General features: G+C 68.6%; 60 protein-coding genes and 1 tRNA gene (2 of these 61 only partly in view). 34 read left to right on the forward strand and 27 right to left on the reverse strand.

Annotated features, from left to right (window positions below; genetic code table 11):
• From EDF27_RS11600 to EDF27_RS11615, 4 genes are all read left to right on the forward strand, one after another.
• Window positions 1-540, forward strand: the 3' portion of a protein-coding gene (locus tag EDF27_RS11600; RefSeq protein WP_165931460.1) for a mechanosensitive ion channel family protein. Its footprint begins 318 nt before the window's first position; 540 of the gene's 858 nt are visible here — the last part of the coding sequence; its start codon lies beyond the left edge, outside the window; it ends in the stop codon at window positions 538-540.
• 47 nt (window positions 541-587) lie between these two features.
• Window positions 588-845: a DUF6458 family protein gene (locus EDF27_RS11605; protein ID WP_123703304.1), complete on the forward strand. Its 258-nt coding sequence runs from the start codon at window positions 588-590 to the stop codon at window positions 843-845.
• A gap of 33 nt (window positions 846-878) precedes the next feature.
• Window positions 879-1550, forward strand: coding sequence for a GAP family protein (locus EDF27_RS11610; RefSeq protein ID WP_123703306.1), 672 nt, complete (start codon window positions 879-881; stop codon window positions 1548-1550).
• A 150-nt stretch (window positions 1551-1700) separates the two neighbouring features.
• Window positions 1701-4028, forward strand: coding sequence for a sulfatase-like hydrolase/transferase (locus EDF27_RS11615; protein ID WP_123703308.1), 2328 nt, complete (start codon window positions 1701-1703; stop codon window positions 4026-4028).
• 1471 nt (window positions 4029-5499) lie between these two features.
• Here EDF27_RS11615 and EDF27_RS19705 read toward each other — a convergent pair.
• Window positions 5500-5928: a hypothetical protein gene (locus EDF27_RS19705; protein WP_165931434.1), complete on the reverse strand. Its 429-nt coding sequence runs from the start codon at window positions 5926-5928 to the stop codon at window positions 5500-5502.
• Between the two features lie 53 nt (window positions 5929-5981).
• The gene (locus tag EDF27_RS11630; protein WP_132048901.1) at window positions 5982-6287 is read right to left on the reverse strand and encodes an IS3 family transposase; all 306 of its coding nucleotides are present in this window, start codon (window positions 6285-6287) and stop codon (window positions 5982-5984) included.
• Window positions 6288-6647: 360 nt separating this feature from the next.
• Here EDF27_RS11630 and EDF27_RS20125 point away from each other — a divergent pair, with 360 nt between their 5' ends.
• A complete protein-coding gene (locus tag EDF27_RS20125; protein ID WP_243698315.1) occupies window positions 6648-6881 on the forward strand; it encodes a hypothetical protein in 234 nt (77 codons plus the stop codon).
• A 1137-nt stretch (window positions 6882-8018) separates the two neighbouring features.
• The gene (locus EDF27_RS11640; protein ID WP_243698316.1) at window positions 8019-9194 is read left to right on the forward strand and encodes an LCP family protein; all 1176 of its coding nucleotides are present in this window, start codon (window positions 8019-8021) and stop codon (window positions 9192-9194) included.
• A gap of 918 nt (window positions 9195-10112) precedes the next feature.
• On the opposite strand, the gene EDF27_RS11650 is transcribed toward EDF27_RS11640, so the two are convergent.
• The 3 genes from EDF27_RS11650 to EDF27_RS19710 all read right to left on the reverse strand — a co-directional run bounded on the left by EDF27_RS11650 (window position 10113) and on the right by EDF27_RS19710 (window position 11332).
• On the reverse strand, window positions 10113-10316 hold the full coding sequence (locus tag EDF27_RS11650) for a hypothetical protein (protein ID WP_123703319.1): 204 nt from the start codon (window positions 10314-10316) through the stop codon (window positions 10113-10115).
• A 202-nt stretch (window positions 10317-10518) separates the two neighbouring features.
• Window positions 10519-11016: a hypothetical protein gene (locus tag EDF27_RS11655; RefSeq protein ID WP_123703321.1), complete on the reverse strand. Its 498-nt coding sequence runs from the start codon at window positions 11014-11016 to the stop codon at window positions 10519-10521.
• Window positions 11017-11182: 166 nt separating this feature from the next.
• Window positions 11183-11332: a hypothetical protein gene (locus EDF27_RS19710; RefSeq protein WP_165931463.1), complete on the reverse strand. Its 150-nt coding sequence runs from the start codon at window positions 11330-11332 to the stop codon at window positions 11183-11185.
• Window positions 11333-11563: 231 nt separating this feature from the next.
• Between EDF27_RS19710 and EDF27_RS11660 the strand changes: the two genes are divergently transcribed.
• The 6 genes from EDF27_RS11660 to eno all read left to right on the forward strand — a co-directional run bounded on the left by EDF27_RS11660 (window position 11564) and on the right by eno (window position 15754).
• Window positions 11564-12154, forward strand: a complete 591-nt coding sequence (locus EDF27_RS11660) for a universal stress protein (protein WP_228506158.1) — start codon at window positions 11564-11566, stop codon at window positions 12152-12154.
• Complete coding sequence (locus EDF27_RS11665; protein ID WP_171907745.1) at window positions 12139-12894, forward strand: 2,3-diphosphoglycerate-dependent phosphoglycerate mutase; 756 nt, start codon at window positions 12139-12141, stop codon at window positions 12892-12894. The genes EDF27_RS11660 and EDF27_RS11665 overlap by 16 nt, the downstream gene beginning before the upstream one ends.
• A gap of 89 nt (window positions 12895-12983) precedes the next feature.
• Window positions 12984-13394 carry a CrcB family protein gene (locus tag EDF27_RS11670; protein WP_055962328.1) on the forward strand — a complete coding sequence of 137 codons (411 nt, stop codon included), beginning with the start codon at window positions 12984-12986 and terminating at the stop codon, window positions 13392-13394.
• Window positions 13391-13762 carry a CrcB family protein gene (locus tag EDF27_RS11675; RefSeq protein WP_055960823.1) on the forward strand — a complete coding sequence of 124 codons (372 nt, stop codon included), beginning with the start codon at window positions 13391-13393 and terminating at the stop codon, window positions 13760-13762. The genes EDF27_RS11670 and EDF27_RS11675 overlap by 4 nt, the downstream gene beginning before the upstream one ends.
• A 26-nt stretch (window positions 13763-13788) precedes the next feature.
• Window positions 13789-14274, forward strand: a complete 486-nt coding sequence (locus EDF27_RS11680; protein WP_055960822.1) for an inorganic diphosphatase — start codon at window positions 13789-13791, stop codon at window positions 14272-14274.
• A 145-nt stretch (window positions 14275-14419) separates the two neighbouring features.
• Entirely contained in the window at window positions 14420-15754 is a 1335-nt protein-coding gene (gene eno, locus EDF27_RS11685; RefSeq protein WP_083393829.1) for a phosphopyruvate hydratase, read from the forward strand.
• Here eno and EDF27_RS11690 read toward each other — a convergent pair.
• Window positions 15739-16665, reverse strand: coding sequence for a LysR family transcriptional regulator (locus EDF27_RS11690; protein ID WP_055960820.1), 927 nt, complete (start codon window positions 16663-16665; stop codon window positions 15739-15741). The two genes, eno and EDF27_RS11690, sit on opposite strands and share 16 nt — an antisense overlap.
• A 171-nt stretch (window positions 16666-16836) precedes the next feature.
• Here EDF27_RS11690 and EDF27_RS11695 point away from each other — a divergent pair, with 171 nt between their 5' ends.
• From EDF27_RS11695 to EDF27_RS11715, 5 genes are all read left to right on the forward strand, one after another.
• Window positions 16837-17901, forward strand: a complete 1065-nt coding sequence (locus EDF27_RS11695) for a TDT family transporter (RefSeq protein WP_240614499.1) — start codon at window positions 16837-16839, stop codon at window positions 17899-17901.
• Window positions 17898-18470: a uracil-DNA glycosylase gene (locus EDF27_RS11700; RefSeq protein ID WP_055960816.1), complete on the forward strand. Its 573-nt coding sequence runs from the start codon at window positions 17898-17900 to the stop codon at window positions 18468-18470. Before EDF27_RS11695 ends, EDF27_RS11700 begins: the two co-directional genes overlap by 4 nt.
• A 140-nt stretch (window positions 18471-18610) precedes the next feature.
• Complete coding sequence (locus EDF27_RS11705) at window positions 18611-19213, forward strand: recombinase family protein (protein ID WP_055960814.1); 603 nt, start codon at window positions 18611-18613, stop codon at window positions 19211-19213.
• A gap of 6 nt (window positions 19214-19219) precedes the next feature.
• Window positions 19220-20623, forward strand: coding sequence for a Mu transposase C-terminal domain-containing protein (locus EDF27_RS11710; protein ID WP_071301383.1), 1404 nt, complete (start codon window positions 19220-19222; stop codon window positions 20621-20623).
• Window positions 20620-21432: an AAA family ATPase gene (locus tag EDF27_RS11715; protein ID WP_055960810.1), complete on the forward strand. Its 813-nt coding sequence runs from the start codon at window positions 20620-20622 to the stop codon at window positions 21430-21432. Before EDF27_RS11710 ends, EDF27_RS11715 begins: the two co-directional genes overlap by 4 nt.
• Window positions 21433-21483: 51 nt before the next feature.
• Here the strand turns inward: EDF27_RS11715 and EDF27_RS11720 are convergent, their stop codons facing one another.
• Both EDF27_RS11720 and EDF27_RS20130 read right to left on the reverse strand, forming a co-directional pair.
• Complete coding sequence (locus tag EDF27_RS11720) at window positions 21484-22065, reverse strand: DUF2332 family protein (protein ID WP_243698317.1); 582 nt, start codon at window positions 22063-22065, stop codon at window positions 21484-21486.
• Window positions 22062-22304: a hypothetical protein gene (locus EDF27_RS20130; RefSeq protein ID WP_243698318.1), complete on the reverse strand. Its 243-nt coding sequence runs from the start codon at window positions 22302-22304 to the stop codon at window positions 22062-22064. Before EDF27_RS20130 ends, EDF27_RS11720 begins: the two co-directional genes overlap by 4 nt.
• A 102-nt stretch (window positions 22305-22406) precedes the next feature.
• On the opposite strand from EDF27_RS20130, the gene EDF27_RS11725 reads away from it, so the two are divergent.
• Window positions 22407-22634, forward strand: a complete 228-nt coding sequence (locus tag EDF27_RS11725) for a hypothetical protein (RefSeq protein ID WP_123703323.1) — start codon at window positions 22407-22409, stop codon at window positions 22632-22634.
• Between the two features lie 83 nt (window positions 22635-22717).
• On the opposite strand, the gene EDF27_RS11730 is transcribed toward EDF27_RS11725, so the two are convergent.
• The gene (locus tag EDF27_RS11730) at window positions 22718-23155 is read right to left on the reverse strand and encodes a MarR family transcriptional regulator (protein ID WP_123703325.1); all 438 of its coding nucleotides are present in this window, start codon (window positions 23153-23155) and stop codon (window positions 22718-22720) included.
• Between the two features lie 66 nt (window positions 23156-23221).
• Here EDF27_RS11730 and EDF27_RS11735 point away from each other — a divergent pair, with 66 nt between their 5' ends.
• Complete coding sequence (locus EDF27_RS11735) at window positions 23222-24799, forward strand: FAD-dependent oxidoreductase (protein WP_132048903.1); 1578 nt, start codon at window positions 23222-23224, stop codon at window positions 24797-24799.
• Between the two features lie 218 nt (window positions 24800-25017).
• Window positions 25018-25680 carry a cyclase family protein gene (locus EDF27_RS11740; RefSeq protein ID WP_243698319.1) on the forward strand — a complete coding sequence of 221 codons (663 nt, stop codon included), beginning with the start codon at window positions 25018-25020 and terminating at the stop codon, window positions 25678-25680.
• Window positions 25681-25712: 32 nt separating this feature from the next.
• On the opposite strand, the gene EDF27_RS11745 is transcribed toward EDF27_RS11740, so the two are convergent.
• Complete coding sequence (locus EDF27_RS11745) at window positions 25713-26330, reverse strand: TetR family transcriptional regulator (protein WP_132048905.1); 618 nt, start codon at window positions 26328-26330, stop codon at window positions 25713-25715.
• A gap of 133 nt (window positions 26331-26463) precedes the next feature.
• Between EDF27_RS11745 and EDF27_RS11750 the strand changes: the two genes are divergently transcribed.
• The gene (locus EDF27_RS11750; RefSeq protein WP_132048907.1) at window positions 26464-27543 is read left to right on the forward strand and encodes a hypothetical protein; all 1080 of its coding nucleotides are present in this window, start codon (window positions 26464-26466) and stop codon (window positions 27541-27543) included.
• A gap of 70 nt (window positions 27544-27613) precedes the next feature.
• Here EDF27_RS11750 and EDF27_RS11755 read toward each other — a convergent pair whose 3' ends face one another.
• Window positions 27614-28183, reverse strand: a complete 570-nt coding sequence (locus EDF27_RS11755; protein ID WP_132048909.1) for a hypothetical protein — start codon at window positions 28181-28183, stop codon at window positions 27614-27616.
• Between the two features lie 262 nt (window positions 28184-28445).
• Here EDF27_RS11755 and EDF27_RS11760 point away from each other — a divergent pair, with 262 nt between their 5' ends.
• Window positions 28446-29525, forward strand: coding sequence for a hypothetical protein (locus EDF27_RS11760; RefSeq protein ID WP_165931464.1), 1080 nt, complete (start codon window positions 28446-28448; stop codon window positions 29523-29525).
• Window positions 29526-29529: 4 nt separating this feature from the next.
• Here the strand turns inward: EDF27_RS11760 and EDF27_RS11765 are convergent, their stop codons facing one another.
• Complete coding sequence (locus tag EDF27_RS11765; RefSeq protein WP_132048913.1) at window positions 29530-30099, reverse strand: helicase associated domain-containing protein; 570 nt, start codon at window positions 30097-30099, stop codon at window positions 29530-29532.
• Between the two features lie 454 nt (window positions 30100-30553).
• On the opposite strand from EDF27_RS11765, the gene EDF27_RS11770 reads away from it, so the two are divergent.
• Together EDF27_RS11770 and EDF27_RS11775 are read left to right on the forward strand one after the other, a co-directional pair.
• Window positions 30554-31447: a hypothetical protein gene (locus EDF27_RS11770; protein ID WP_132048915.1), complete on the forward strand. Its 894-nt coding sequence runs from the start codon at window positions 30554-30556 to the stop codon at window positions 31445-31447.
• A complete protein-coding gene (locus EDF27_RS11775) occupies window positions 31444-33264 on the forward strand; it encodes a hypothetical protein (protein ID WP_132048917.1) in 1821 nt (606 codons plus the stop codon). The genes EDF27_RS11770 and EDF27_RS11775 overlap by 4 nt, the downstream gene beginning before the upstream one ends.
• A gap of 264 nt (window positions 33265-33528) precedes the next feature.
• Here EDF27_RS11775 and EDF27_RS11780 read toward each other — a convergent pair.
• Window positions 33529-33603: transfer RNA gene (locus tag EDF27_RS11780), tRNA-Gln, on the reverse strand.
• A 79-nt stretch (window positions 33604-33682) separates the two neighbouring features.
• Between EDF27_RS11780 and EDF27_RS11785 the strand changes: the two genes are divergently transcribed.
• Together EDF27_RS11785 and EDF27_RS11790 are read left to right on the forward strand one after the other, a co-directional pair.
• Entirely contained in the window at window positions 33683-34177 is a 495-nt protein-coding gene (locus tag EDF27_RS11785) for a MarR family transcriptional regulator (RefSeq protein ID WP_132049008.1), read from the forward strand.
• 57 nt (window positions 34178-34234) lie between these two features.
• Window positions 34235-34666, forward strand: a complete 432-nt coding sequence (locus EDF27_RS11790; protein WP_123703343.1) for a VOC family protein — start codon at window positions 34235-34237, stop codon at window positions 34664-34666.
• A 28-nt stretch (window positions 34667-34694) separates the two neighbouring features.
• On the opposite strand, the gene EDF27_RS11795 is transcribed toward EDF27_RS11790, so the two are convergent.
• From EDF27_RS11795 to glp, 6 genes are all read right to left on the reverse strand, one after another.
• Window positions 34695-36548 (reverse strand): ABC-F family ATP-binding cassette domain-containing protein, encoded by a 1854-nt coding sequence (locus EDF27_RS11795; RefSeq protein WP_123703345.1) that lies wholly within the window; start codon window positions 36546-36548, stop codon window positions 34695-34697.
• 221 nt (window positions 36549-36769) lie between these two features.
• Window positions 36770-37168: a PLDc N-terminal domain-containing protein gene (locus EDF27_RS11800; RefSeq protein ID WP_123654337.1), complete on the reverse strand. Its 399-nt coding sequence runs from the start codon at window positions 37166-37168 to the stop codon at window positions 36770-36772.
• Between the two features lie 45 nt (window positions 37169-37213).
• A complete protein-coding gene (locus EDF27_RS11805; protein ID WP_243698330.1) occupies window positions 37214-37597 on the reverse strand; it encodes a molybdenum cofactor biosynthesis protein MoaE in 384 nt (127 codons plus the stop codon).
• A 107-nt stretch (window positions 37598-37704) separates the two neighbouring features.
• Window positions 37705-38217, reverse strand: a complete 513-nt coding sequence (locus EDF27_RS11810) for a molybdopterin-binding protein (RefSeq protein ID WP_123703349.1) — start codon at window positions 38215-38217, stop codon at window positions 37705-37707.
• A complete protein-coding gene (moaC, locus tag EDF27_RS11815) occupies window positions 38214-38702 on the reverse strand; it encodes a cyclic pyranopterin monophosphate synthase MoaC (RefSeq protein ID WP_123703351.1) in 489 nt (162 codons plus the stop codon). The genes EDF27_RS11810 and moaC overlap by 4 nt, the downstream gene beginning before the upstream one ends.
• The gene (gene glp / locus EDF27_RS11820) at window positions 38699-39970 is read right to left on the reverse strand and encodes a gephyrin-like molybdotransferase Glp (protein ID WP_123703353.1); all 1272 of its coding nucleotides are present in this window, start codon (window positions 39968-39970) and stop codon (window positions 38699-38701) included. The genes moaC and glp overlap by 4 nt, the downstream gene beginning before the upstream one ends.
• A gap of 96 nt (window positions 39971-40066) precedes the next feature.
• On the opposite strand from glp, the gene EDF27_RS11825 reads away from it, so the two are divergent.
• The 6 genes from EDF27_RS11825 to EDF27_RS11850 all read left to right on the forward strand — a co-directional run bounded on the left by EDF27_RS11825 (window position 40067) and on the right by EDF27_RS11850 (window position 44691).
• A complete protein-coding gene (locus EDF27_RS11825; RefSeq protein ID WP_243698320.1) occupies window positions 40067-40972 on the forward strand; it encodes an MTAP family purine nucleoside phosphorylase in 906 nt (301 codons plus the stop codon).
• The gene (locus EDF27_RS11830; protein WP_123654343.1) at window positions 40969-42039 is read left to right on the forward strand and encodes an NAD-dependent epimerase/dehydratase family protein; all 1071 of its coding nucleotides are present in this window, start codon (window positions 40969-40971) and stop codon (window positions 42037-42039) included. Before EDF27_RS11825 ends, EDF27_RS11830 begins: the two co-directional genes overlap by 4 nt.
• A gap of 166 nt (window positions 42040-42205) precedes the next feature.
• Window positions 42206-42967 (forward strand): glycosyltransferase family 2 protein, encoded by a 762-nt coding sequence (locus tag EDF27_RS11835; RefSeq protein WP_243698321.1) that lies wholly within the window; start codon window positions 42206-42208, stop codon window positions 42965-42967.
• On the forward strand, window positions 42964-43650 hold the full coding sequence (locus tag EDF27_RS11840) for a DUF2064 domain-containing protein (RefSeq protein WP_132048919.1): 687 nt from the start codon (window positions 42964-42966) through the stop codon (window positions 43648-43650). The genes EDF27_RS11835 and EDF27_RS11840 overlap by 4 nt, the downstream gene beginning before the upstream one ends.
• Entirely contained in the window at window positions 43647-44315 is a 669-nt protein-coding gene (locus EDF27_RS11845; RefSeq protein ID WP_123654345.1) for a class I SAM-dependent methyltransferase, read from the forward strand. Before EDF27_RS11840 ends, EDF27_RS11845 begins: the two co-directional genes overlap by 4 nt.
• Window positions 44316-44445: 130 nt before the next feature.
• Entirely contained in the window at window positions 44446-44691 is a 246-nt protein-coding gene (locus EDF27_RS11850) for a hypothetical protein (RefSeq protein ID WP_123654346.1), read from the forward strand.
• A 98-nt stretch (window positions 44692-44789) separates the two neighbouring features.
• Here the strand turns inward: EDF27_RS11850 and EDF27_RS11855 are convergent, their stop codons facing one another.
• The 6 genes from EDF27_RS11855 to EDF27_RS11880 form a co-directional block, all read right to left on the reverse strand.
• On the reverse strand, window positions 44790-45386 hold the full coding sequence (locus EDF27_RS11855) for a contact-dependent growth inhibition system immunity protein (protein WP_132048921.1): 597 nt from the start codon (window positions 45384-45386) through the stop codon (window positions 44790-44792).
• Between the two features lie 37 nt (window positions 45387-45423).
• On the reverse strand, window positions 45424-45747 hold the full coding sequence (locus EDF27_RS11860; protein WP_132048923.1) for a contact-dependent growth inhibition system immunity protein: 324 nt from the start codon (window positions 45745-45747) through the stop codon (window positions 45424-45426).
• A 243-nt stretch (window positions 45748-45990) separates the two neighbouring features.
• Complete coding sequence (locus EDF27_RS11865) at window positions 45991-46314, reverse strand: contact-dependent growth inhibition system immunity protein (protein WP_123654350.1); 324 nt, start codon at window positions 46312-46314, stop codon at window positions 45991-45993.
• Window positions 46311-48104 (reverse strand): RNase A-like domain-containing protein, encoded by a 1794-nt coding sequence (locus EDF27_RS11870; RefSeq protein WP_123654351.1) that lies wholly within the window; start codon window positions 48102-48104, stop codon window positions 46311-46313. The genes EDF27_RS11865 and EDF27_RS11870 overlap by 4 nt, the downstream gene beginning before the upstream one ends.
• The gene (locus tag EDF27_RS11875; RefSeq protein ID WP_132048925.1) at window positions 48101-48490 is read right to left on the reverse strand and encodes a DUF6507 family protein; all 390 of its coding nucleotides are present in this window, start codon (window positions 48488-48490) and stop codon (window positions 48101-48103) included. The genes EDF27_RS11870 and EDF27_RS11875 overlap by 4 nt, the downstream gene beginning before the upstream one ends.
• On the reverse strand, window positions 48487-49368 hold the full coding sequence (locus EDF27_RS11880) for a DUF6177 family protein (RefSeq protein ID WP_123703371.1): 882 nt from the start codon (window positions 49366-49368) through the stop codon (window positions 48487-48489). The genes EDF27_RS11875 and EDF27_RS11880 overlap by 4 nt, the downstream gene beginning before the upstream one ends.
• 70 nt (window positions 49369-49438) lie before the next feature.
• Between EDF27_RS11880 and pgm the strand changes: the two genes are divergently transcribed.
• Entirely contained in the window at window positions 49439-51058 is a 1620-nt protein-coding gene (pgm, locus tag EDF27_RS11885) for a phosphoglucomutase (alpha-D-glucose-1,6-bisphosphate-dependent) (RefSeq protein ID WP_123703373.1), read from the forward strand.
• 24 nt (window positions 51059-51082) lie between these two features.
• Here the strand turns inward: pgm and EDF27_RS11890 are convergent, their stop codons facing one another.
• Both EDF27_RS11890 and EDF27_RS11895 read right to left on the reverse strand, forming a co-directional pair.
• Window positions 51083-52360 carry a glycoside hydrolase family 125 protein gene (locus tag EDF27_RS11890; protein ID WP_132048927.1) on the reverse strand — a complete coding sequence of 426 codons (1278 nt, stop codon included), beginning with the start codon at window positions 52358-52360 and terminating at the stop codon, window positions 51083-51085.
• A gap of 46 nt (window positions 52361-52406) precedes the next feature.
• Entirely contained in the window at window positions 52407-53168 is a 762-nt protein-coding gene (locus tag EDF27_RS11895) for an alpha/beta hydrolase (RefSeq protein WP_132048929.1), read from the reverse strand.
• 147 nt (window positions 53169-53315) lie between these two features.
• On the opposite strand from EDF27_RS11895, the gene EDF27_RS11900 reads away from it, so the two are divergent.
• Window positions 53316-55724 carry the 5' portion of an MDR family MFS transporter gene (locus tag EDF27_RS11900; RefSeq protein WP_132048931.1) on the forward strand. It continues 57 nt past the right edge of the window, so the window shows 2409 of its 2466 coding nt (coding positions 1-2409); its start codon is at window positions 53316-53318; its stop codon lies beyond the right edge, outside the window.

Genomic DNA, 55724 nt, shown 5'->3' on the forward strand with positions numbered 1-55724 from the left:
TTCGGCGCGGGACTCGTGATCCAGGCCCGACGTCCCGTCCGCATGGGCGACACCATCGAGGTGGACGGTCGACAGGGCCGCATCATTGAACTCACCGGCCGCACCGTGCTCCTGCTCACATCGGAAGGTGACACCATTCGCGTGCCGAACGCGCTCCTGCTCCAACGACCGTTGGTGAACTCCACAGAATCCGGCGCAGTACGCAACGAGATCTGGGTCCGCGTCACTTCGGACATGTCTGCGAACGCGGTGCTTCAAACGATTCACGACGCAGTCCTCTCGATCCCGCACCGAAACGAGCGGCTCCCCGAGACGCTCCTGGAGACGGCCGGGCCGAGGCAAGTCGACGCTTCTGTCCGGTTCTGGACAAGCTACGTCGACCGCGAGGCAGCTCGGAGCGCAGCGGTGAACGCAGTGCTCGACGCTCTCAACAGTCAGCAACCCGACGCATGGGTGTCCTCACACCGGCCCCACGCCGTCGACTGGGTCCGTCCCATCCCCCCGATTTCACCCCGCCCGGGCGAGGCACCCGACCAATAACCGGAGTTCCGTGACACCACCAGATCACGAACATCACGGGAGTGAAAATGAGCATCGGCGGCGGAATCTTCCTCATGGTCGTTGGCGCGATCATGGCTTTCGCGTTCAACTTTCAGCTTGCACGCGTTGATATCCGCCTCATCGGGTACATCCTGCTCGCCGCCGGTCTCCTCGTCCTCGTGTTCGGCATCATCAGCCGGGTACGCCGCCGTCGCTACGAATCGACGTACGTCGTCGACGTCGATCCGGTCACCGGGGAACGTGTCACGCGAAGGATCGTTGAAGAAGGCGGACCGGAGAACTAGCGCAGCAGCGTCCGAAGAGTGACGAGGAGCCGCATGCTCGCGGTACTCGGCCATACGTTGCCCCTCGCTGTCGCACTCGCGATGAGCTCCGTACCGATCGTCACCAGCCTCACCCTCATCATTCGGAATCCGAGGCGGTGGGCACCGACGTGCTTCGCGGCAGGGTATGTCCTCGGGATGGCCGGTTTCCTCGCCGCCTTCGTCCTGCTCATCCCCGCGCCGAACAACGACGGGCTCCTGCGCGGGTCAGCTGTTCAAGGATGGGCGGAGATCTGCATCGGCGTCGTGGTCGTGGCTCTCGGGATCCGCTCGATTCGCCACCGCCCGCAGGGCGGGATCCTTCACTCGGTTATCAGACGGCTGTCTGCCGCACTGACACGAGCACCTTCCCTTCTCGCGGGACTCGTTGGTATCGCAATGAACTTGCGGCCGAAGTCTCTCCTGCTGACGACCGCACTCGCACTGATGATCGCGGCGGCACAGCTCTCCGTCTGGGGCAGCGCAGTCACCGTCGGCGCCGTTGTCGTTATCGGAACGAGCACGGTTCTCGGACCAGTCGCCATCACATTGCTGCGCCGAGAAGAGGCACGAGGATGGGCTGAGAACGCCGACCGATGGATCCGGCGAAACGGCCACATCGTCGCGGTCGTCGTCCTGCTCCTCGTCGGAGTAGTCATCGTCGGCAACGGTCTGGCCCTGGTGTAAGCCTCGGTGCGCATGAGCGGTGCCGTCGAGTTCACCCGGTTCGGGCGATGGATCGTCTTCGCAACACGCGGACAGTGAATGACGAGGTTGGCTAGCCCGTCCGAACGGACGTTGAACTGTGCCGACGATCCGACCAGTGAGGAGTGACACATGTCGCAGCCATTCCGCGGCGTCATCAACATGGACGTTCGGGACTCAGTCCCGGACTGGGAGCCGTTCCAGCCGCCCAAGGCCCGCGCCGACGCGCCGAACGTGCTCTACGTGATCTGGGACGACACCGGCATCGCAGCATGGGACGTCTTCGGCGGTCGTATCAAGATGCCGACCCTTTCGCGCATCGCTGAACTCGGTCTCCGTTACACGAATTGGCACACGACCGCGTTGTGCTCCCCGACACGGTCCAGCCTCCTCACGGGAAGGAACGCCCACTCGAACGGGATGGCGTGCATCGTCGAAGGAGCGGCAGGATACCCCGGGCAATCTGCGGTGATCCCGCCCGAGAACGGCACGATCGCGGAGACCCTGCTCGAAGAGGGCTACAACACCTACTGCGTGGGCAAATGGCATCTGACACCGGAGAGCGAGTCGAACATGTCGAGCTCGCGGCGCACCTGGCCTCTCGGCCGCGGCTTCGAGCGCTACTACGGGTTCCTCGGCGGAGAGACGAACCAATGGTTCCCGGACCTCGTCTACGACAACCACGCCGTCGACCAACCAGCGAAGCCCGATGACGGCTACCACCTGTCCGCAGACCTCGTCGACAAAGCGATTGAGTTCATCCGCGACGGCAAGCAGGTCGCTCCGGAGAAGCCATGGTTTACCTACCTGGCGTTCGGCGCGAACCACGCGCCGCATCACGCCCCGATCGAGTGGTCGGACCGGTACAAGGGCGTGTTCGACGACGGGTACGAGTTGTACCGCGAAGGCGCACTTGCACGGCAGAAAGAACTCGGCATCGTCCCGCCAGACACCGAGATGGCACCCATCAACCCGTGGCCCGCCCCGGAGGTCATCGCCGAGGCCGACGAGGTCCGTCCGTGGGACGAACTCTCCGACGACGAAAAGCAGCTGTTCGTCCGGATGGCCGAGGTCTACGCCGGGTTCTCCAGCTACACCGACCACGAACTCGGCCGCCTGCTCGACTACCTCGAACAGTCTGGGCAGCTCGACGACACGATCATCGTCGTGTGCTCTGACAATGGCGCCTCCGGCGAGGGAAGCCCGAACGGCTCCGTGAACGAGAACAAGTTCTTCAACAGCTGGCCGGACGACCTGCAGGAGAACCTCGCGAAGGTCGATCAGCTCGGCGGCCCGGAGACTTACAACCACTACCCGACGGGCTGGGCGGTCGCCTTCAACACCCCGTACAAGATGTTCAAGCGGTACACGCTCGAGGGCGGCATCGCCGATCCCCTGATCATCGCGTGGCCGAACCGGATGAGGGACGTCGCCGGGCAAAATCGCGACCAATACCACCACGCGATCGACATCGTCCCGACCATCTACAGCTGCCTCGGCATCACGCCACCCGAGTACGTCAAGGGCTACCCGCAGGTGCCGATCCAGGGCGAGTCCATCGAGTACACCTTCGCCGATCAAACCGCCGCGAGCCGCCGCCGTACTCAGTACTACGAGATGCTCGGCAGCCGGGCGCTGTACCACGACGGATGGAAGCTCGTCGCGCAGCACGGCCCCCTGTCCGGCGTGGGCCACTTCGGTCAAGACGTTTGGGAGCTGTACCACACAGAGACGGACCGTGCCGAGATGCACGACGTCGCCGATCAGTATCCGGATCGGGTTCAAGAGATGGTCGGCATGTGGTTCGCTATCGCCGGTAGGAACAACGTGTTCCCCCTCGACGACAGGACCGCGCGCGAGCGCCTCGTCGAAGAACGACCAAGCGGTTCGGCACCTCGCACTGCGTACACCTATTACCCGGGCACGGCCGAGATCCCAGAAGGTGTCGCACCGAACATCCGGAACCGGTCCTACACGCTCCGCGCGGTCATCGACGTCACGGACCAGGATGCGTCCGGGATCGTGCTCGCCCAAGGCAGCCGCTTCGGCGGTCACGCGTTGTACCTGGCGGACGGGAAGCTTCGTTACGTCTACAACTTCCTCGGGATCGACGAGACCACCGCCGCAGCTGAGACCACCGTTCCCCTCGGGACGACAACGATCGAAGTCGCGTTCGACAAGGAGCACGAGGAACCCCAGGGGGTCGCGAACGGCACTGTCACCGTCCGGGTAGACGGCGACGACGTCGCGTCAGCGATGCTCCGCACGCAACCGGGAAAGTTCGCCCTCGCCGGCGAAGGGCTGGCCGTCGGACGAGACTCAGCCGATCCGGTCAGTCAGGCATACGGCGCTGACTTCCCGACGCACGGGTTCACGATCGACCACGTCACGGTCGACGTCGCTGGTGACCACTACGTGAACGAGGAGATCGAGGCCCGCGGCATGCTCGCCCGAGAGTAACCACCAAGGAGCCGGGCCAGGGAGTTGTACCGCCTAAGAGCTTCCCTGGCCCGGCTCCCGATCATCAATTGCGGTGGTAGTGCGGTGGAAGAAGGAGGCGAGCCGGGTGATGGAAGTGAAGCTAAGTCACGGCGCAAGATGGCGGAAGAACCGTGATCTCGTCACGATTGTCATCCAGTCGACACCACCCCAGGAGGCCACCCGTACGGGTCGGTCACGGTGAGTTCGCCCAACAGATGCTGCGCACTGCGGACGGCATTCTGAAGTACATCGTCGGCCGGCCCTGGACGCTGGTCCGTTTCGATCGCCGGTCACTGATCACCTCCGGCTCCCCGGTGAGCTTGGTTGCACGGCCTGATGCCAATGAGTGGGAGGGAGTAACGTACACGACTGCGTGAGGCATAGCAATGCCTTTGACTCGGAAGCTCGGACTCATCATGGGAGATCCGACGCCGTTCCATGGTGTGGTGCCCGTCGAGGAGGGACATCACGGTCGGTGGGACACGCTCCTCCTGTCGGCCCAACACCCTACGAGCGCTTCTTCAATGAGCACACCATCGGCCACGCGAGCCGATGGTTGTACTGCCACCCATCGATGAACATCGCGTCCAGGATGACTCACCCGAACCTCATCTCGTGAATATGCAAGTCCAGAATGATCCGTGGGAGTTGAACGGAGAGCCCAACGGGGTTGTCTGACTGCCTGGCACTCGCGGCTGCGCCACCATCCACACCAGAGCGCTACGCGACAGCATGAAAGCAACCGTGCAGGACATCGAGGATAGCCACACGTGAGGGGTACTCCTCGAGCCGAGTCCGTCCCGGAAGGGGATCGGCTATCGAGAGGGAACCATGGTGCTATCGACGGGAAGAGCCGACGTCACGGCAGTGAGATTGAGCACAGTTCGTCAAACTTGACGGCGCCGCGCTCCTACAGTGTGAGCCCCCCCTCGATGCAGAATGCTCACTCGCCGCCGTCGGCAAGGCTTCCCATGGTCTGGAGGGCGGCTTCTACGATGGAACGGTTGGCTGCGGTCACGTATTAGGCGGTCGTCGTCGGCCGGCAGAGCCCGCTGCTGAAGCAGGATGAACGAAGAAGTCGCAGTAGCGGACCTGTCCGCCGACAAAGTAGCCGTGACCGGGCACCGATCGCACCATACCCTCAGCGATCAGGGTCCGATACGCGTTCAGGATCGTATTAGCGCTCAACGCCGACGTCGTCACCGCGACCCGGTACGGCGGCAACTGATCCCCGTCGACAAGGGCCCCGTCCGCAATCGCATCCCGAATGAGCTGCTCGACCCGGTCCTGCCGCGACGACCCTGATTGCCGGACGGCAGGCAGCACCAATTGGAACGCCGAAGTTCTCACGGCGCCCCGACCCTGATGGTCGCTCTCCTCGATATACCCATTCGGGCCTGAACGACCAACCGCTGCGCGTGCACGTCGATACCGATTCATTAAATACCCATCACCCCCGACATACGCCACCGTTCCGCCCCGGGTTTAGTGGAGGCTCGGTAGTGCCGCTTCGACGGTAGCCGGAGCGGTTTTGTGCCGATAGTGGTTCGGCTCGAACTCGACGGGTGGGACCATGCCGAGTTCGCCGTGGAGGCGGCGCTGGTTGAACCAAGTCGATGTTCTCCATGGTCGCGATCTCGAGGTCGTCGATGCCGCGCCAGGGTCCGCGGTTGCGGATGAGTTCGGCTTTGAAGATCGAGTTCACCGCTTCCGCGAGGGCGTTGTCGTAGCTGTCGCCCTTGGAGCCGACAGACGCGACCGCGCCGGCTTCGGCGAGCCGGTCCGAGTACCCAATGGCCCGATATTGCACACCACGGTCGCTGTGATGGATCAGGTTCGACAGGTCGTGGCCTTCGCGTTGGCGGGTCCAGATCCCCATCTCGAGGGCGTCGAGGGCGAGGTCGGTGCGCAGGTTTTTCGATAGCTGCCAGCCTATGATGCGGCGGGAGACACGTCCGTGACGAACGCCGCGTAGACCCAGCCCGAGAACGTACGGATGTAGGTGATGTCCGCGACCCAGCGCTGGTCCGGACCCGATGCGGTGAACGCCCGCTGCACCAGATCCGCCGGCCGATCCCTGACCGGACCCGGGACCGTGGTCTTTGGTCCCTTCCGCTTGGACACTCCCGCCAGTTCGGTGATACGCATCAACCGTTCGATCGTGCAGCGGGCGATCTGGTGGCCTTCCCGGTGGAGCTGCGCATGCACCTTCCGGGCGCCATAGACGACGTAGTTCATCTCGGGTAGTGATCAGCCACGCGCGAAGGGTGCGCACCATCGGTTGCCACCCTATTCAGGCAGGAATTGTGTCGCCACGGTCGGTTCACCCGATACGGGTGAGGCCCGCGAAACGGGCCCCTCCGCCCCGCATCTCGCGGCAGATGTAGCCAGTTACCCGAGCGAAGTTCACCCGCAACGGGCGGCCGGACTCTTCCCCGTGGAGAGCAAGAATGAGGAACGGCGCTCCTCCTCCAACGGGACGAGCGTTACCGTCAACGCCGGATCTGGGCGGAGGGGATCGTGAAACCGACATACGGGAACTCAGCGCCGACGCGCTCACGAGGCTATGCGCTGTGTGCGGCATCAGTGGTGCTCGCCGTGCTCTTCTTCACCGTCTTCGCACTTGTGGGCCCGGCGGACTGGCTGTGGGCAGTTCCCGTTGCGATGGCGGAGCTGGTCATCGTTGTGCTCATTGCACGATGGCTGCACGCGACGCGAGGGCAGCGCGGATCGCTTCGTGATGCAGCGAAAGGAGCCATCGCCATTGGGCTGTTCCCCACCATCTGCCTCCTCGTGCTCGTCGCAGCACTCCTGGTGGCTGCCAGCCTGTAATCGGCGCCCGCATCGTTGCTGGTCGCTTCGTACCGCGGCGTCGATGGGTTTCCGCTGGACACGGAACGAAAGGCGCCCGGTCCCAGCCAAGAGTGCTCTCTGCTCGCTTCGAGGTAGTACGACCCGGGGACGTCAGGAACGACGTTGCGAAGATTCGCATCATGAGCGCCGCGGTGTGCCAGCCGGAGGCGATGAGTCCTCCGAATGGGCCGGACGTGGCCCTCTCGGCATCGGTGTGGATCATTTGCGGGTCGAATTCGGCGGCGAAGCGGAGGATGTCGTTCTGTTCGACCCGTTGTGCGCCGTACCGGACGTCGATGCCGGGGAGGTAGTCCTCGAAGTACCGGTCAGCAGCAGGTCGAGCGAAATCGGGCATGCCTTCCACTCTGCCTTGTTGCCCCGCCGGCGCTGGGGTGCAACTGACACAAGACGGGAGGCGGCGGGTTGTCGCTGCCCGCAGGAGGATCGTCTACCGGGCGGCTTGCCCCTACGGTCAGCCGCGGCGCAGCTCCGAGAGCATCGGGTGGTTGCGGTCGCGTTCTGAAAGCAGCGCTTCGGTGAGAGGGTCCGGTGGCCGATCGGGTCCGTTCTGAGAAGCTCCGGCCAGCCACGACCGTTTTCCCTTGAATATTAGTGACGGGCTGTGGCGCTCGTCCGAGCCGGCAAGCCCACCGCGACGGCTGCAGTCGTGCTCGGCGTCGGGGCCGCGTCGAGCCGGAACCTACGGTCGACCGGGGTGAACGACCCGGTGTCGCGGCCAGGAAGGCATCGAACTCGCAAGGGCGGGGAAGCGCATCCGGTAAGCGTGCGAAGAGGGCAGCGACACAACCGCACGCTGGGCGAGCACGCGGTATCTCATGCGCCGAGGCGCTGGTTGGTGTCGGGAGCGCGAGCCGTGGTCCTGGATGGTTTCTCATCAGATTGGAGGCGCGTGGCGGCCCTGCCACGAGCCTCCAGTCCGGCAGGATGCAGGTCCACGGCGATGGTCGCCGTGGCGACGGAGGGGAAGCCATGGGGCACGAGCACACCGCCGAGCCACGCGGGGGCGAGCGGCCGGTCCGGCACGGACGGCTCCGGAGGCGCGGAACGGTCGGTCCCGCGCTCTCGGTGATCACGACGGCCGTGGTGGTCGTTCTGGTGAGCACGGGCTCGGTCGCGGCGATCGCGACCTGGCAGGTCCTGCAGGCGGCGACCCCGACGGTGTCGCTCGCGATGCCCGGAGGGCGCGAGACGGCGAACGCCGCCCCGGAACTCACGGCGCAGTCCGGGGAGGTGAACATGCTCCTCGTCGCGACGGATACTCGTGACGGGCAGGGGGCCGGGTTCGACGACGCGGCGAACCGGCGGGCGAGCACGGGTGTCGGCAACAACGACACCAACATCCTCGTGCACATTTCCGCCGACCACACGAACATGGCGGTCGTCAGCTTCCCGCGCGACCTGGTGCTCCCGATTCCCGCGTGCACGAACGACTCCGGCGCCGTGACACCCGCCTCGTCCGCCGCGATGCTGAACACTGCGCTGGGACGAGGGGGAGAGCAGCACGGGCTCGCGTGTGTGGCGAGCACGATCAGCCGGCTCACCGGGCTCCAGATCGGCTACGCCGGCAAGATCACGTTCGACGGCGTGGTCGCGATGGCGGACGCGGTCGGTGGCGTCGAGGTGTGCCTGGCGACGCCGATCCACGATGACGACGTCACACCGGCGCTCGACTTGGCCGCGGGGAACCGGACACTGTCCGGCGCCGAGGCGGCCGCGTTCCTCCGTTCCCGGCACGGTGTCGGCGACGACAGCGACCTCGGACGGATCAGCAACCAGCAGACGTTCATGTCCGCCCTCGCGCGACAGGCGGTCTCTGCGGGCACACTGACGAATCCGGCGAAGGTGCTCCGGCTGGCGAACACGGCCTTCCGGCACATGACGCTGTCCGACACGCTGTCGGATCCTGGCACCCTCGCTCGGATCGCGCTCGCCGTGAACACCGTCGGGCTGTCGAACATGGTGTTCGTGCAGTACCCGGTCGTCGACGACCCGGACGACTCGGCGCGCGTGCTGGTGGCGCAGGGCGCGGCAGCGCAGCTGAACGGGGTGCTGCAGGCGAACCAGGCCGTCGTGCTCGGTGCGGGCAGCCTCGGGCGTTCGGCCGTCCGGGACCCGTCGGCGTCGGCCGGGCCGTCAGCGGCCGCGTCGGCCTCGGCCTCCGCCTCGACGGGGGCCTCGGTGTCGCCCGGATCGTCCGCTCCTGCCGCGCAGCTGCCGGACAGCGTCTCCGGCCAGAGCGCGAACACGGTGACCTGCGCCGCGAAGAAGTGATCGGTCAGGAGGCAACATCGTGGAAACGGCCCGTCCACGTATGGCGCGTAGCGCGACTCGTCCGGGGCTGCTGCCTCAGGTGACGCGGTGGGCAGTAGTCACCCGCTGGTGTCGGATCACACCGAAGCGTGTCATCTCCGTGCCGGTAACTGATGTTGGAAACACGTCGGGCACGACAGCGCACGTCAGCCTCAGTACTCTCCTACGTCACGCAGGCCCGCGCCACCGCTCGCGCCGATTCGCCCCATCAGCCGGAGCCTGCTCGGGGTCGCCCGCACTGTGTGCTCCGTTTTTCAGAGCCGAGGTGATCCGCTACCCCGGCCCTGGCGCGGCATCGAGGACCTCGATACAGCGACCGTCGAGTACCTCGACTGGTTCAACCACCGACGCCTGCGCGGCGAGCTTGGCATGGTTTCACCGGTCGAGTTCGAACAGATCCCCCACCGACGCAACCGCTCCGACTACCGTCGAAGCGGCACTACCGAGCCTCCACTCAACCCGGGGGCTGAACACCTGTTTCCGCGGTTAGGAAACGCCCGCGCCGCCGGCAGCGCGGGCGCCGAATCTACGCGGCGTGGCGGCCTGCTCCGATCGAGTCGTTGGGCGGCCGGTGGTGTCGGCATGCTTCCCGACATGACGAGACCACCGGCCTGGCGAGTGCCACAACGTCAGGGAGTGGCACGGGCTACCTGAAGGATCACCTGGGCTGGGCGGTGTGCGAGATGCAGACGTCCGCACACTTAACGACGCCGCGAGTCTCGCGTCCCCGGGCGTCGATGAACTCCGTTGGGCATCACCGTGCTCAACGACCGCGACGAACCAGTGATGACCTTGGTCGCGATGAACATGCTCCGCTGCCGCAGCGAGAAGTAGGGCGCGTCCGGTAGCCGATCCATCTCCGGGCACCATCTATCTCGGCTACTTGCGAGATCGGTCGTTGCGCGACCACGAGAAGAGCCAGCCCGCGAGCAGCATCACGGCACCCACAAACGTGAAGATGACGCCGACTACCAGGTTCCATCGGCCCGCAAGCAGAACGACGCCGACCACCAGCACGATGCTCCCGACGAGCAGGTTGTACCGCGCGCGGGCTGGCCGATCATCGTCGCCGGAGGACTTCACCGCTCGAACGCTACCGGCGCAGCATGACGTTCGATAGCCGATCGCCTACCGAGACACCGAGCGGCCAACACGTTCGAGACCGTTCCATTAGCGGTGCGGCTCCGCTGTCACAGCTGGCAGCAGGCCGGGGCACCGTGCGTTGAGTTCGCCTAACCGTCCATGTCGATGCCGGTTATCGCGGTCGAGATCCTCGATGCGAGAGTCAGGCTGGCTCGCTGTGTGTGCGATGGACCGTGGGTGCCGTGGCGGTGGTGATTGGCCATGCGTCGAAGCGGTACTGCTCATGCACGGTGTCGATCCAGACTTGTTCGCGGCCGCGCCCGCTGATGCGGAGGCGGTAAAGCCCCGGGGCCGGGGTGAGTGGGGGCGCGTCGAAGTCGGGGCCGTTGAAGAGGCTGACAACGGTGAGCCCGGTGTCGATGTCGTCGACGTCGAATGTGACGTCGACGACATTGGTCCAGGTTTCGTCGGGGAGCGGTGGTTCGGTTGCGTGCGCGTACGCGTCGATCGTGACGAGGCCGCATCCGGCGACCATTGCGAGGGCGACCGGCAGATGCAGGTCAACTCCTGGTGCCACGGCTCGGACGGTCTGTTCCGGGTCAAGAAACCCGATCCGAGTGAACTCGTCAGGGGTCGCGGCGAGGAGATGGCCGCCCTCGATGATGAGGGCGCCGTTGTCGATGTCAGCTTCGTAGCGCATGCGTTCTCCGGATGAATCTGGTGTCGTAGGCGATGCGGGTGGAGAAGGCGTCTCCTTCCTCGGTCATGTAGCTCACGCTACGCCGCGACGAGATCCGACGAGGGAGCAGTGTTCGGACATCCCGGTAGCCGATCCCCTGGCGGGACGGGTTTCAACGCGGACGGGGTCAACCTCGTGATCGCCGCATGGTTCCCAGCACGACGCAGGCAAGGCCGGCGATGAGCGCGACGATCAGCACGACGAAACTCGCCCCATGAATCGTCGGGTTGATGATCCACACGAGCAGCGCGAACGCGATCACAACAGCACCGAGCACGGTGAGACTCCGAGCAGACATAGGGCGAGTCATCAGGACGGGTGCCGTCCCGATAGACGATCGGCTACCGGACGCTAGCGAGCGGCACCAGCGATCAACGTGTGGGCAGCTTCGCTCCGTGTCGTCGGAATCGCTTCCTTCGGTGTCGGGACGTCGCGGGTGCGCGAGACGGCCCGCGTGACTTGGGGTTCGGGTGCATAATGGTGGTGTCTTCGGACCCGGTAGTGGGGCTTGCCGGACCCAACCTCGACAGTTGTCGACAACAGTCCCTATCTCAGCTGGTCGCGCTTCTGCGCGCCTGAGGTAGGGAGTGTCATGACAGCACCAATCGGTTCCGGACCGGTCGTCGTCGGCGTCCTGCCCGGCCTCGCTCCGGGGGTCATCGAGGTTGCGTCGTCTATCGCGCGGCGCTTCGGTACGACGCTGGTGTGCGTCAGCGTGGATGCATCGCTCTTCGATGCCGGTACGCGCTCGGACGGGTCGGTGATGGTGGAACCGATCGACCCTGACACCGCTGACACGACACCGCAGGGCTTGTCGGACAGTGACAAGGCGGCAGTACGTGCTGCCGCAACGACCTACGGCGTCGACGTCACGTTCGTCCCGGGTGTCGGGGATCCGAGCCGGGCACTGTCGCAAGTGGCCGAAGACCGCGACGCGGCGATGCTGGTCGTCGGGGCCAGGACGGGAGCGGGTCGAATCGCGGAGTTCTTCACGGGGTCGGTCGCGGTACGGCTGACCCATCAGCAGCACCGTTCAGTGCTCGTAGTGCCCGTTGATCCGGTCGGGTTCGATGCCCCACTGCCGTGGGACACCCCGTGACCGGCCAGCTTGTTCTGCTCCGCCACGGACAGAGCACTGCGAACGCTGCCGGTACCTTCACCGGCTTGCGAGACGTCGCGCTGACCGAACAGGGCAGCGCCGAAGCGAATCGGGCTGGGTTGCTACTTCTGCATGCCGGCATCCGACCGGACCTCGTGCTCACGTCGACGCTCGAGCGGGCGCTCCACACGGCGGAGCTCGTCACCGACGTCCTCGGACGTGATGCGCCGATCGAGTCGACGTGGCGGTTGAACGAGCGGAACTACGGCGCCCTCACCGGCATGTCCAAGCAGAATGCGCAAGCGGCGTTGGGGGCGGAGCAGTTCTTCGCTGTTCGTCGGACCCGCACGGGACGGCCACCACGCATGTCGATCCGCGCGTGGCTGGCGCTCCGGCGGACGCCGGCGCTTCGTGGACTGCCGTGGGCGGCACTTCGTCGAACCGAAACACTCTCCGACGTCATCCGCCGGGTCCAACCCGTCCTGTCGCACAGCATCACCCCGGCACTCCGCGACGGGCAGACAGTGCTCGTCGTCGCGCACGGCAACTCACTGCGGGCACTGTGTGCCTGCATGGACGGCCTAACTGACGGTGAGCTCGCGGACCTGAACCTCCCCACGGGCGAACCCCTGATCTACCGGTTCGACGGCGACGGTGGGTTCTGTCCGCGGGGTGGGGAGTACCTGCATCCGGCAGCACGAGCAGCAGCGGCAGCGGTCGCTGCGGAAGGTGGAACATGACCTCCCGAACGGACACGCACCTGCCCGATGGGCAGCTCCCGCCCGACCCAGACATCGACGCCAACGACCCGGAACGTATCGACCGGCCAGTGCATCTGCGGTGGCGGTACCTCGGTGTCGTCGCACTCGGCGGCGCCATCGGTACCGCCGCACGCGACGGACTCAGCACCGCGTTCCCCGCTCAGCAGGAGGTGTCCTGGGCGATCTTCTGGATCAACATCGCCGGCGCGCTCCTACTGGGTGTGCTGCTGGAACACCTCGCGCATCGCGGACCTGACGAGGGTCGCCGCCGGACACTGCGCCTGCTTCTGGGAACCGGTGTCCTCGGCGGGTTCACCACCTACAGCACCCTCGCGACCAGCACCGCGGTGTTGTTCCTCGCTGGCCGCGGGTTGGCCGGCACCGGGTACGCGCTCCTGACGGTCCTCGCCGGCGCGATCGCCACCGGTAGCGGCCTCGCGATCGCGGGTTTGGTCCGACCGAACGGGGCCACATCATGAGCGCCCTGGCCTTCCTCAGCGTCGCGGTCGCTGGCGGTGTCGGCGCGGCCGCACGGTTCTTCGTGGATGGTGCGATCAACCGGGGTCGGCAGTTCCGGCTCCCGGTCGGGACGCTGACGATCAACATCACCGGCTCGTTCCTGCTGGGCTTGATCACCGGCGCCGCCGGTCACCTCGGCGCCACCCCCGTCGCGGTGCTCGGAACAGGGCTCATGGGTGGCTACACCACGTTCAGCACCGCCAGCTTCGAGACCGTCCGCCTCGCACGCACTGGCCGCACCACCGCGGCTGCCGTGAACGGGCTCGGGATGCTCGTCGTCTCCGTCGCCGCAGCCGCCGGGGGCGTCACCCTCGGCACCCTCACTTGACCATCCGACTGGGAGACGAACAGCTCATGCACTTCGACATCACGATCGAGATCCCCCGCGGCAGCGGCAACAAGTACGAGGTCGACCACGCCACCGGACGGATCCGCCTGGACCGGGCGGTGTTCACCAGCATGGTGTTCCCGCAGGACTACGGCTCGATCGACGACACTCTCGGCGATGACGGCGACCCCCTCGACGCGCTCGTGCTGCTGCCCCGGCCCACGTTCCCCGGCGTCGTCATCGACGTCCGCCCGGTCGGGATGCTCCGCATGGTCGACGAGAACGGCGGCGATGACAAGATCCTCACCGTCCCCGCCGGAGACGTCCGCTTCGACCACGTCCAGGACATCTCCGACGTCGCCGAGCCGGTCCTGGCGGAGATCGAGCACTTCTTCGCCCACTACAAGGAGATCGAGCACGGCAAGCACGTCACCACCAACGGGTGGGCGAACCGTGTCGACGCCGAAGCCATCATCCGCGCCGCACAGGAACGGTTCACCCCGCACCCCTGACCGGCACCCGCGCACCCGACACCATCCAGTGCGCGCCCTGAACCGCCGTGGGGAGGCAACTGGCGCCCAGTGATCGCCAGGAGGTCGTCCCTCCACCTCCCCGCGGCCCACACCCGCACGACCAACCCGAAAGGCGACAACCGCCGTGAACGACTACATCAGCAACGTCCACCACACCACCCACCATCAGGGCGAGTACGTGACCCACACCAGCCGCCCCGTCACCATCAGCAGCCTGCACGGCTCCCGGATCCTCGACTCCCGCGGCTACCCGACGATCCAGGTGCGTCTCGAGCTCGAGGACGGCACCGTCGTCACCGGTGACGCCCCCGCAGGCGCATCCACTGGCGCGCATGAGGCTGTCGAGCTTCGCGACGGCGGCAGCAGCTACGGCGGCCGCGACGTGAGCCAGGCACTGCACCTCATCACGACGGACGTCGCACCGATGATCACCGGCCAGTCGTGGACCTCGATCGGGCAGGCCGACGCCGCCCTCGCTGCCCTCGACGGCACCCCGAACCACCGCCGGCTCGGCGCGAACAGTGTCGTCGCGACCTCGATCGCGATGGCACGCGCTCTCGCCGCCGCAGCGGAGCTGCCGCTCTGGCGTTGGATCGCAGACGTCACCGGCAGCACGCCCCGCCTGCCCGTCCCGCACTTCAACGTGCTCAACGGCGGAGCGCACGCAGCGAACGCGCTCGACTTCCAGGAGTTCATGATCGCCCCGGTGAACGCCGAGACCATGACCGACGCGGTTCGGATCGGATCGGACGTCTACCACGCGCTGGCGGCACTGGTCCGGGAACGGTTCGGCAGTCTCGGTCTCGGGGACGAAGGCGGCTTCGCCCCGTCGATCGCCGCGCCCGAGGAGGCCCTCGACCTCCTCGTCGCCGCGATCAGTGCCGCCGGTTACGAGCCCGGCGTGGACACCGTCGCGATCGCACTCGACCCGGCGGCGAACGAGTTCGCGCTCGGTGACGGTAGCTACCGGGTCGTGGACCGCCGGCTCGACCGCGCAGGCATGGTCGACTACTACCGCGACCTCATCAGCCGGTATCCGATCCGGAGCATCGAAGACGGCTTCTCCGAAGATGACCACGGCGGCTGGAAGGCGATGTCGTTCGCGCTCGGCGACATGCTCCAGATCGTCGGCGATGATCTCTACGTCACCGATCCGCAGCGCATCCGCGACGGTGGGAAGGACGGGCTCTCGAACGCGGCGCTCATCAAGCCGAACCAGATCGGCACCGTCTCCCAGACCCTCGACGCGATCGGCGTCGCACGCTCGCTCGGGATGCGGAGCATGGTGTCGCACCGGTCCGGCGAGACCACCGACACGTTCATCGCGGACCTCGTCGTCGGCACCGGAACCGGACAGATCAAGTCCGGCGCACCCGCCCGCGGAGAACGCGTCGCCAAGTACAACCGGCTCACCGAGATCGCGGAGAACAATCCGGAGCTGCCCTACGGGCTGCGCTGACCCCGACCGGTCACCTCGTGGGCGACGCGCAGGAAAGCAGAACCAGCTGGCTGAGGCTCTCCCGACCAGATCGCCCGCAACGGCCGGGCAAGTGGCGGCCCAGCGAGCGGGACCCGCACCAGCGACCCGTCGTTGATGTCGGCGGCGACCGTGCGAAGGCTCATCACCGCCGGTGCAATTCCAGCCTGCGCGTTCGCCCGGATGATGCTCGTGGTCTCCAGCACCGCGGCCGGAACCGACATGCTCAAACCGGCCTCCCTGAGCCATGCGGCGAGGGTCGCGCGAGTTCCGGAACCTTCTTCCCGCAGGAGCAGAGCCGTCGCCGCCAGGACCTCCGCAGTGATCCCGGTCGACCGAGCCCAGGGATGTTCCGGCGCAACGACGACCGCGAGCTCATCGTCCGCGATCACCTGCGCGGACACACCTGCCGCCGTCACCGGGGTCTCCGTGAACCCGAGGTTCGCGCCACCCGACTGCACGAGGTCCGTCACCGCGGCGGAGTTGCCCGCGATCAGGCGCACCCGCACGTCGGGTTCGCGGCGGCGGAATTCGAGCAGCCAGCCCGGCAGCAGCAGCTCCGCGATCGTCTGTGACGCTGCGACGACGAGCGAACCCGTGGGAGTCCGCAGCGCAGCCACTCCTGCTTCGAGGTGGCGAGACGCGTCGAGGACCGGTCCGGCCAGCCCGACGACGAGCCTGCCGGTCTCGGTCAGCACCGACCCCGTGGTCGAGCGGTGCACCAACAAGTGACCGACCATGCGCTCGGCGACCCGGATCCGAGCAGACACTGCCTGTTGCGTGACGCCGAGCGCTCCAGCGGCAGCGGAGAGGGAGCCGGTCTCGGCGACGCGTGCGAGCACGTCGAGTGTGTCGAGGTCGAGGGTTCGGTCCGTGAGTCGCCGTAGTGCCACAATCATTGATTGTGCCCTGCCAAGAGGTTCCGGGTACCGCCAGAGGCAGGATTCGCGCAGGCTTGGCCCATGACAACGCTCCGCACGGACCCTGCACCCGCGAACGGTAGCCAGCTGCCCCAACGGCCGCAGACGGCGTTGTTCCGTGACCTGGAGCGGCCAGGCCTGATCGTGTCGAATCTCACACCGAACTGGTTCGCGTCGATCATGGGCACGGGGATCGTCGCTGTCGCAGCTGCGTCACTGCCGCTGCAGTTCCCCGGGCTGCGCCTCGCGGCGACGGTCGTGTGGGCGATCGCCGCGGTGCTCCTCGTCGCCCTCACGACCGCGACGGTGCTGCACTGGATCCGCTACCGGAGCACTGCAGCCGGGCACCAGCTCAACCCGGTGATCTCGCACTTCTACGGCGCACCACCGATGGCGTTCCTCACCGTCGGCGCCGGGACACTCCTGCTCGGCAAGGACTGGGTCGGCCTGCCCGCCGCCGTCACCATCGACTGGGTCCTGTGGACCATCGGCACCATCGGAGGACTGCTCACGGCAGTGCTCGTGCCGTACCTGGCGTTCACCCGCCACGAGAACAAGCCCGACTCCGCGTTCGGCGGCTGGCTGATGCCGATCGTCCCGCCGATGGTGTCCGCCTCCACCGGTGCGCTCCTGCTGCCGTACGCCCCCGCCGGGCAGGCGCGGGAGACGCTGCTGTGGTCCTGCTACGGCTTCTTCGGCCTCAGCCTCATCACGTCGCTGGTCGTGATCACGCTGATCTGGAACCGTCTCGCGCAGCACAAGGTCGGGGCCGCCGGCATGGTCCCGACTCTGTGGATCGTCCTCGGGCCGGTCGGACAGTCGATCACCGCGGTGAACCTCCTCGCATCGAACGCCCCCACCGTTGTCGATGCGAGTACCGCGCATGCCCTGCTGGTCGTGGCGCTGGTGTACGGGTTCGCGATGCTCGGCTTCGCGCTGCTGTGGACCGTCATCGCCCTCGCGATCACCATCCGCACTGCCCGCGAACACTTGCCGTTCAGCCTGACTTGGTGGTCCTTCACGTTCCCCGTCGGGACCTGCGTCACCGGCCTGAACGGGCTCGCCCTGCACTCAGGCCTGACCGTCGTTGCCGTCCTCGCCGTCATCTACTACGCCGGCCTCGTCGCCGCATGGATCACCGTTGCCCTTCGCACCTTTCACGGATCCGTCATCCGTGGCACCCTGCTGGCACCGCCACAGCCGGCATGAGTACCCCCGAGGAACTCGCTGACGTTCGATCGCTGAACGGTCTCGCGGAGACGTGGCGGACCGCGCCCGACGGCAGCCGACGGTTCGTCCCGAGCTTCGACCCACGATCCGGCGGCAGATTCAGCCGTGTCCTGGTCCTGATGCAGTCGCCTGGCCCCCAGACCATCGCCGCAGCGCACGCAGCGATCTGCAGCGAGGACAACCCGGGCCCGACCGCGGCCGCGTTCCGAGCGGCCCGTATCGAGTCCGGACTCGCACGCGGCGAGTACGTCCGCTGGAACCTTGTCCCATGGGAACTGCCCGACCGCGTGCGACTCGAGGACATCGACGAGGGGCGGCATGCCCTCGCCACACTGCTCGCGGCCCTCCCCGCTCTCACTGCGATCGTCACGTACGGGGCCGTTGCCCTCGACGGCGTCATGCGACACTTCACCCTGGACGAGCACCCCCGACTCCTTCCGGTCATCGCAGCACCACATCCGTCTCCCGCCAACGGCCGCCACCGATCGGAACAACACCTCCGTTCCGTGCAAGCACTCCGGCTCGCCGCGCGAGCGCGGCAGACGTAACAAATACGAACGATTCCGCTACAACTATCCGTACCGGCGCTCAGTCCGGGTGCGAGGCGCCGTGTCTTGTAGCGGAACCCAGTCCCAGAATCTACGTGCCGCCACTACCCCTCCTGGTCGAGTTTCGCTACGTTCTCTTCATGGGTCACCTTCTCGGGTATGCGCGCGTGTCCACCACAGACCAGGACGCGTCGCTGCAGATCGACGCGCTCAACGCCGCTGGCTGCTACCGCGTGTTCGTCGACACCATGTCCGGGTCGCTCCAACACCGGCCCGAGCTCGACAAGCTCCTCGACCAGCTCCGCCCCGGCGACACTCTCGTCGTCTGGCGACTCGACCGGCTCGGCCGGTCCATCCGGCACCTCATCGATCAGCTGCACGCTCTCGCCGAGCGCGGCATCGGGTTCCGGTCCCTGCAGGAGACCATCGACACCACCTCGCCCGGCGGCCGGCTCGTGTTCCACGTCTTCGCCGCGTTGGCGGAGTTCGAACGGGACCTCATCAAGGAACGCACCAACGCCGGCCTCGCCGCCGCTCGAGCCCGCGGCCGCACCGGCGGCCGACCATCTCGGCTCTCCGCGGACCAGGTGCGCACCGCACGCCGGCTCTACGAACAGCAGGACATGACCGTCGCGCAGATCGGCGACGTGCTCGGCGTTAGCCGCACCACCATCTACCGTGCACTCGCGAAGCACGCCGAGCCCGTCGCGGCGCGACGAACCAAGCCTTCCCCAACGATGTAGCTGGCTATGGACGCGAGCGAGCGGTGGGGCATCCTTCGACTGCACGTCGAGGACGCCATCCCGCTCGCCACCCTGGCCCGCACCACGGGCGTCGCTGAGCGCACCCTGCAACGCTGGTTGGCCCGCTACCGAACCGGCGGATACCCGGCTCTCGCCGACGGCACCCGCACCGATCACGGCGCCCGACGGACGGCACCGGAACTGGTGCGCCTGATTGAGGGGCTCGCACTCACCAAGCCACGACCTTCGATCGCCACGATTCACCGCCAGGTCGACAATTACTGCACCAAACGAGGTCTCTCAGCGCCGTCGTACTCCGTTGTGCGGTCGATCGTGAACGGGCTTGATCCCGGGATGGTGACGCTCGCGCTTGAGGGGCCCGCGTCATATCGGGACAAGCACGAACTGCTGCTCCGACGTCGTGCGGATCGCCCCAACGCGATCTGGCAGGCGGACCACACGATGCTCGATCTGCTCATCGTCGGACCCGACGGCAAGCCCGAACGGCCGTGGTTGACGGTGATCCTCGACGACTACTCCCGCGCGGTCTGCGGGTACATGGTGTTCCTCGGCGCCCCATCCGCCGCGAACACCGCGCTCGCGCTCCGGCAAGCGATCTGGCACAAGCCGGAACCGGACTGGCCTGTCTGCGGGATCCCAGACGTGCTCTACACAGACCACGGGTCCGACTTCACCAGCCACCGAATCGGCGACACCGCCGCCGTGCTGCACCTCCGCATCATCCACTCGCAGGTCGCTCGCCCCCAGGGCCGCGGGAAGATCGAGCGGTTCTTCGGCACCATCAACACCGAGCTGCTCCCAACGCTCCCCGGCCACCTCGCACCCGGATCCTCGGCGCCGGCGCCGACGCCGGCGCTGGATCTCGCCGGTGTCGACAGTGCCATCAACACGTTCATCCGCCGCTACAACGCCCGCATCCACCGCGAGCTCCGGAAGAGCCCACTGGAAGCGTGGATCGCAGACGGGTGGCTGCCACGAATGCCGGACTCCCTCGAGCAGCTCGACGGGTTCCTGCTCACCGTCCCGACCACGCGTGTCGTGCAACGAGACGGCATCCACTTCGAAGGGCTCCGCTACACCGCAACCACTCTCGCACCCTTCGTGGGCAGCACCGTCAGCGTCCGGTACGACCCCCGCGACGTCACCGAGATCCGTGTCTTTCACCGCGACGCGTTCCTGTGCACCGCGATCAGTACCGCGCATCAGACCGAGACCATCAGTCTCAAGCAGATCCAGGCCGCCCGGAACGCGCAACGAAGAGCCCTGCGCGGGCAGATCCGCGAACGCATCGCGATCGTCCGCCCCACACCCGATGATCACACCCCACCAGCACCCGCACCGGCACCGGATCAACCGCGACTGATGACCTACGAGGAGGACCGGTCATGACGAGCCAGTTCATCATCACGAAGGAACACCGTCGGTTCGCGGAGTTCGCCGACGCCGTCCGGAAGCAGAACACCATCGGCGTCTGCTTCGGCCCCGCTGGCGTCGGCAAGACCCTCTCCGCACGCCGCTACGCCCACTGGGACAGCATCGGCCCGTTCATCGCCAGATGGGCCGCACGCAGCGAAGACGACACGAAGATCTACGCCGCCGCCCACCGAGCCCGCACCGTCTTCTACACGCCCGAGGTCTCCGCCACGATGCGCGCCCTGCAGGACGACCTCCGGCACGACATGCTCCGCACCGAACGCTGCATCGAGGAACACCTCCTGCTCCAGGGTCGCCACTTCGACCACGCACACGGCCCCAACCCGTCCCTGCTCGAGCTGATCATCATCGACGAGTCCGAACGCCTCACCGGCAACGCGATCGAGTGGCTCCGCGACCAGTACGACCGCACCGGCATAGCGATGATCCTCATCGGCATGCCCGGCATCGAGAAGCAGTTCAGCCACTACCCGCAGCTCTACAGCCGCCTCGGTTTCGCCCACCAGTACCGTCCGCTCGGCCACGACGAGCTGCTCTTCGTCCTCGAACGTCAATGGCGCAAGCTCGGCAAGACGCTCGACCCCGACGACTTCACCGACGCGCAAGCCATCGCCGCCGTCGAACGCATCACCCGCGGCAACTTCCGGCTCCTTGAGCGCCTCCTCCCTCAGATCCAACGCGTCCTGAAGATCAACGAGCTCGACGTCATCACCAACGACGTCGTCGAGGCCGCCCGCAGCACCCTCGTCATCGGCACCACCTGACCCGACACCGATCGCAGCGAAAACGACGACACAGAGCGAGGCTGCTCACAATCAACGCGATCGCTTCGTCCTGGTCAGTGCGATCCCGGCGAAGATGCCGCCGATGACGGCGAGAGCGGCGCTGGTAATGACCCACGGGCTGAGGAAGCTCTCGCCGTTGAGAAGCCGAGACGTGATCGTGAGTACTTGAGACAGAACGAGCAAGGACCCGACGAGAATCGTGGTGCCATGAGACGACGATGGCTTCTTCTCAGGTTCTTCACTCACGGCCCCATCATGCACCGTGCCGGAAGGAGCAGCGAGACTCGATTGAGGATCGACTACCGGACGTCTCGCAGGACGAGGGTTCAGGTCAATGCCGGCACGCCAGACGATCTCCGGCAGATGCGTCGGAGCTGAACGCCCGCGCAGTTCAGTTTCGAGGACGACCGAGCTGCCGCATGTCGGTGCGAGTTCGTCAACTCCCCGCTCGGTGATGAAGCGGTAGGCGTACTTGTCCGGGTACAGGCACAACCCCGCGGACGCTCCGACTTCGAGCAGTGCGATTGGCCCGCGGATCTTCGCCAGCTCGGGCAGGAATACGGCGCACCGGCGGGCTTCGTTCGTCTGCGTCGCGTGGGTGAGAGCGATCACGCGGATCGCATCCCACCTGGCGACGAACTCACTCCTCGCCTCGCGGTAGGGCACGAGAGGAACACCGGCCATCCGAGCCGCGGCGAAGACGTGTTCGGTTGCCGCTTCGCCGCGGACAGCTCCTGGACCAGCTTCACGATGTCCTCGTCGGCAGCGACACCAGTCGCCCAGTCGAAGTACAGATCGGAAACGCCGTGCGCTTCGACCTGCGCCCACGCCCGATACTTCTCGCCGGTCACACCCACAGACGCATCCTAGGGAAGGTACTTGCCGAGCCGGGAGCCGATCGCCACAGGGACACCCTCTCTGGCGCGCGGCTCGTCCTCCGTTAGGGTCTGGTCATGGCAGCGGAGGTCTTGAGTTCGTACTCGCGCCGAGCCGCGGAGTACGCGGAACGGTTGGGTTCGACGGTGACGGTGCACCCGTCCGATGCGCACCTCGTCTCGACGTGGGCCGCGGATATCGAAGGCCCGCTGCTGGACGCCGGCTGCGGCCCGGGCCACTGGGCGGCCTACCTCCGAGACCTCGGGCACGAGGTGCGAGGAATCGATCAGGTCCCCGAGTTGTGAGCTGAGCAGCACTGCCCAATGGCGCTCTTTTGTTATCGCTCGGTGGCCTCGCGCCGTGGTCCTGTTGCTCGGGCTGAAGATGATCAGGGCCAGGCGCTGTCGAGGGTCTGTCGTAGTTGGGCGAGCTGTGACGGGCCCACGCGGTCTGCGAATTTCTGCTCCAACTCGAGGAGGACGTGCATGGCGACGGTCCTTCGGTGGTGACCTGCGGGGGTGTATTCGATGAGGGTGCTCCGTGGGAATCCTGGTCCCGGCTTGCTCGTGAGGAGCCCTTCGCCGATCAGTTGTGCCACGGCTCGGTGCATGGTTTGGCGGGTGACACCAGCACGGCGCGCCAGCTCAGCGATGCTCAGCGCGGCGTCATCGTCCAGGTGTGCGAGCACGGTGGTGTGCGCTGGTGTGATCGGATCCACGCCGGCGGCTGTCAGGGCATCGACGAGTTCGTCGGACAGCCAGCGGACGCTGCGTTGCAGGAGCGCGAGTAGCGGGAGATCGGTCTTGTCAGGGTTTTCAGCTGGCATAGCTCGGTTCCCTCTCCAGAGCGTAAGGTCCAGTGTCAGACTAGCTGACACAGGGAATGAGGAACCATGGCGCTGCGCGATGTTGATGTTCTGATCGTTGGGGCGGGACCGGTTGGGCTGATGGCTGCGTCGCAGTTGGCCCGGGCCGGGGTGTCGGTTCGTCTGGTTGATGCGGCCGCGGCGCCCGCGACGACGAGTCGCGCGCTCGGCGTGCATGCGCGCAGCATGGAGATCTACGACCAGATCGGGGTCCTCGGGGAGGTTGCTGGGCAAGGCACGAGGGTCAACGCGTTCATCCGCCATCAGCCGGACGGCGCGTCGCGGCTCAACTTCGATTTCGGGACCTTGGCGACGCAGTTCCCGTACATGTTCAACGTCGACCAGGTGGTCATCGAGCGTGTCCTCCGTGGGCATGCTGCCGCGGCGGGTGTCGCGGTGGAGTGGAACACCCGCCTTGACTCGTTTCAGCGCGACGCCGACGGTGTCACTGCCGAGCTGCGGTGCGACGGCGAAGCGGCCACGGGCGCCGAATCCGTGCGCGCGCAGTACTTGTGGGGGTGTGATGGTGGGCACTCGACCGTGCGGAAAGCACTCGACCTGCCACTCGAGGGTGAATCGGCGCACACCTGGCTCATCTCGGACGCGATCGTGCACACCGATCTCGACCGTGACGGGGTGCACTGGCTCTTTCCCCGCGGCAGCACGATGATGCTCTTCCCGTTCCCGGAACCCGAGAAGTGGCGACTGCTGGACACCAGCGGCATAGGAGACCCTTCGGACGCGGACCAGATCGCTGCGCAGCTCAGCGGCAAGTTGACCGAAGCGCTCGGCCGTGAAATCACTGTGGAGCGCCCGAGCTGGGCGTCAAAGTTCACCATCCAGCAGCGTGCAGTCCCTGCGATGCACGTCGGCCGGTGTTTCGTATCCGGCGACGCCGCCCACGTGCACTCGCCAGCATCAGGGCAGGGACTGAACACCGGCATCCAGGACGCGTTCAACCTCGCCTGGAAGCTGGCCATGGTCCTCCACGGCGATGCGGACGCTGCGCTACTGGACACCTACGACGCCGAGCGAGTCCCCATCGGGCAGGCGCTGCTTGCCTCCACGGGCAAGGTCATGGACACCACCATGGTCAACACACCGGAGGAGACCCAAAAATCCGACCTGAACTTCATGCGGCAGCTCATCCGCAGCATGTCGGCTCTCGCGATCGAGTACGACGACAGCCCGCTCACAGTGTCCGGCGATGAGCCGGGTGCAGGGCCTCGTGCGGGGCAGCGCCTGACACAGGTTTCCGCTGCGGACGCGCAGTCACCGGGCTGGACGAACCTCCGCAGCATGCTGCGAGCTCCATCGTGGCACCTGCTCACCGTCGCTGGTGACACATCCGACAGCAGCGTCGACGCGACGTCACTACCGGGCTGGTTGACGGTGGTGCCGATCAGCCGGACACGCTCCGAGGACGCAAGCCCCAGCGTCTGGGACCCGGACGGCAGTGTCCACACGAACCTCGGTGCAACCATCGGTGATTGGTTCCTGCTGCGCCCCGACGGCTACCTCAGCGCACGAGGCACCGGGACCACGCGCCTGCGCACCGCCCTAGAGCACTTGACCAGCCTCCACACCCACAAGGACGAAAGGTGACCGACGTGCATGACGATGCTCTCCCCAGCAACTGGGGACGGTGGGGCGACGCCGACCAGATCGGAGCCCTGAACCGCATCGATGACAGCGCCCGCCTCCGCGCCGCGGGAGAAGTCCGGACCGGGATCTCAGTGAGCCTGGCACGAGAGACCGCCCCGACACCGTTGACCACTGGTCTCGGACCAGTCGGCAGTCCCGGAACTGTTCCTGCCCCGGTCATGCAGGTCGTGAACTTCAACGGGGTGAAGCCGATGGCCATCACCGACTCGCTGCTGATCAACACCCATAACGCCGGTCTCACCCACGTCGACGCGCTCAGCCACATCCCCGCCGGCGACGAGGTGTATCCCGGAGTGAAGTTGCCGGACGCGATCACTCCGACGGGGGTGCGCCACGGGTCGGCCGATCACCTCGCCGCGGGCGTCGTCACCCGCGCCGTCCTCCTCGACCTCGCCCCCGGCGGCGGCCGTCTCGACGCCACCCACCGGGTCAACGCGGCAGATCTCGATGCTGCGCTCGAACATGCTGGCACAGTCCTGCATCCGGGCGACGCCGTCATCGTCCGCGGCGGCTGGGATGTAAATCAACCGATGTCGCAGCCTGCCCCGGGTCTTGACCTCACGGCCGTGACCTGGTTAGACGAACACGGCGCCGCCCTCTACATCGGCGACATCAGCGATCCCCGCCCGATGTCTGTTCCGATGCCAATGCATCAGGTCGCGCTCGCACGGCTCGGCCTTCCCCTCGTCGACGCAGCCGACCTCGCTGACCTCGCCACGCGGTGTGAGGCGGTGCAGCGGTGGAGCTTCATGCTCGTCCTCGCGCCTCCCCGCATCACCGGCACAACCGGGCTCGCCGTGAACCCGATCGCAATCTTCTGACCCCGACACCGTCGAGGCATACAGTGCGACCGTCAGGGCTCCGCGGTCAGGACTGCCTGCATCAATGGGGCGATCATCCCCACAATGCTCTCAAAGTCCGCATCGACCATCGCATCGATACCGACGACCTGCCGCCCGACGACGACGCCGATGAGCATCGAGGACACCAGTGTTGCCCGCAGCGCCGCGTCGGGAACATCCGGGAAATGCGGCACGTACGCCTCGAGGACTCGCCCCCTGATGAACGCCCGCAGATGCGCTGCAGCTTGCTCGTTCGTGACGGCCGATCGGAACGTGGCCAGCAGCGGACCCGATGACGCTGTTGCCGTCCACAACTCAAGGAAGGCCCGCGTGAGGCGTTCACCGACACCGTCAGCTGGACCCTCAAGAGCGCCGCTGAGTGCTGTGGCGGCCTCAGCAGGCATCACCATTGCCGCTGCGAACAAGTCATCCTTCGACCCGAAAGAACGCATCACGACCGCCGCATCGACGCCCGCGTCCGCTGCAATCTTCCGGATGGACGCGCCCGCATACCCGTCCGCTGCGAACCGGGCCCGCGCCGCGTCGAGGACCGTCTGCCGAGTGTCGTGCACCCCCGGGCGCCGGCCCAGGGGACGAGCCGTCTCGCGCTTCGCTGTTGCCTCGGTCATGAGGTAATCCTATGCAGCGCTACCAATAAGTCAACGCGCGTTGCTTTCTTGGTGGGTTTGATTTACGCTCGCAGACGGTCCACCGCCCTGCCGCTGCTGCCGGGGCCCGTTTTCTTACCGAGAAGAGCCGCGCATGAGCGCCCCATCCGTCCTGCCCCAGCCCACGCCCTGGCGGCGCGTGGTCGTGACCAGTGTCCTGGTCGCGGCGATCGTATCGCTGGTGGTCATCGCGTTCACGTGGCCGTCGCGGGCCTCCTCGGCGCACGACATCTCGATCGCGATCGCTGGACCGAGCGCAGCGTCGAACCAGCTGAAGTCCGCGCTGACGAAGGGCAATGACACCTTCGACGTCCAGCTGGCCGACACCCGCGCCGACGCGGTGCGGATGCTCAAAGAGCGTGACGTCTACGGCGCAGTGGTGCTGTCCTCCGGGTCCGCTCCCGAGGTACTCACCGCGACTGCGGCCAGCCCCGCTGTCGCGCAGGTTATGAACGGCGTCGCCGCGAAACTGCAAGCACAGGCACAAGCACAAGGTTCCGCCGCGTCGGCAGCCGGTGATGCGGCCGCCGCTCCGACTGTCGCCGTCACCGACGTCGTCCCGCTCTCCGATGACGACCCGACCGGGTCGGGCTTGGTTGCTGCGGCGTTCCCGCTTGTCATGGGCGGGATGCTCGGCGGGATCCTCCTGACGTTCCTCGTGCACGGCACCGGGCGGCGCCTCGTCGGCCTGGTCGCCTTCGTGGTCATCGCAGGCTTCGCCGTGGCCGGCATCCTGCAGGGCTGGCTGGGAATCCTGCAGGGTCACTACCTCGAGAACGCGGCGGCATTCGCCCTCGCCCTCAGCGCGATCGCCGGAACAATCCTCGGCGCTTCGACGCTCATCGGCCGCCTCGGCGTCAGCGTCGGGCCGGTGTTGTTCCTCCTGTTCGCAAACCCCCTCGCATCCGCGGCAACACCGTCGTCGTTCCTACCAGCCCCCTGGGGTGTCATCGGTCAGTGGTTCCCACCGGGAGCAGGCGCGCGGCTCCTCCGCGATATCTCATACTTCCCGGACGCCAACTCCACTTTGCAGTGGCTGATCCTCGTGGGATGGACGGCCTTCGGCCTCGCACTCATGGGCATCGGTGCACTCGTGCACGAACAGCGACGCCGAGCCCATCACGGCGAACACGTCGCCCGGCCCGAGCACGCACCGGATCCACTCACCGTCTAGAGGCCTACCGCAACCGAATCCCGAGGCGGGGACTGCTGCAAGTTCGGTTGACTCCTGCCAGAGGGAGCAGCTAGCGGGTCTCCGCTCGTCTACGCGGGAGCCGCTTCCGTCCTGTGGTTGTCCCAGCTGGGCGGTTCCGCCACAGGCCTTCCTCGGTTTTCTTCTTCGAGCGCGGTGCGGAGCGGTGTCCTCTGAGGGCGCAGTCGGGGCAGCCGGTCGCGTACTTCGAGGTGTGATTGTCTGGGCGGACTGAGAACGCGCCGTGTTTGCGGCAGTTCACGGTGACGTCGGTTCGCGCGTCCACGTAGGCGACATCGGTGTAGTCGTACCGGTCGCCATGCGTAGCCAGAGCCTTCGCAACGAAGCGCTCGCGACGAATCTCTACCTGCGCGTTGAAGCCCTTGCAGTCGTGGCAGCCCTGGCCGCGCTGCGGGCCCCACGGCGTCTCGCGGACTCGGCGGTGCTCGCGCGGGGTCTGCTCGAAGGGCCCGTGGTCGGGGCAGATGATGGTGACCTTGGTATCGCCGTTGACGTAGCCGCGTTGGACGTGCGCGTAGTCGTATCGGCTGTCGTGCAGCTTCGTAGCGAAGTCGATGAACTCGGCGGCTCGTGCTTCACGGGTAGCGGTGCGGTAGTCCAAGGGGTCCTCCAGGAGTCGTTGTCCTGGAGCTATGCCGGCACGCCCGAACCAGCTGGGGAAGTCGGCTAGGACCAGTCCTTCGAGGCCGGGCCGATCTACTTCTCGGCGTTCCTCACGTCAGGGTGTGGCCGTCGGGCATAGCCGTGGCATGCCTTCGATCCCTACCGCCGTTCGAGCAGCGCTCCGCTCACCGAGTTCAACCGCGCACCACGTCGTGCCGAACCAGGAAAACGTCACGTCCGCGACCGCCCTGGGGCGACCGATGGGCGCCGCCTTCGGTCGTCCGTTCCGACGTCACAGTTCTGTCGAGCACTGCTCGCACGTCCAATGTTGGGAACCCGAGCCGCTCATCCTCGGCGACTCAACGCTCGGGGCCCGAAGCTCCAGAGCCGACGAGGGCCCGCTTATCGCGCAGCTTCGCCCGGAGCCCGTCCATGCGATGCGGAAGTATCGGAACCAGTCGGTTCCCGCAGACCGGTGGGCCAACATCGAGCCGTTCGTCCTGGACGCTGTCGCACTCGTCGCACCCGCGTGCGCGTACCTTGCCGAACGGCTCATGGTCGCAGTGACCCCCTACGTTGACTGGGTCGTCCACGTCAACGGGATGCCGAAGGTCACCAACGTGTTCCACCCGGTGCTGATCCGCCGGTACATCTCCCGCGACGACCTCCACCTCAAGGACAAGACGCGCCGCGACTACCGGTCCTTCCTGCTCCGGATCTCGGAGGTCGTCCTCCCCGACGAGGGTCCGATCGAGTTTGCGCCGTTGAACGGGCAGTCCGTCACCGCCCCGTACACCGACCTCGAACTGAACCTGCTCGAGTCCTGGGCGCGTGGGCAGTCAACGGCGCTTCGACGTCGAGGTGCTGGCGCGGTCCTTGCCCTAGGTGCGGGTGCTGGGCTTGACCCGTGGGAGATGCAGCACCTGCGGCGAAGCGACGTGCGCGTTGACTCTCATGGAGTGCTCGTCAACGTACAGGGCGGAACGCCGAGGTTGGTGCCCGTGCTCGAACGATGGGAGCAGCTCCTCATCGACTCCCTCGCGGACGGGCCGGACGACGCATGGGTACTCGGCGGGTCGAACAAGAAGACGACTTACAACTTCGTCACGCCGTTCATCAACCACACCGACTTCGGCAACGAGCCGAAGCCAGTCCCGACGCGAATGCGCGCTACCTGGATCACCAGGCACCTTGCTGCCGGCACGCACGCCGCCGAACTCATGGCTGTCGGCGGACTGCGCAAGCCGGAGCACTTGGTCACGTCCCTCCGGCACATTCCGACGATGAACGCTTCCGAGCACCGTCGACGGATCCTCGCCGAGGCCCGCGAAGTTCGGTAACCAATCAGAGGACACGGAACCGTGCTGCCCGGAGCTGCTGCTCGCGTTCGGGCAGCAGACGGCCGCGGGCGTGCTGGGCGCGTTGCTGGGCGACCCACCGTCCGACCGTCACCTCCGTCTGGTCGGTCGCGCGACGACGCGGCGGTCGCTGATGATCGGCCCAGAACTGCTGGTGCGCGGCGAGCATCGCGGACCACTGCGCGTCCCGAGGGTTCCAGGCGAAGCCCGGCACCGCTTCAAGTCGTCGAACCTGGTACGAGCAGTAGCCACCCGCAGCGCCGACCTGCCGGAAGTAGGTGATTGCGTCAACGAGGGTCTGCTCGACGGTCGCAGGGCGAGGGCGGGTCGAGTCGGCGCGGGGCATCCGTCCGTGCTCGTCGACGAACTCGTCGAGGTCGTGCACTCGGTCGGTCCAGCGTCGTACGAACGTTTCGACCTCGACGGCGTCATCGGTGTCGGCGAGGTAGAACGCGACGCCGCGCCGTTGGTCGAGGGTGAGCGTCAGGGCTGGCTGCGCCGCGTGGTCGGAGTACTCGGCGTGGAGCGCTGCGAGCGTCGTGGTCGGGGTGGGCATGTGGTCCTCTCCGAGGCCGGCGGTCGGCCTCGGAGGGGGTATGCGCGGAACGGGCGTGATCTTGGAGGACGCGCGGGTCGCAGACGAGCGGGGTCCGCAAACAGGACCAATCCGGCCGCGAAGATCACCACGTTTTCTGAGTCCCCGAAGCAGAAAGCCGCCCGGATCGCATGCACATCGCCAGCGTCACGCGAACGACGCCGACATCGCATGCGGCAAGCGGCGACACGCCCGGGGTGCAGCGACCGCTCGCCCGCACAAAGACGCCCGCGGATCCGCGCGGGCATGCGGATCGGCAGGCAGCGAGATCAGAATCTGGGGCGCCTTCCCACAGCACATCCCGAGTCGCCTGCATAGGCCAGGCATGCCTAGCCAGATCCTCCGGTCACCGCGTCAGTACATCGCCGCGATGCAGCGCGCCCCCCTGTCGTTCCTCACACGCGGAGGAACACCGGTGAAGTACGTCCCGACGTTCTCGGAGGATAGATGGAGGGTTGTCCGCGACTTCGTGGTCAGCGCAGTCACCGAGGCGGCAGCGTCCATTGCCCAGCCCGCCGAAAGGCTCGTCGTCGTCGCGGCACCATTCGTCGACTGGGTCGTCAACGTCAACGGATACCCGGCGAAGACCGCCGTCGTGTTCCACCCCGTCATCATCCGTCGCTACATCACACGGACCGACGTCACCTGGTCGGACACCACGCGTCGCACATACCGGTCGGCGCTGATGCGCTTGTCCGAGGTCCTCGTCGGCGAGGTGCCGCTGGAGTTCGCACCGACAACTCCGCAGAACACCGCAGCACCCTACGACGCCCTCGACCTGCACCTCCTCGAGAGCTGGGCGACGGGCCAGTCGACCGCAGCACGGCGTCGCAGCGCCGGCGTCGTCCTCGCGCTGTGCACCGGAGCGGGGCTCAAAGCAAACGAGCTTCTCCAGGTCCGCCGCCAGGACATCGTGGCTGACGCCGGCGGCATCCTCGTCACGGTCAATCCGGTCGGCCGGACCGTTCCGCTCCTGGCTCGCTTCGAGACGCTCCTACTCGACTCCATCGCTGAGGTCGAGGCGGAGCACTGGGTGTTCGGATCCCCGAAGCGCGTCAAGCACGGCATCAGCACGCTCACCACGTTCCTCTACGACACCGACCGTGGCAACGAGCCCGACCCCGTCACCACCCGCATGCGGAACACCTGGCTCATCACTCACCTCATCGCCCGCACCGACATGCGCGCCCTCATGACCGCCGCCGGCGTCACGAAGTTCGAACACCTCGACCAGCTCGTCGCACACGTTCCCGCTCTCGATGACGCTTCGTACCGCCGCCGGCTCCGCGCGCAGGAGGTCACCCGATGACCGCCGCGCTGACGAAGTATCACGACGCCGAGCACGTCGACCGATGGTTCGAGCAGAGCTTCGAAATGACGCTCAACGACTGGGTGACAATGGGCATCAAGAAGTCCGTCAAACGGGCCGTCCACGAAGTCTCCCTCGTTTGTCGACACGGCGACGTGCAGCAGGTCATCGACGGCTTCAAAGCAGAAAGGCGTAAGTCCAACGCTGGTCAGAAGAGCAAGTTCAGCGAAGCGAGCGCGCTGATGCTCGTCTTCGTGTGCCTGCGCGCGAGGAAAAAGATGTCGCTGATGGCAGCCGTCGAGATGCTCATGCATATGGGCTGGAAGCAGCGACGGCGCCTGGGCATCACCGAAGTGGTTGAGAACCGCCAAGAACTGATGTACGACCGCGTCTGGGCCGCGCTGGCTCGCTTGCGTGACCTGGTTGATGACGAGCCCGGCGACCGCCACGAGGGCATGCCCTTCCAGGTTTACAACGAGCTGGTCGCCCAGCGCGACCCCGTCGAGATGGCCGCACGGACTCGACGTCGCGGAGAACTGATGACGGCGATCCTGCACGGTTCTGTCCTTCTCCTCCCGAAGGAGATCCGCGACCGTCCGGATGGAACACACGCAATCGACGCCACCATCCTCGAGCTCGTCGGGATGCACAAAGCCTTCGAAAACATGCGCCCAGGCGACAAGATGCCGACAAATCACGGCGGCGGACTCTACGTCCGACACGGCGATCACGACGGCTCGAAGAAGGGTCCCGGCAAGCGCAAGTACGGCCAGGAGATCGAGTACTGCATCTGGACCCGAAACAATGCCGACTCCGACAAGGACTTCCCGCTTCTCTTCACGGCGATTGGCGACCATAAGCCCGGCAAGCTCATCGGTCACGGTCGCAAGCTCCTCGAGTCCCTGATCGCGCGCGACATCAAGATCAAGACGCTCGTCGCAGACCGCGCGTACACGCCCAACGCCAAGGTCGAGGACCTGCAGCTTCCCTTCGCCCAGCACGGCGTCAGCCTCGTGATGGACTACGGCATCGATCAGAAAGGCAAGCAGGCTTTCTGGGCCAGCCCCGACGGCAAGCACGACCTGGTCATGTGCGATGGAAGCTGGTACCTCGCTTCGATGCCCAAGACACTGCAACTCGCCGAGAAGACATATGCGGACGCGCAGAAGGCCGCGACCGACAACATCGAGAACGAGGACGCTCGCGAGGCGCATATCGCTGCGGCGCACGACCTTCTCGTTCAGCAGCGCGCCCGCCGCTCCCGCTTCCGTCTGGAGCCGCGCGGCCGTCACCGCGCCGACGGATCACGACAGTACTTCTACCCGACCCTGCGGCTCGAAGACTCAGTCGATATCGACCCCAACACCGGGGCGATCGTCGACATCACCGTGCCGAGTAAGACTGTCCTCATTCCCGGCGTACTCGGAAGCGGCACCCGAAACGAAGAGAACACCAAGCACCTCAAGTACGGCCAAGAGTTCGAGTACAAGTCCGAGAAGTGGCGCGGGATGTACGGCCTGCGCAACACGGTCGAGTCTGGCAACGCGTCCGTGAAGAACCCGGAGCACCTTGCACTCGGCATCGCGATGAAGCGCCTCGTTCGCGGCCCCTGGTTCGCGGCCCTCTGCGCCGCGATGGCGGCCGCATGCGAGAACATCCACCGAATCGTTGACTGGTACCAGGAACGGCTCAACCTCGCCCACCGGAATCGCAAGAACCGATCCCACCCCGCCGTCTACGAGCAGCGCGACCCTGTGAAGTACTGGGCCGACCGCAAGGTCACCACCGCACCGCCGGACATACCGGCGGCGGCCTGACCATGCCCACATAGAACTGAACAGACCAACCCCAGCCGCTCGGCGTGCGCACTCAGCGCCCCGAGCCGATGCCCCCTGCCCGGAATCCGGGTAGGGGGCTTTTTGCGTCCTTCGGGAGGGCCGTTGGCTTCATTCAAGGGCCCCGACCAGCACTACTCGGCTCCTCGACGCCGCGGTGAAGACCCCACAGGAGATCCGCAGACGGTCGAAGAGGGGGAGGACCGAATACCCCGAACCGATTCCGTCGATAGACCGATCGGCCCGTGGCTCCGCCTCCAGGATTCGAACCCGGACCTAACGGCACCAAAGGCCGTCGTGCTGCCATTACACCAAGGCGGAACACCCCACGAAGGGGCCAGACCATCCTCCCATGACCCGCACGGTGGCCGTGCGCGCAGGGTTCGGCCAAGATGGTGGGATGCCGCACGAGGACGAAGTCGACCGGATCGTCGCGGCGTGGGGACGGCAGCGCGACGACCTCGACTTCGCACCGCTGCAGGTGCTGTCCCGGGTGGACCGGCTCGCTCGGCACCTCGACCGGGCACGGCGTGCAGCGTTCGACGCGAGCGGGACGGAGCCGTGGGAGTTCGACGTCCTGTCGGCCCTCCGGCGTGCGGGTGAGCCGTTCGAGCTGAGCCCGAAGACCCTGCTGCAGCAGACCCTGGTGTCGAGCGGCACGATGACGAACCGGGTGGACCGGCTGACCGCACGGGGTCTGGTCGCGCGGCGGACGGACCCGAAGGACGGCCGGGGCATCCTGGTGTCGCTCACGGATGCCGGCCGGACCGCGGTCGACTCGGCGATCGCAGATCTCCTGGGAGCGGAGCGGGACATCCTCGCGGGGGTGTCCCACGACGAGCAGGACCAGCTCGCGGGGCTGCTGCGCCGGCTGATCCTCGGCCTGGGCGACTGACCGAGGAGCAGGCCGAGGCGCAGGCCGACGAGCGGGCCGAGGCGTAGTCTCCGCCGCATGCACGCCATCACCCTCGCCGTCGCCGACATCGAGCGATCGGCCGCGTTCTACACCGCGCTCTTCGGCATCGAGGGCAGCGGAATCATCGGCACCGAGTACGTCGCGACCGACACCGCGGCGGGCGGGACCACCGCCATGTTCACCCTGGACGACGGGCTGATCGTCTCCGTCTACGGCCGTGACGACATGCGGAAGGACGCGAGCGTCGCGCTGGCGACCGACCCGAGCACCACGATCGGGCACTTCGAGGAGTCCCGGGAGGCCGCCGATGCGTTCCTCGAACGGGCGCGGGCCGCGGGTGCGACCATGCTCGAGCCGCCGTACACACGGCCGTGGGGCATGTACTCCGGCTTCTTCCAGGACCCGGACGGCCACCTCTGGGAGGTCGTCGCGAACCCCGGCCTCGGCGACCCCGCCGCTGGCGCCTGACGTCCGACCAACCGGACGACGGACCCGCTCAGACCCCGAGCTGCTCCGCGACCTCGAGCCACCGCTCCTCGAGCTGCTCGATCTCGGCCTCGAGCGTCCCGAGCTTCGTCTGCAGGTCACCTAGGCCGGCGTAGTCGGACTGGTCGTGCGTGGCGAAGGCGTCGAGCAGCTTCCTCCGGTCGTCACCGACGCGGGCGATCCGCCTGTCGAGCGCTGACATCTCCTTCTCCGCGGCGCGACGATCCGCACCGGACAAGCCGGACGCGCCCCCGGCACCGGACGCGACCGCAGGAGAAGGTGACGAGCCCGACCCAGCCGTGTCGGGCCTCCCGGCCGAAGCGGCGGCAGCCGCAGAAGCGGTGGACCCACCGGTGCCGGCCGCCCGGAGTCGCATGTACTCGTCGACCCCGCCCGGCAGGTGCCGCAGGTGCCCGCCGAGCACGGCGTACTGCTGGTCGGTGACCCGCTCGAGCAGGTACCGGTCGTGCGAGACGACCAGGAGGGTGCCCGGCCAGGTGTCGAGGAGGTCCTCCATCGCGGCGAGCATGTCCGTGTCGAGGTCGTTCGTGGGCTCGTCGAGGATCAGCAGGTTCGGCTCGTCGAGCAGGATGAGCATGAGCTGCAGGCGACGCTTCTGCCCGCCGGACAGGTCGCGGACGGGAGTCGAGAGCTGCTCGGCCGTGAAGCCCAGGCGCTCCAGCAGCTGCGACGGCGTCATCTCCTTGCCGTCCGCGACGTAGCTGGTCTTCTTGCGGGCGACGACCTCGCGGACGCGGTCGTCGGCGTACTGCGCCAGGTCCGCGAGCTGCTGGTCGAGGACCGCGACCTGCACGGTCTTGCCCGTCTTCACGCGGCCACTCGTCGGCTGGAGGCGTCCCGCGATGAGCGAGAGCAGCGTCGACTTGCCGGCGCCGTTCGGCCCGAGGATGCCGGTCCGCTCCCCCGGCGCGATCCGCCACTCGATGCTGCGGATGGTCGGCTCGTCGGTGCCGGGATAGGTGACGCCGACGTCGAGCAGGTCCACGACGTCCTTGCCGAGGCGGGCCGTGGCGGTCTTCGACAGGGCGACGGTGTCGCGGAGCGGGGGCACGTCGTCGATGAGCGCGTTGGCCGCGTCGATGCGGAACTTCGGCTTGCTGGTGCGGGCCGGGGCGCCGCGACGGAGCCACGCCAGTTCCTTGCGCGCCAGGTTCTGGCGGCGCTGTTCCGAGGCCGCCGCCTGCCGGTCGCGCTCCACGCGCTGCAGGATGTAGGCCGCGTAACCACCCTCGAAGGGTTCGACGATGCCGTCGTGGACCTCCCACGTGTCGGTCGACACGGCGTCGAGGAACCACCGGTCGTGGGTCACGACGACCATGCCGCCCTGGTTCGCCGGCCAGCGCCGGTTGATGTGCTCGGCGAGCCACTGGATGCCCTCGACGTCGAGGTGGTTCGTGGGCTCGTCGAGGAACAGCACGTCCCAGTCGCCGACGAGCAGGCGCGCGAGGGCGACGCGGCGACGCTGGCCTCCGGAGAGGTCGTCGACGAGTTCGTCCCAGGGGATGTCCGACACGAGTCCGCCGATGACGTCGCGGATCTTCGGGTCGCCGGCCCACTCGTGCTCCTCGCGGTCGCCGACGACGACGGCGCCGACGGTCTGTCCCTCGGGCAGGGCGTCACGCTGGTCGAGGACGCCGACGGTCACGCCGCGGCGGTGGGTGACGCGACCGGTGTCCGGTTCGAGGCGCTTCGCGAGGAGGCTGAGGAGCGTCGACTTGCCGTCGCCGTTCCGACCGACCACGCCGATGCGGTCACCCTCGTCGATGCCGATGGTGACGCTGTCGAAGACCGTGCGGGTGGGGAACTCGAGATGCAGGTTCTCGGCGCCGAGGAGATGTGCCACCCGTCAAGGGTAGGTGCTGCGCGGCGCGCCCTGCGCTCGCGGCCGCGCGAGCGCGGCGGTGCGTGGTGCGAACCGGCGGCGCACAACCGAAACCAGTTCGAACCACGTGCGTCCGTGGTGCGAACTGGTTTCGGTTACGCGGCGGCGGCCCACGGTGGCGACGCACGCGGCGGACGCGCGGTGCGCGGGCGGGCGCCCGACCGACCGACGGGAGGCTCGGCTCAGCTCCCGAGCGTCGGGTCGGGTTCGCCGGCGGCCTCCTTGGCACGCTGCAGGCGCGCCTTGGCCTCCCAGAACGCGATCTCGCGGTCGAGGTCCGCGAGTTCCTGCTCGGTGGTGGTCACCCTGCGGTCGCCGTGCGCCGCTCGAGCGTGCCCGAGGCTGGCGTACCCGTCCTCGTGGCGGGTCGGCTCGATGTACCGCCCGTGGTTCCGGGGACCAGGAGCCCAGTCGTGCCCGATCGCGAACCACACGATGCTGCCGACGACGGGCACCAGGATCACGAGGATCACCCACGCGATCTTCGGCAGGCCGCGGATCTGGTCGTCCGTCTTGGTGAGGATGTCGATCAGCGCGAACACCAGCAGGACGATCGTCACCCCGGACAACAGCACGCTCATGTCCCGGATTCTATGGACTCCCTTGGAGCTTCCGCTACGCCCGCGTCAGAGGGACGCCACCCACTCGTCGGAGCCGTCGGAGAAGCGCTGGTGCTTCCAGATCGGGACGCGTTCCTTGACGAGGTCGATCAGTGCCGCGCAGGCCGCGAAGGCCTCCGCGCGATGGGCCGACGACACCGCTGCGGCGAGCGCGACGTCCCCGACGACGAGCTTCCCGACCCGGTGCAGCACAGCGATGCGCACCCCCGGGTGATCGGCAGCGATCGTCGCTGCGACCTCGGTGATGACCTCCCCCGCGCTCGGGTGCCGTTCGTACTCGAGCGCGGTGACGCCCTTGCCGTCGTCGTGGTCACGGACGACTCCGGCGAAGGTCACGACGGCACCGTCCTGGTCGGTGGCGACGACGTCCGCGGTCTCCGCCACGGTGATGGCGCGGTCGACGACGTCCGACAGCACGACCCGCGCAGCGGCGGCCCCCGACCCGGCGGCGGCCCCGGCGGCCCCAGCCCCGGCCCCGGCCCCGGCCCCGACGTCGGTCACGATGCGCTCCGCGGCGCGTGGCCCTCGCCGTGCAGCTGCGCCAGGACGTGGTCGAGCAGCCCGTCGAGCACCGCGAGCCCGTCCGCGACGCCACCGCGTGATCCGGGCAGCGTGACGACGAACGCCCCGCCGGACGCGATGCCCGCGACACCGCGGCTCAGCAGCGCGGTGGGACCGGCGCCGGCGAGGCCGCGGCGGCGGATCTCCTCGACGATGCCCGGCAGCTCGAGGTCGAGGAGGGGCCCCACGGCTTCCGGAGTGCGGTCGGTCGGCGTGACCCCGGTGCCTCCGGTGGTGATGACGACCCGGGCGTCGGCGAGGAGCTCGCTCGTGATGGTCTCGGCGACGGGCCCGCCGTCGGCGACGATCACCGGGTCCGGGACGGAGAACCCGTGCTCGCGGAGCCAGGCCGCGATCACGGGCCCGGTCCGGTCGAGCGCCGGGTCTGCGGCGGCCTGCGTGGAGACGACGACGACGGCAGCTCGGCCCCGGGTCGGTTGCGAGGTCATCGTGCGCTCCAGTCCCCGGACCGACCACCGTGCTTCTCGAGCACCCGGACGTCCGTGATCGTGGCCGTCCGGTCGACGGCCTTCACCATGTCGTACACGGTGAGCGCGCCGATGCTCGCCCCCGTGAGCGCTTCCATCTCGACGCCGGTGCGCGAGGTCGTGCGCACCGAGACCTGCACCACGACGCGGTCGTCGGCGCCGGTGATGTCCACTTCGACCCCGGCGATCGGCAGCGGGTGGCAGAGCGGCACCAGGTCCGAGGTCTTCTTCACCGCCATGATCGCGGCGATCCGGGCGGTGCCGATCACTTCCCCCTTGGGCAGCGAGCCGTCGAGGATCCGTGCGACCACGTCGGGGCGGGTGACGAGGGTCGCCGTGGCGGTGGCCGAGCGCGCGGTGACGTCCTTCTCGGAGACGTCGACCATGTGCGCGCTGCCGTCGGCCCGGACGTGCGAGAGGCCGGTCTGATCAGCGGCGTCAGTCATCGGATGCTCCAGACGGTCAGGGGGTCGCCGGGTTCGACGGCCGCGGTGCCGACGGGCACGTGCACCAGGTGCGTGGCGTCGGCGTAGTGGGCGAGGAGGTGCGAGGACGGACCGCCGACGAAGTGCACGCGCCCGTCTGCGACCCGGCCGCGGCGGACCTGGTGCTTTCCCTCGGGCGAGGTTGCGGCGGACGCGGCGGGCAGGGTCTGGGTCGGACGGGCATCGGGCATCCCCGCGGCGCGGGCGAGCACCGGACGCAGGAACACCTCGAACGAGACGAGCGCCGACACCGGGTTGCCGGGGAACGACACGACCGGGACGGGTCTGCCGGCGAACTCGACGGTGCCGAACGCCTGCGGTCCGCCCGGCTGCATCGCGACCGGGGTCACGGCGAGCCCGCGCGGCTCGAGGGCCTGGCGCACGACTTCGTACGCGCCGGCGCTGATGCCACCCGTGGTCAGCACGAGGTCGGCCCAGTCCCCCACTGCGGTGTCGAGCGCGGAGAGGAACCTGGCTTCGTCGTCGGGCACCCGGACGGTCCGCGACTCCACCCCGACCTCGGCGAGCGCCGCCCGCAGCGCGACCCCGTTCGCATCGTTGATCCCGGCGCCACCACCGCCGCCGTCGCCGCCGCCCGGAGCCTCTGCCGAAGCCCCGCCGAGCTCCGACCCCGTCGACACGACGAGCGCCCGCGGCCGACGGACCAGCTCCACGTGGGTCACCCCGGCGGACGCGAGCGCCCCGAGCACGGCGGGCGTCAGTGCGGCTCCGGCGTCGACGATCGTCTCGCCGACGCCGAGGTCCGACCCCGTCGCCCGCACGAAGGTGCCCGGGGCGAGGTCCGCCGGCACGTCCACCGATGCCAGCGACAGCGCCGCCGGGAACGCCCCTGGCAGTGTGGCTTCCACCGGGAAGACCGCGTCGGCGCCGTCGGGGATGCGGGCACCGGTCATGATCGGCGCAGCGCTGCCCGGTGCCAGCGGCGCGGGGACGACCCCGGCCGGGATCGGGGCGACGACGCGCAGCGTCGAGCCGGCGTCCGCGGCCCGCACCGCGAAGCCGTCCATCTGGCTGTTGTCGAACGGTGGGAGCGGGATCGGCGACCCGACGGCACGACCGAGCACGCGGTACCCGTGTCCCGCGCCGGTGTCGGCAGCGAGGTCGTCGACGGCCACGGCCTCCGGACCGGGGAACCGCAGCGCAGACGGACGCACCACGGGCTCGACGAGCGCTTCGATGTCCTGCCGATGCTGACCGATCGATCGCAATGGTGCCTCCGAATGACTCGACGCGCGGCCCCCGAGGCGGCCCGTGTCAGTAGCGTAACGAGCGCGCACGACGCGCCCAGACGATCCGGAGGACCTGTGGAGAACGACCTGCCCGCCACCAACCCGACTGCGACCATCGGCGTGATCGGCGGCTCCGGCCTCTACGAGCTCTTCGCGCCCGGCACCGCCGACGAGCTCGACGTGCCGACACCGTTCGGGTCGACCTCGTCCCCGATCACCGTCGGGACGATGGCCGGCAAGCGCGTCGCGTTCCTCACCCGGCACGGCCGCGAGCACTCGGTCGCCCCGCACCGGATCAACCACCGCGCGAACCTGTGGGCGCTCCGCTCGCTCGGGGTCCGCGCGATCGTGTCCTCGAGCGCCGTCGGTGGCCTGCACCCGGACTACGCCCCTGGCACCTTCGTGGTGACCGACCAGCTCATCGACCGGACGTGGGGCCGCGCCGACACCTTCTTCGAGGACGCCGTCCAGCATCTGTCCTTCGCGGACCCGTTCGACCCGGTGCTCCGCCGCGTCGCGATCGAGGCCGTCGGTGCGCTGGACGTCCCGTTCCGCCCGACCGGCACGTGCGTCGTCATCCAGGGGCCGCGCTTCTCCACCCGCGCCGAGTCGGTGTGGATGCGCGAGGCCGGCGGGCACACGATCAACATGACGATGACGCCGGAGGTCCCGCTCGCCGCCGAGCTCGGGATCGGCACCGTGAACCTGTCGTTCGTGACGGACGCCGACGCGGGGCTCGCCCCCACCGAGGACGAAGCGGAAGCCGCCGCCGAGACCCCGGTCACCCACGCACTCGTGATGGAACGCCTGGCCCGCGCGAACGAGGTGATCGTCGGCGCCATCGGCTCGATCGTCGGCGCGATCCCCGACGACTTCACCCCGCGCGAGCTCGTCCCGGCCGCAGCGAGCGAGCGCGCCGCGAGCGACCGCGCAGCGAGCGAGCGCGCAGCGGGCGAGCGCGTGACGGGCGCCTCGGCATGAGCCGCCTCCTCGTCACCGGCGGCGCCGGGTTCATCGGCTCCGCGATCGTCCGTCGCGCGATCGCCGACGGCCACGAGGTCCGCGTCCTCGACTCCCTCCGCGCCGACGTGCACGGCGACCCGCAGGCCGTCATCGCGGACCACGAAGCGCGGGGCATCGCGTTCGTGCACGGCGACGTCCGCGAGCGCGTGGCCCTCGACGCCGCACTCGACGGCATCGACGTGGTCTGCCACCAGGCCGCAAAGGTCGGCCTCGGCGTGGACTTCCAGGACGCCCCCGACTACGTCTCCAGCAACGACGCCGGCACCGCGTACGTCCTGGCCGGCATGGACCGGCTCGGGATCGGCCGCCTGGTCGTCGCGAGCTCGATGGTCGTCTACGGCGAGGGGGCGTACACGACATCGACCGGCGAGCCGGTGCGGCCGCCCGCCCGCCGCCGCGAGGACCTCGACGCCGGCCGCTTCGACCCGATCGGTCCCGACGGGCAGCCGTTGGTCCCCGGCCTGATCGACGAGTCCGCCGCCCTCGACCCCCGGAACGTCTACGCGCAGACGAAGGTCGCGCAGGAGCAGCTCGCCTCGTCGTGGGCCCGGGCGACCGGTGGCCGTGCCGTCGCGCTCCGGTACCACAACGTCTACGGCCCCGGCATGCCCGCCAACACGCCCTACGCCGGCGTCGCATCCCTGTTCCGCTCCGCGATCGCCCGCGGCGAGGCACCCCGGGTCTTCGAGGACGGCGCGCAGCGACGGGACTTCGTGCACGTGGACGACGTCGCCGGCGCCAACCTCGCGTCGATCGCCGCGACGGACGCACTGCCCGACGACTCCTTCCGGGCGTACAACGTCGGGTCGGGCACCGTGCACACCATCGGCGACATGGCCGCCGCGATCGCGGGCACGGCCGGCCTGGAGCCGGTCGTCACCGGCGAGTACCGTCTCGGCGACGTCCGGCACGTCACCGCCTCGTCCGCGCGGATCGCGGACGAGCTGGGCTGGCGCGCCGAGGTCGACTTCGAACGGGGCATGCGCGAGTTCGCGGACGCGCCGTTGCGCGCGGCCGTCCGCTGACGACCTGGTCGCCACCACCCACCGGACGGGAGGCACGGTGCCAGCCCGCACCGTGCCTCCCGTCCGGTGGTCCCCTGCCCACCACCGGACGCTTGCTGTGCGCGGACCGGACACGGGGTACGAGCATCCTGTGCGTCAGCGGCGACACTCCGGTTGCCTGGTGTGCATGGCAACCAGCTCCCGTCGAAACGGCCGACCGCACCGAATGGTCGACATGAACGTCGACGTGATCCTGCCGTGCCTGGACGAGGCGGACGCCCTGCCCAAGGTGATCGGCCGCCTGCCCTCCGGCTACCGCGCGATCGTCGTCGACAACGGCTCGACCGACGGCTCCGCCGAGGTCGCCCGTGCGCACGGCGCGCTCGTCGTCACCGAGACCCGACGCGGCTTCGGATCGGCCTGTGCCGCCGGCGTGGCCGCAGCGACGGCGGAGTACGTCGCGTTCTGCGACGCCGACGCGTCCATGGACCCCGCCGAGCTCCCGCCGCTCGTCGCCCGTGTCGCGACCGGCCGCGTCGACCTGGCGCTCGGCCGCCGCGTCCCCACCACCCCCGCCGCCTGGGCACCGCACGCGCGCTTCGCGAACCGGGTCCTGGCGGTCCTGATGCGCCGCGCGACCGGGTACCGGCTCCGCGACCTCGGCCCGATGCGCGTGATGCGCCGCGCCGACCTCGTGGCCCTCGACCTGCAGGACCGCCGCAGTGGCTACCCGCTCGAGATGGTCCTCGCCGCCCACGCCGCCGGCTGGCGCGTCGACGAGTCCGACATCGGCTACGAGCAGCGCATCGGCGACAGCAAGGTCACGGGCACGCTCCGCGGCACGATCAACGCGGTGCGGGACATGTCCCGGCTGCTCCGCAAGTACCGGCGCGACGGACGCACCCGTGTCGTCGCGCCGGCCCCCGTTGCCGAGGGGACGAACGCATGAACACCCCTGAGACCACCGTCGCGCCGCTGACCGTCGTCGTCATCGCGAAGGAGTGCCTGCCCGGCAAGGTGAAGACCCGCCTGACCCCGGCGATGACCCCCGAGGACGCAGCGCGTGTCGCTGCCGGCAGCCTCGACGACACCCTCCGCACCGTCGCCGCGCTCCCGGTCGCCCGCCGGGTGCTCTTCTTCGACGGCTCGGTCGTCCCGGACGCCGCGGCCGGCTTCGACGTCCTGCACCAGCCCGGCGGCGGACTCGACGAGCGCCTCGGCCACCTCTTCGACGCGATGACCGGTCCGACGCTCCTGGTCGGCATGGACACCCCACAGCTCTCCGCCGACGACCTCGCGCCCGTGCTGCACGACCCCGAGCGCGACGCCTGGTTCGGCCCGGCCGAGGACGGCGGCTTCTGGGCCCTGTACCTCCGCGAGCCGGACGGCGCCCACCTGCGTGGCGTCCCGATGTCCCGGGACGACACCGGCGCCGTGCAGCGCGCACGGCTGGTGGACGCCGGACTCGACGTCGGCACCCTCGCCACCCTGCTCGACGTGGACACCGTGCCCGACGCCCGACGCGTCGCCGAGCTCGTCCCCGACTCCACGTTCGCCGCGGCACTCGCCGCATCACTGACGTCGCCCCTCACCACGGCGACGACCCCCCTCACATCAGGAGGCACCCGATGAGCGACATCACCCAGGCCCCGGTCACGTTCGGCACCGGCGGCGACGAGCCGTACGCACGAGCACTCCGCTCCGACGGTCGCCTCCGCCTGACCGACCCGGACCGCCCGGACGCCGAGGTCACGCTCGACGTCGGACGCTGGAGCGCCGCCGCGGACCGCGTCGACCGTTCCCTGCTCGACGACGTCGACGGCCCCGTGATCGACATCGGGTGCGGTCCCGGGCGGATGCTCGTCGCCGCCCGCACGCTCGGCATCCCGGCGCTCGGCGTCGACGTCTCCGCCGATGCCGTCGCGATCGCACGGCGCGCCGGCGGCCGTGCCGTCCAGGGCTCCGTGTTCGACTCCGTCCCGGAAGAAGGGCGCTGGGACACCGCGCTCGTCCTCGACGGCAACATCGGCATCGGCGGCGACCCCACCGCCCTGCTCGAGCGCTGCCGGGACATCGTCCGCGTCGGCGGCCGCGTCGTCGTGGAGACGCACGTCGACCGCACGGCCGACCGTACGTACCGGGCGAGGGTGATCGACACCGACGGCCACGAGAGCGCCGAGTTCCCCTGGGCGGAGGTCGGCCTCGACGCACTGCACGGGCACGCCGCCCGTGCGGGCCTCGTCGCACGCTCGAGCTGGACCGTCGCGGGTCGGAGCTTCTGCGAGCTCATCGCCTGAGCCGCGCCGATGCAACCGGTTGTTTTGCATTGCTCAAGACAACCGGGTACCGTTGGTGTCTCTAGCCGACGGCGTCAGGGCCGCCGACTCGGCGTTCCCTCGACGCTGCCACCACATCGAGGAGACCACCATGACGAACAGCACCTTCCCGTTCGGCGGCGCCTTCGTGTCCGGACTCGGCGGACGTGACGAGCACGGCACCTACACCGGCTCCCGCTCCGACCGCTCGGTCGGCACCTACACGGGCGTCCCGGTCACCGGACGCCTCGGCCGTTTCGTGGACACCCAGTCCGCGCGACCGGGCACCGTCACCGCGTCGAACCGCACGGTCACCGGCTCGTTCCGCACCGCGACGGGATCGTTCCGCACCGCCTGAGCGCTTCGCGGCGACCGACCGCGAACGGCCGTCCACCCCGGGTCCTCCCCCCTTCGACCCGGGCCGGGCGGCCGTTCGCTCGTTCCGGGTCCTGGTCCTCAGGCCCCGGCGACCGCAGCCTCGAGGCGCTGCGCGATCTGACGGAGCCACTCGCGATCGTCGAGACCTTCCTCGGCCGGCACGTAGTTGCAGTCGAGCTCAACGAGTCGCCCGCCCAGTGCCGCCGCGTCGGGCAGGACCTCGTCCAGGTCACGGACGTCCCCGAGCAGCGCACGCTGGTCGTCGTCGGAGCTGATCGCCAGGTAGTGCTCCAGGGCATCGGCAGCCCCGTAGGGTGCGTCGGCCCAGTCCTGGTGGAAGTAGGCGCCGACGAAGTCGTCGAAGGCGTCGAAGTTCGTCGCGGTGATGCTCGCGACCGCGGGGTAGGCCGTCAGCACCGTGTACCCGGCGGGACGGTCCGGTGCCGCGGTGAGCACCACCCGGACGGCGTCCAGGTCCTGGACCTCGCCGAACGGCATGCCGCGCCCGGTCACACCGCCGGGGACCGCGTAGACGCGGAGCGGCTTCGGGCAGTCATCGGCGACCCAGGTACGGATCCGCAGGTGGTTGGCGTCCAGGGCGTGTGCGACGATCCGGTTCGCGTCGTCGGTCCCGCCGGTGAACACCGAGGTCCCGGTCCTGACGGCATGGGGCATCACGTACTCCTCTTTCGTGCTGGTCGTGGGACGTCGATCATCCGCGCTCCAGACGCGCAACGAGCGCGTCCAACCACTGCTTCGGCGTCATCCCGAGGTCCAACATCGGCGACAGCCCCGTTCCGACGTACCGCATGTATCTCTTGACGGAATCGTCCTCACCGAGCTCTTGCTGGAGGAGCTTCGCCTCTTCCAAGTACACGTCGCCTTCGCGACCCTCAAGCTGGTCGATGGTCGATGCGTACACCGATTCCACGTCGGGATGGTCGAGATCCCAGTCTTGGTTGAACTCCGCCGCCAGCAAGTTGCGGACGCTGGGCGAACGCTCGACGAGCGCACGGTACTTCTCGATTCCCCTCATGCAGGCGCAACTCTCGGGTAGGCGGTGAGGACGAAGTACGGCGGATTGCGGGACGGATCGTAACGAAGGACGGCCCGGACCAAGGTCGTGTTACGCATCGGTGGCACTCCCTCCGGCTCGCAATCGCTGCCAACTCCGCGTCGAGCTCCGCGACCCTGTGCTCCACGGGCAGCGTGTAGACGCCCTTCGGTGTCTGCCCGTCCTTCCGCGAGCGGATCCCTCGGAGAGGGAGTTCATCGTTGCTCACGTCGACTCACCGATCCTGCGGGTCAGGGAACTCGGCCACTCGGCGAGAGGCACGCCGAGATGCACACTCGGAGCGAGCCCAGACCCGACGAAGTTCAGGAAGGCCTGTACCTCAGCTTCGGTCGTCAGCTCCCGCTCGAGGACCTGCGCCTCACGCAGGTACACGGCGCGCGCTTCGGGATCGAGATCGTCGAGAACGGATGCGTAAGCGGCTTCAGCATCCTCGAAGTCGAGGTCCCAATCGTAGTTGAACACTGCCCCGAGCAAGTTGCGCAGGTGCGGGATCTCGGCGACGACCGCGCGCCGTTCTGAGTCGTTCACTGGTCCAACGTCGCCTTCGGGTAGGTCGTGATCACTCGGTAGGGCGGTTCCGCAGTCGGGTCCCACCGCAGCACGACGCGGACCACCGTGTCGTCGTGCATGGGGGGCGTGCGTCCCGGGGCATAGCCCCGACCGACTACCCGGTCCGAAGGCCAGTCAAAGCCCTCGGTCCGTGTCGGTTTGTCGGCGACCTGATTGGCGTGGATCCATTCCTGGACCGCTTCGTGGTTGAAGTCAAGCGTGTTCGCGACCAGTTTGTCGACCTCGGACGTCTGCACGGTGAACACGCTGTTCGCGCTCTTGCCGCCGTTCCGCGAGCGGATCCAGTCGTCGAGCTCCTGCCCGTGCAGGTCCGGCCGGACGTGCCGCTCGAGGGTGTGGCCGCCCGCCGCCTCCGCGGCAGCCAACCCGCCCCCGTCGGTGAACGGCTGTGACTCGATGCCGTGCGGCAGCGAGGCCTCGTCATGCGGCCGCAGCAGGTCCGGGTGCTCGTCCGCGAACTGCGCCATCTCGCCGCGCAGCATCTGGTCGAAGGAGCCGTCACCCTTCCCGATCCCCGGCGTGAAGTCGTCGCTCCCGGTGTAGTCGCGGTAGGTCCGGTCGACCAGGTCGTGCAGCGCGTCGACGCTCTCCTTCGACGCACCGTGCTCCACCCAGGACCGGACGTCCCGGCTCAGCCCGTGCAGCCCGAGCTTCGACAGCCCCTCCGCCAGCTCCGTCGCCTTCGCGGTGTCCTTCGCGAGGCCGCCGGGCCCGCCCAGACCGAGCCCGAGCCCCATCGCGGCAGCTCCCGCAGCCGCGCCCGGGTGTTCCTGCGCCTCGGTCCACCAGTCGCCGAGCGCCTGCCCGGCGGCGTCGTGCGCCTTCGCCGCGTCGCCCTTCGGGTCGAGCGCGGCGTCGACCCACGCGTAGGGCGAGAGGAACAGCCCGAGTGTGGCCGCACCGTCGGCGAAGCCGCCCCACGTCGAGCCGAGGGTGTCGGTCGACCAGGCTCCCTGGTTGTCGAAGCCGAGCATGTGGATGCCGCTCTCGAGCGACTGCAGCAGCTCGTCCGTCGCGCCTTCGGAGAACTGTTCACCGCAGGTCTTGCCGTCTGCCGTGCCGGGTGTGCTCCACGGCAGGTCGACGCCGCGGGTGTTGAGGTCGTTCTCCGACGGAGCGACGTAGGCGCCCTCGAGGCTCGCTCCCGATGCCGTCTTGATCGCGGTCGCGCAGTCCGCCTGGGCCTGCTCGAGGAGCGCGACCTGCGCGTTGATCCGCCGGATGATGTCGTCGTTCTCGTTCCGGGTGACGATGTCCTCGTACCAGGGCACGGTGGTCTTCTCCGGGGGCGCGTCGGTCCGGGTCGCACCGTACGCGTTCCACGAGCCGTCCACCTGCGGCGCGGTCGTGGTCGAGTAGGGCGACGTCGCCTTCGGGACGCCGTGCTGCACCCGCGCGACGAACGCCGCCGCTTCGACGCGCAGGTCGTCGAGCTGCTGCTTCGGCCCGGCAGCGCTGGAGGCGTAGGTGTCGAGCGCCTTCGCGACGCCGCGTGCTGCCTTGCCGATCGCGTGGGTGTCGTCGGCGACGGGGTCCATCAGCGCGAGGGCCTGCCCCGACTCGGGTGCCTCGTAGACGCCGGCGAGCGCCTTCCACTTCGTCGGGATGTCGTCGGCGACGGTGCGCATCGACTCACCGCCGCCCGAGATCGTCGTCGCGGCGGCCGACACGGTCGCCAGGTCGAGTTCCGATCCGGGGATGCCGTCGGGGTCGACGAGGCCGTGGTCACCGATCGCGACGCCGCTCACCGGCCGGCTCCGGGAACGGCCGTCGCGCCGTCCGCCCCGGCGGTCCGGACGAACAGGGAGACGTCGTGGGTCTCGTGCGCCGTGATGCCGGCGCGCTGGGATGCCGCCGCCATCTCGAGGTCGCCGCGGACGTAGGCGTCGACCGCGCCGTGGACGCCCTGGACTCCGCCGATGAGCCGGAACGTGACCTGGTCCACGTCGTCGCTGACCTGGTCGACGAAGGCCCCGAGCGCTTCGTTCACGACCGCACCGGCACCGCCGGACGCGTCGGTGACCCCCGTCTGCACGGACTGCAGCGCGGCCGCCGTGCCGTCGAGCGACGTCTGCATGCCGTCGAGCACCGACCGCACCCCGGCCGGGTCGATCTTCCAGCTCCCCGAAGTCATCGAACCTCCCCCGTTCGGATGCCATCGTCCCGTGCGGACGGGGTCCGGTGCAACCCGCTCCCACGGACGCCGCGTGCCAGTTCCGCTGCGGCCCGCCACCGATCCGGCTCGTCGCCGGCGAACCAGAACACGAGGCCCGGCGTCCGGGGCGAGCCGACGGGTCGCCCGCCGAGGTCCTCCGCTCGCCCCGCCAGGCCGCGAGCCCGCACGGCGCGGGCGCCGGCGAAGACCGCGAGCGGGGTCGTCGGTCCGCGGAGGACGGGGTCGGTGACCCCGTCGAGCCGTCCGCGGCTGGTGGAGAACAGTCCGGACTGCGGATGGCGACCGAGACTGACGGACTGGAGGCCCGCCTCCAGTCCGTGCCGCACCGAGCGTCGGTCATCGGTCGCCACCACGACGCGGAGGGTCTCGAAGACCGTCTGCGGTCCGCGTTCGACGACGAGGAGACCGCCGACGGTGCCGTCGGCACTGCCGACGACGACGGTGGTGGGTGCCGGTGAGCGCCGCTCCGCGTGCGCCGTCAGCTCCGCAGGCGACCACGGCTCGGCGGACTCGTGCGGGGCGAACGTGACGGTGCGACCGAACGCCTCCAGGAACCGGGCGGTTGTCGCGCCGAGCACCAGGCGCCCCGACGGCGCGTGCTCGATCGTCAAGTCCACGTGCAACAGGTCCCCGACCGGTGCGTCCGGTCGTCCCGGTTCCCCGGACGGCCGCCAGCGGTACCCGTGCTCGGCGAGCAGGTGCAGCGCCGCCCAGGACAGCACCGCGCCGGGCGCCGTCTCGACGACACGCGTCCGCTCTCGGGCGACCCGCCCGAACAGCGCGGCGTCCGCGCGCACGACCTGCCCCATGATCCCCCCGACCGCGATGCCACCCATCGCCCGACCCAGCGTACGCACGGGCGGTCACCCTCGAACGCCCCGGAGGTGCTGGTGCCAGGATGGGGGCATGAACGACCGCGCCGGAACACCAGCGACCGCAGACGACCTCGTCGACCTCGACGCCCTCATCGCCGCGTACTACGAGCGGGTCCCGGACGTCTCCGTCCCGGAGCAGAAGGTGGTGTTCGGCACGTCCGGGCACCGCGGGTCCTCGCTGGACTCCGCCTTCAACGACACGCACATCGCCGCCATCACGCAGGCGATCGTGGAGTACCGCCAGTCGCAGGGCACCGACGGCCCGCTGTTCATCGGCCGCGACACGCACGCACTGTCCGGCCCCGCCGAGCGCACCGCGCTCGAGGTGCTGGCCGCCAACGACGTGCACGTCCTCGCCGACAGCGACAACGGCTACGTCCCCACCCCGGCGCTCAGCCACGCGATCATCCGCTACAACCGCGCCGGCAACCCGGACACCGCGGACGGCATCGTGATCACGCCGAGCCACAACCCGCCGCGCGACGGCGGCTTCAAGTACAACCCGCCCCACGGTGGCCCCGCCGACAGCGACGCGACGTCGTGGATCGCGAACCGGGCGAACGCGATCATCGAGGGCGGCAACGCCGAGGTCAAGCGCACCGAGCACGCCACCCCGGACCGCTACGACTTCCTGCACACCTACGTCGCGGACCTCGAGAACATCATCGACATCGCCGCGATCAAGCAGGCCGGCGTGAAGATCGGCGCCGACCCGCTCGGTGGCGCGTCCCTGCCGTACTGGAACCTCATCCGCGACCACTACGGTCTCGACCTGACGGTCGTGAACCCGGACGTCGACCCGACCTGGTCGTTCATGACGCTCGACTGGGACGGCAAGATCCGGATGGACCCGTCGAGCCCGTCCGCGATGGCCTCCGTCCTGGCGCACAAGGACGACTACGACGTCCTCACCGGCAACGACGCGGACTCCGACCGGCACGGCATCGTCACGCCCGACGGCGGCCTGATGAACCCGAACCACTACCTCGCCGTCGCGATCGAGTACCTCTACGCCCACCGTCCCGCGTGGCGCGACGACGCGGCGATCGGCAAGACCCTGGTGTCCTCGAGCATCATCGACCGCGTCGCGGAGTCCCTCGGCCGTCGGCTGTGGGAGGTCCCGGTCGGCTTCAAGTGGTTCGTGCCCGGCCTGATCGACGGCTCCGTGGCCTTCGGCGGCGAAGAGTCGGCCGGTGCGTCGTTCCTCCGCACCGACGGCACCGCGTGGACGACCGACAAGGACGGCATCATCCTGGCGCTCCTGGCGTCCGAGATCGTCGCGGTCACCGGCAAGACCCCGTCGCAGCTCTACGACGAGCTGACCGAGCGCTTCGGCGCCCCGGTGTACCAGCGCGTGGACGCGGCGGCCTCGAAGGAGCAGAAGGCCCGGCTGTCGAAGCTCGACGGTGACGCGATCACCGCGGAGACCCTGGCGGGCGACCCGATCATCGCGAAGCTCTCGAAGGCCCCCGGCAACGACGCTGCGGTCGGCGGTGTCAAGGTCGTCACGGACAAGGCCTGGTTCGCCGCCCGTCCGTCCGGCACCGAGGACGTCTACAAGATCTACGCGGAGAGCTTCGTGTCGCAAGAGCACCTCGAGCAGGTGCAGCGCGAGGCGAAGGAGATCGTGGACGCGGCCCTCGGCGCCTGACGCGGTGCCGCCCGGCGGCGGGGGCTAGTCCTCCGCCGCCACCAGCGCCAGTTCGCAGAACATCGCGTCCGCCCACGAGAACCACGGGCGGGAGAAGCGCGTCGGGTCGTCGACGTCGAACGACTCGTGCATGTCTCCGGTCCCGGCGTCCGTCGCGACGAGCACGTCGAGGACCTCGCGCCGCCGTGCCGCCGATCCGGACACGAGCCCGTCCACGGCGAGCGCGATCGGCCACACCCGACCCGGCAGGGTGTGCGGACTGCCGATGCCCGCGGCGGCCGAGCCGGCGAACCAGAACGGGTTCGCCGGTGAGCGCACGAAGTCCCGCGTCACCGTCCACACCGCGGGGTCGAGCACCGTCGGCGCCGAGAGCGGCAGGGACAGCAGCGACGGGGTGTTCGCGTCGTCCATGAGCAGCACACCGCCGAGCCCGTCGACCTCGTACGCGTAGACGTCGGCACCGGACGGGCCCGGAACGACGCCGTGCCGGGCGACCCCGTCGAGGATCGTCGTCCGCAGGGCGTCGGCGTCGGCAGCGAGCGCGCCGTCGTCCCAGACCTCCCGCGCGATCGACGCGACGGCGAGCAGTGCCTCGGCGGCGAACAGGTTCGCGGGCACGTTGTACCCGTACGTGCAGGCATCGTCGGACGGCCGGAATCCGCTCCACGTCATGCCCGTGACCGCGACGGGTGTCCCGCGGCCGTCCCGGGCGAGCGTCTCGGTGGCCACCGCACCCGGCCGGACGAAGCGGTACGCGGACCGGTCGTGGTCGGTCTCGAGCCGCCACTGGTCGACGATCGTCCGGAACACCCGGTGGGCCGTCGCGTCGAGGACGTCGACACGACCGGTCGACCGCCAGAGCGCGTGGGCGAACGTCACCGGGTACCCGAGGCTGTCCACCTCGTACTTCTGCTCCCACACGAGCGGGTCGGCGTTCAGGTCGTCCGGGTCGTAGTGCGCCCCGTTCGGCTCCCGGTTGAAGGAGTTCGCGTACGGGTCGTGGTCGATGAGCCGGAACTGCCGGCGGACCACGGCCCAGAGCAGGTCGGCGAGCGCCGGGCTCGCCGCCGTCAGCCGCAGGTACGGGGTCATCTGCGTGGTCGAGTCGCGGAGCCACATCGCCGGGATGTCGCCGGTGATGACGAAGGCACCGTCGTCGTCGAGTGAGATCGTCTCCCGCAGCGTCCGTCCGAGGGCCCGCTCCACGCGGTCACCGATGTCCGTCCCGAGCGTCGCCCGGACGCGGTCGGCCGCGCTCCGCAGGGTGGTCAGGACCTGGTCGTCGATGTGCGTCGTCGTCACGGCACCCACGGTAGCGACCGGTCGTCCCGTGGTGGGCACGCGCCGGTCAGGAGGCTCGGGACACCTCGTCGGTCAGCACGCGCTGGTGGTGCAGCCAGTTCTCGCAGAGGCGCGTCCACTGGGACGTGTGCGGCTCCCGCACGGCGGTGCCCAGGCCGTGGCGGCCGTGCGGGAAGACGTGCACCTCGACGGGCACCTCGTTCCGGACGAGCGCGTCCGCGTACGCGAGGGTGTTCGTCGCCCGCGTGACCCGGTCGTCCGCGGTCGTCCAGACGAACGTCGGTGGTGTCCGGGCATCCACCCGGGTCTCCATCGAGAGCGCGCGACGCTCCCGCCAGCTCGGGGCGTCGCCGAGCAGTCCGGCGACCGGTCGTTCCCGCGTCGGGTGCTCCATGGTGATGACGGGGTAGTTGAGGACGCAGAAGTCGGGCCGGTCGAGCGTCGGGTCGTCGATGCCGTTCGCCAGGCACGCGGCGAGGTGGCCGCCGGCGCTCGACCCGACCACCCCGATCCGCCCGGTGTCGATCAGGAGCCCGGTGTCCTCCGCCGCCTGCCCGGAGCGCAGCCACGTGAAGACCGCGCGGGTCGCGTCGATCGGCGCCGGGTGCAGCGGCCCGACGGTCGCCGGCGTGCGGAGCGGGTAGCGGAACAGGACGGCGTGCACGCCGATGCTCGCGAACCACTCCGCCATCGGCTCCGAGCTCGGCCGCCCGTGCTCCTCGTAGCCCCCGCCCGGCAGGACGATCACCGCTGGACGTGAACCACTCCGGGAGGTCGGGCGTAGCGTGATCCCGTCGGGCGTGCTCATGACGGCGACCCTACTGTTCCTCGACGGATCGCTGCCGATCCACACAGGAAGCCGCACCAGCGCGGACCAACGCCTTGCGGCAGATGTAACTTTGCAGACAGCGCAAAATTCTTCACCATTGCGCTCCGGCACCGGGAGACCCTGCACATGACCCAGACGGCGACCGCACCCGCGGGACCGACCACGGCGTCCAACGTCGTGATGAACCACCGACAGATCCTGTTGGTGATCTACGGCCTGATGGCCGGCATGTTCCTCGGCGCTCTCGACCAGACGATCGTCGGCACCGCGATCCGCACCATCGGTGACGACCTGCACGGCCTCGACCAGCAGGCCTGGGTCACCACGGCGTACCTGATCGCCTCGACGATCACCACACCGATCTACGGCAAGCTCTCCGACATCTTCGGCCGTCGCCCGCTGTTCCTCACCGCGATCGGCATCTTCATCATCGGGTCGTTCGCCGCGTCGTTCTCGACCTCGATGCTGATGCTCGCCGGGTTCCGCGCACTGCAGGGCCTCGGCGCCGGTGGTCTGATGTCGCTGCCGCTGGCGATCATGGGCGACATGCTCGCCCCGCGCGAGCGCGCCAAGTACCAGGGCTACTTCCTCGCCGTGTTCGGCATCTCCTCCGTCATCGGGCCGCTCGTCGGCGGGCTCTTCGCCGGTGCGGACCAGATCCTCTTCGTCGCCGGCTGGCGCTGGGTCTTCCTGATCAACGTCCCGATCGGCATCATCGCCCTCGGCATGGTCCTGACCTTCCTGCACCTGCCGAAGTTCGGCGACCGCGGGAAGCCCCGCATCGACTGGTGGGGTGCGACGCTCGTCATCGTCACCCTGGTGCCGCTGCTGCTCATCGCCGAGCAGGGCCGCACGTGGGGCTGGTCCTCCCCCGGTGCGATCGCCTGCTACGTGATCGGCGCGCTCGGGCTCGTCGGATTCGTCATCGTCGAGCGGGCGATGGGCGACGACGCGATCCTGCCGCTGAAGCTCTTCGGGTCGCGCGTGTTCTCGATGTCCGCGATCCTGTCGGTGCTCGTCGGCTTCGGGATGTTCGGCGCGATGCTGACGATCCCGCTGTACCTGCAGATCGTGAAGGGCGTCACGCCGACCGAGTCCGGGTTCGCGATGCTCCCGATGGTCCTCGGTCTGATGATCTCCTCGATCGCCTCGGGCCAGATCATCGCCAGGACCGGCAACTACCAGGTCTTCCCGATCACCGGCACGGCGTTCACCGCCATCGGCTTCACGGTCCTGACCTTCCTGACCGCCGACCGGCCGCTGTGGTTCCTGATGCTCGGCATGTTCGGCATCGGCCTCGGCCTCGGGCAGCTCATGCAGACGCTCACCCTGGCCGCGCAGAACTCGGTCTCCCCGCGGGACATCGGCGTCGCGACCTCTGCGGCGACCTTCTTCCGCCAGATCGGCGGCACGATGGGCACCGCGGTGCTCCTCTCGGTGCTCTTCACGCTCATGCCGACGAACATCACGACGGCGATGCAGAACAAGTCCGACCTCTCCAGCGCGCTGAACGCCGCACTCACCCCCTCGGTCGCGAACGCGGCCGACAACAAGGGCGTGATGGACCAGATCTGGGACAAGATCGTCGACCCGGTGAAGAAGAACGTCCAGGACGGCCTCGACAAGGGCGCGGTCCAGGCGAAGGAGGCGGCCGACGCCGCCGTGACGAAGCAGGTCACCGCCGCCGTGCAGCAGCAGGTCGCCGCCGGCACCGTCCCCGCTGCCGCCGCGCAGTCCGTCATCACCGAGCAGGTCGCGGCCGCGAAGCCGGCGGCCGAGCAGCAGGCACTCGAGACCGCGGCGTCCAAGGCGAACGCCGAGGTCGTCGACGGCACGCTCCAGGTCGACTACTCGAACGCGTCCCAGCGTTCGAACGTCGTCGACGAGGTGACGCCGACGCTCATCAAGCAGCTCAAGAGCGGTGACTCCGCGGCCAGCTCGTCCTCGAGCTCCGCGACGAGCGACACGTCGTTCCTCAACGGTGCCGACAAGCGCCTCACCCGCCCGTTCCTCGTCGGGTTCAGCAGCTCGGCCGTCACCGTGTACTACGTCGGCCTCGCCGTGATCCTGATCGCCTTCGTGCTGACCTGGTTCTTCCGGGTGCCGCCGCTGCGCAAGACCTCGGCGCTCCAGGAGCAGGCCGACACCGCACGTGCAGCTGCTGCCGGCGGGAACGACGACGACGACCGGGACCGCCTGACCGTCGACGCGCAGGGCGCCGCAGCACGGTCGGGTTCGCTCGTGTCGCCGGACACCGGGTCCATGCACGTGGTCCCGACCTCCCCGGACGTGCCGGCGCAGCCCCGCTCGGCCCGGTCCACGGGGACGCCCGACGTGTCCGTGCTGCCGGAGGACGTCGCGGGTGACACCCGTGCGCCGCTGCCGGACGCCCCGACGCACGGTGCGCACTCGGCGGCTGCGCCGATCGACGAGCCCCCGACGTCGACCGGTGCCATCCGGACCCGGCGCGCCGCACACGCCGCCGCCCTGGAGGCGGACGCCCCCGCTGCCCCAGCCGGTGCGGCCGAGCCGAGC

Source organism: Curtobacterium sp. PhB136 (assembly GCF_004346855.1).
Classification (GTDB): Bacteria; Actinomycetota; Actinomycetes; order Actinomycetales; family Microbacteriaceae; genus Curtobacterium.

Excerpts from the sequence above, each read along its gene's own strand:
- EDF27_RS11605 (WP_123703304.1), top strand. The coding sequence starts at position 588 with ATGAGCATCGGCGGCGGAATCTTCCTCATGGTCGTTGGCGCGATCATG.
- EDF27_RS11610 (WP_123703306.1), top strand. The coding sequence starts at position 879 with ATGCTCGCGGTACTCGGCCATACGTTGCCCCTCGCTGTCGCACTCGCG.
- EDF27_RS11615 (WP_123703308.1), top strand. The coding sequence starts at position 1,701 with ATGTCGCAGCCATTCCGCGGCGTCATCAACATGGACGTTCGGGACTCA.
- EDF27_RS19705 (WP_165931434.1), bottom strand. The coding sequence starts at position 5,928 with ATGGGGATCTGGACCCGCCAACGCGAAGGCCACGACCTGTCGAACCTG.
- EDF27_RS11630 (WP_132048901.1), bottom strand. The coding sequence starts at position 6,287 with ATGAACTACGTCGTCTATGGCGCCCGGAAGGTGCATGCGCAGCTCCAC.
- EDF27_RS11655 (WP_123703321.1), bottom strand. The coding sequence starts at position 11,016 with ATGCGCTACGAAGCTGACATCGACAACGGCGCCCTCATCATCGAGGGC.
- EDF27_RS11675 (WP_055960823.1), top strand. The coding sequence starts at position 13,391 with ATGAGCGCCCTGGCCTTCCTCAGCGTCGCGGTCGCTGGCGGTGTCGGC.
- EDF27_RS11680 (WP_055960822.1), top strand. The coding sequence starts at position 13,789 with ATGCACTTCGACATCACGATCGAGATCCCCCGCGGCAGCGGCAACAAG.
- EDF27_RS11700 (WP_055960816.1), top strand. The coding sequence starts at position 17,898 with ATGAGTACCCCCGAGGAACTCGCTGACGTTCGATCGCTGAACGGTCTC.
- EDF27_RS11705 (WP_055960814.1), top strand. The coding sequence starts at position 18,611 with ATGGGTCACCTTCTCGGGTATGCGCGCGTGTCCACCACAGACCAGGAC.
- EDF27_RS11710 (WP_071301383.1), top strand. The coding sequence starts at position 19,220 with ATGGACGCGAGCGAGCGGTGGGGCATCCTTCGACTGCACGTCGAGGAC.
- EDF27_RS11715 (WP_055960810.1), top strand. The coding sequence starts at position 20,620 with ATGACGAGCCAGTTCATCATCACGAAGGAACACCGTCGGTTCGCGGAG.
- EDF27_RS11725 (WP_123703323.1), top strand. The coding sequence starts at position 22,407 with ATGGCAGCGGAGGTCTTGAGTTCGTACTCGCGCCGAGCCGCGGAGTAC.
- EDF27_RS11730 (WP_123703325.1), bottom strand. The coding sequence starts at position 23,155 with ATGCCAGCTGAAAACCCTGACAAGACCGATCTCCCGCTACTCGCGCTC.
- EDF27_RS11735 (WP_132048903.1), top strand. The coding sequence starts at position 23,222 with ATGGCGCTGCGCGATGTTGATGTTCTGATCGTTGGGGCGGGACCGGTT.
- EDF27_RS11740 (WP_243698319.1), top strand. The coding sequence starts at position 25,018 with ATGCAGGTCGTGAACTTCAACGGGGTGAAGCCGATGGCCATCACCGAC.
- EDF27_RS11745 (WP_132048905.1), bottom strand. The coding sequence starts at position 26,330 with ATGACCGAGGCAACAGCGAAGCGCGAGACGGCTCGTCCCCTGGGCCGG.
- EDF27_RS11750 (WP_132048907.1), top strand. The coding sequence starts at position 26,464 with ATGAGCGCCCCATCCGTCCTGCCCCAGCCCACGCCCTGGCGGCGCGTG.
- EDF27_RS11760 (WP_165931464.1), top strand. The coding sequence starts at position 28,446 with ATGGGCGCCGCCTTCGGTCGTCCGTTCCGACGTCACAGTTCTGTCGAG.
- EDF27_RS11765 (WP_132048913.1), bottom strand. The coding sequence starts at position 30,099 with ATGCCCACCCCGACCACGACGCTCGCAGCGCTCCACGCCGAGTACTCC.
- EDF27_RS11775 (WP_132048917.1), top strand. The coding sequence starts at position 31,444 with ATGACCGCCGCGCTGACGAAGTATCACGACGCCGAGCACGTCGACCGA.
- EDF27_RS11785 (WP_132049008.1), top strand. The coding sequence starts at position 33,683 with ATGCCGCACGAGGACGAAGTCGACCGGATCGTCGCGGCGTGGGGACGG.
- EDF27_RS11790 (WP_123703343.1), top strand. The coding sequence starts at position 34,235 with ATGCACGCCATCACCCTCGCCGTCGCCGACATCGAGCGATCGGCCGCG.
- EDF27_RS11800 (WP_123654337.1), bottom strand. The coding sequence starts at position 37,168 with ATGAGCGTGCTGTTGTCCGGGGTGACGATCGTCCTGCTGGTGTTCGCG.
- EDF27_RS11810 (WP_123703349.1), bottom strand. The coding sequence starts at position 38,217 with ATGACCTCGCAACCGACCCGGGGCCGAGCTGCCGTCGTCGTCGTCTCC.
- moaC (WP_123703351.1), bottom strand. The coding sequence starts at position 38,702 with ATGACTGACGCCGCTGATCAGACCGGCCTCTCGCACGTCCGGGCCGAC.
- EDF27_RS11830 (WP_123654343.1), top strand. The coding sequence starts at position 40,969 with ATGAGCCGCCTCCTCGTCACCGGCGGCGCCGGGTTCATCGGCTCCGCG.
- EDF27_RS11835 (WP_243698321.1), top strand. The coding sequence starts at position 42,206 with ATGGCAACCAGCTCCCGTCGAAACGGCCGACCGCACCGAATGGTCGAC.
- EDF27_RS11840 (WP_132048919.1), top strand. The coding sequence starts at position 42,964 with ATGAACACCCCTGAGACCACCGTCGCGCCGCTGACCGTCGTCGTCATC.
- EDF27_RS11845 (WP_123654345.1), top strand. The coding sequence starts at position 43,647 with ATGAGCGACATCACCCAGGCCCCGGTCACGTTCGGCACCGGCGGCGAC.
- EDF27_RS11850 (WP_123654346.1), top strand. The coding sequence starts at position 44,446 with ATGACGAACAGCACCTTCCCGTTCGGCGGCGCCTTCGTGTCCGGACTC.
- EDF27_RS11855 (WP_132048921.1), bottom strand. The coding sequence starts at position 45,386 with ATGCCCCATGCCGTCAGGACCGGGACCTCGGTGTTCACCGGCGGGACC.
- EDF27_RS11860 (WP_132048923.1), bottom strand. The coding sequence starts at position 45,747 with ATGAGGGGAATCGAGAAGTACCGTGCGCTCGTCGAGCGTTCGCCCAGC.
- EDF27_RS11875 (WP_132048925.1), bottom strand. The coding sequence starts at position 48,490 with ATGACTTCGGGGAGCTGGAAGATCGACCCGGCCGGGGTGCGGTCGGTG.
- EDF27_RS11880 (WP_123703371.1), bottom strand. The coding sequence starts at position 49,368 with ATGGGTGGCATCGCGGTCGGGGGGATCATGGGGCAGGTCGTGCGCGCG.
- pgm (WP_123703373.1), top strand. The coding sequence starts at position 49,439 with ATGAACGACCGCGCCGGAACACCAGCGACCGCAGACGACCTCGTCGAC.
- EDF27_RS11895 (WP_132048929.1), bottom strand. The coding sequence starts at position 53,168 with ATGAGCACGCCCGACGGGATCACGCTACGCCCGACCTCCCGGAGTGGT.